Source organism: Lacticaseibacillus salsurae (genome assembly GCF_045862175.1).
GTDB classification, from domain to species: domain Bacteria; phylum Bacillota; class Bacilli; order Lactobacillales; family Lactobacillaceae; genus Lacticaseibacillus; species Lacticaseibacillus salsurae.
Genome location: NZ_BAAFZI010000001.1, coordinates 1 through 57,026 on the forward strand (window position 1 = coordinate 1; position 57,026 = coordinate 57,026).

At 48.8% G+C, this 57,026-nt stretch carries 58 protein-coding genes, 1 pseudogene and 2 riboswitches (1 of these 61 running past the window's edge); of the genes and pseudogenes, 29 read left to right on the plus strand and 30 right to left on the minus strand.

Annotated elements, in window-relative coordinates:
* Positions 1–264: 264 nt before the first annotated feature.
* The 5 genes from ACKTSG_RS00005 (at position 265) to ACKTSG_RS00025 (ending at position 3,485) form a co-directional block, all read left to right on the plus strand.
* On the plus strand, positions 265–663 hold the full coding sequence (locus ACKTSG_RS00005) for a fluoride efflux transporter FluC (RefSeq protein WP_024305593.1): 399 nt from the start codon (positions 265–267) through the stop codon (positions 661–663).
* A complete protein-coding gene (locus ACKTSG_RS00010; RefSeq protein ID WP_024305594.1) occupies positions 657–1,007 on the plus strand; it encodes a fluoride efflux transporter FluC in 351 nt (116 codons plus the stop codon). Before ACKTSG_RS00005 ends, ACKTSG_RS00010 begins: the two co-directional genes overlap by 7 nt.
* Positions 1,008–1,080: 73 nt before the next feature.
* Positions 1,081–1,140: riboswitch (Fluoride riboswitch) on the plus strand.
* A 48-nt stretch (positions 1,141–1,188) separates the two neighbouring features.
* Complete coding sequence (locus ACKTSG_RS00015) at positions 1,189–1,758, plus strand: DHH family phosphoesterase (RefSeq protein WP_024305595.1); 570 nt, start codon at positions 1,189–1,191, stop codon at positions 1,756–1,758.
* A 35-nt stretch (positions 1,759–1,793) separates the two neighbouring features.
* A riboswitch (Fluoride riboswitch) is annotated at positions 1,794–1,855 on the plus strand.
* A gap of 63 nt (positions 1,856–1,918) precedes the next feature.
* Positions 1,919–2,761: a metallophosphoesterase family protein gene (locus tag ACKTSG_RS00020; protein ID WP_024305596.1), complete on the plus strand. Its 843-nt coding sequence runs from the start codon at positions 1,919–1,921 to the stop codon at positions 2,759–2,761.
* Positions 2,762–2,771: 10 nt separating this feature from the next.
* Entirely contained in the window at positions 2,772–3,485 is a 714-nt protein-coding gene (locus tag ACKTSG_RS00025) for a DUF190 domain-containing protein (RefSeq protein WP_407890722.1), read from the plus strand.
* Between the two features lie 123 nt (positions 3,486–3,608).
* Here ACKTSG_RS00025 and ACKTSG_RS00030 read toward each other — a convergent pair whose 3' ends face one another.
* Complete coding sequence (locus ACKTSG_RS00030) at positions 3,609–4,154, minus strand: helix-turn-helix domain-containing protein (RefSeq protein ID WP_024305598.1); 546 nt, start codon at positions 4,152–4,154, stop codon at positions 3,609–3,611.
* A 384-nt stretch (positions 4,155–4,538) separates the two neighbouring features.
* Here ACKTSG_RS00030 and ACKTSG_RS00035 point away from each other — a divergent pair, with 384 nt between their 5' ends.
* The 13 genes from ACKTSG_RS00035 to ACKTSG_RS00095 all read left to right on the plus strand — a co-directional run bounded on the left by ACKTSG_RS00035 (position 4,539) and on the right by ACKTSG_RS00095 (position 18,729).
* Positions 4,539–5,783 (plus strand): replication initiation factor domain-containing protein, encoded by a 1,245-nt coding sequence (locus ACKTSG_RS00035; protein ID WP_024305599.1) that lies wholly within the window; start codon positions 4,539–4,541, stop codon positions 5,781–5,783.
* 81 nt (positions 5,784–5,864) lie between these two features.
* Positions 5,865–6,113, plus strand: a complete 249-nt coding sequence (locus ACKTSG_RS00040) for a hypothetical protein (RefSeq protein ID WP_024305600.1) — start codon at positions 5,865–5,867, stop codon at positions 6,111–6,113.
* Between the two features lie 76 nt (positions 6,114–6,189).
* Positions 6,190–7,428 (plus strand): tyrosine-type recombinase/integrase, encoded by a 1,239-nt coding sequence (locus tag ACKTSG_RS00045; RefSeq protein ID WP_003594421.1) that lies wholly within the window; start codon positions 6,190–6,192, stop codon positions 7,426–7,428.
* A gap of 113 nt (positions 7,429–7,541) precedes the next feature.
* Complete coding sequence (ylqF, locus tag ACKTSG_RS00050) at positions 7,542–8,402, plus strand: ribosome biogenesis GTPase YlqF (RefSeq protein WP_407890725.1); 861 nt, start codon at positions 7,542–7,544, stop codon at positions 8,400–8,402.
* A complete protein-coding gene (rnhB, locus tag ACKTSG_RS00055; RefSeq protein ID WP_407890727.1) occupies positions 8,386–9,147 on the plus strand; it encodes a ribonuclease HII in 762 nt (253 codons plus the stop codon). Before ylqF ends, rnhB begins: the two co-directional genes overlap by 17 nt.
* A gap of 43 nt (positions 9,148–9,190) precedes the next feature.
* Positions 9,191–10,030: a DNA-processing protein DprA gene (gene dprA, locus ACKTSG_RS00060; protein WP_407890729.1), complete on the plus strand. Its 840-nt coding sequence runs from the start codon at positions 9,191–9,193 to the stop codon at positions 10,028–10,030.
* Positions 10,031–10,157: 127 nt separating this feature from the next.
* The gene (gene topA, locus ACKTSG_RS00065) at positions 10,158–12,239 is read left to right on the plus strand and encodes a type I DNA topoisomerase (protein WP_407890731.1); all 2,082 of its coding nucleotides are present in this window, start codon (positions 10,158–10,160) and stop codon (positions 12,237–12,239) included.
* A 105-nt stretch (positions 12,240–12,344) separates the two neighbouring features.
* On the plus strand, positions 12,345–13,646 hold the full coding sequence (gene trmFO / locus ACKTSG_RS00070) for a methylenetetrahydrofolate--tRNA-(uracil(54)-C(5))-methyltransferase (FADH(2)-oxidizing) TrmFO (RefSeq protein WP_407890733.1): 1,302 nt from the start codon (positions 12,345–12,347) through the stop codon (positions 13,644–13,646).
* 151 nt (positions 13,647–13,797) lie between these two features.
* Positions 13,798–14,694, plus strand: a complete 897-nt coding sequence (xerC, locus tag ACKTSG_RS00075; protein ID WP_407890735.1) for a tyrosine recombinase XerC — start codon at positions 13,798–13,800, stop codon at positions 14,692–14,694.
* Between the two features lie 72 nt (positions 14,695–14,766).
* Positions 14,767–15,291, plus strand: a complete 525-nt coding sequence (hslV, locus tag ACKTSG_RS00080) for an ATP-dependent protease subunit HslV (protein ID WP_407890737.1) — start codon at positions 14,767–14,769, stop codon at positions 15,289–15,291.
* A gap of 33 nt (positions 15,292–15,324) precedes the next feature.
* Positions 15,325–16,734, plus strand: coding sequence for an ATP-dependent protease ATPase subunit HslU (hslU, locus tag ACKTSG_RS00085; RefSeq protein ID WP_407890739.1), 1,410 nt, complete (start codon positions 15,325–15,327; stop codon positions 16,732–16,734).
* Between the two features lie 42 nt (positions 16,735–16,776).
* On the plus strand, positions 16,777–17,658 hold the full coding sequence (locus ACKTSG_RS00090; protein ID WP_407890741.1) for an aldose 1-epimerase family protein: 882 nt from the start codon (positions 16,777–16,779) through the stop codon (positions 17,656–17,658).
* A gap of 141 nt (positions 17,659–17,799) precedes the next feature.
* Positions 17,800–18,729 carry a DUF7916 family protein gene (locus ACKTSG_RS00095; RefSeq protein WP_407890742.1) on the plus strand — a complete coding sequence of 310 codons (930 nt, stop codon included), beginning with the start codon at positions 17,800–17,802 and terminating at the stop codon, positions 18,727–18,729.
* 122 nt (positions 18,730–18,851) lie between these two features.
* On the opposite strand, the gene plsY is transcribed toward ACKTSG_RS00095, so the two are convergent.
* Positions 18,852–19,472 (minus strand): glycerol-3-phosphate 1-O-acyltransferase PlsY, encoded by a 621-nt coding sequence (gene plsY, locus ACKTSG_RS00100; RefSeq protein WP_407890744.1) that lies wholly within the window; start codon positions 19,470–19,472, stop codon positions 18,852–18,854.
* A gap of 279 nt (positions 19,473–19,751) precedes the next feature.
* On the opposite strand from plsY, the gene parE reads away from it, so the two are divergent.
* The 9 genes and pseudogenes from parE (at position 19,752) to ACKTSG_RS00145 (ending at position 33,207) form a co-directional block, all read left to right on the plus strand.
* Complete coding sequence (parE, locus tag ACKTSG_RS00105) at positions 19,752–21,767, plus strand: DNA topoisomerase IV subunit B (RefSeq protein WP_407890746.1); 2,016 nt, start codon at positions 19,752–19,754, stop codon at positions 21,765–21,767.
* The gene (gene parC / locus ACKTSG_RS00110) at positions 21,767–24,217 is read left to right on the plus strand and encodes a DNA topoisomerase IV subunit A (RefSeq protein ID WP_407890748.1); all 2,451 of its coding nucleotides are present in this window, start codon (positions 21,767–21,769) and stop codon (positions 24,215–24,217) included. The genes parE and parC overlap by 1 nt, the downstream gene beginning before the upstream one ends.
* 114 nt (positions 24,218–24,331) lie before the next feature.
* The gene (locus tag ACKTSG_RS00115; RefSeq protein ID WP_407890750.1) at positions 24,332–24,949 is read left to right on the plus strand and encodes a PASTA domain-containing protein; all 618 of its coding nucleotides are present in this window, start codon (positions 24,332–24,334) and stop codon (positions 24,947–24,949) included.
* Between the two features lie 331 nt (positions 24,950–25,280).
* A pseudogene (locus ACKTSG_RS00120) lies at positions 25,281–26,450 on the plus strand (2-isopropylmalate synthase).
* Positions 26,451–26,787: 337 nt separating this feature from the next.
* Positions 26,788–29,046, plus strand: coding sequence for a formate C-acetyltransferase (gene pflB / locus ACKTSG_RS00125; protein ID WP_407890752.1), 2,259 nt, complete (start codon positions 26,788–26,790; stop codon positions 29,044–29,046).
* A 188-nt stretch (positions 29,047–29,234) separates the two neighbouring features.
* Positions 29,235–30,029 (plus strand): pyruvate formate-lyase-activating protein, encoded by a 795-nt coding sequence (pflA, locus tag ACKTSG_RS00130; RefSeq protein WP_407891145.1) that lies wholly within the window; start codon positions 29,235–29,237, stop codon positions 30,027–30,029.
* Between the two features lie 105 nt (positions 30,030–30,134).
* Positions 30,135–31,103 carry a LysR family transcriptional regulator gene (locus ACKTSG_RS00135; protein ID WP_407890754.1) on the plus strand — a complete coding sequence of 323 codons (969 nt, stop codon included), beginning with the start codon at positions 30,135–30,137 and terminating at the stop codon, positions 31,101–31,103.
* 36 nt (positions 31,104–31,139) lie between these two features.
* Positions 31,140–32,066 carry a manganese-dependent inorganic pyrophosphatase gene (locus tag ACKTSG_RS00140; RefSeq protein WP_407890756.1) on the plus strand — a complete coding sequence of 309 codons (927 nt, stop codon included), beginning with the start codon at positions 31,140–31,142 and terminating at the stop codon, positions 32,064–32,066.
* A gap of 55 nt (positions 32,067–32,121) precedes the next feature.
* Complete coding sequence (locus ACKTSG_RS00145; protein WP_407890758.1) at positions 32,122–33,207, plus strand: M42 family metallopeptidase; 1,086 nt, start codon at positions 32,122–32,124, stop codon at positions 33,205–33,207.
* A gap of 748 nt (positions 33,208–33,955) precedes the next feature.
* Here ACKTSG_RS00145 and ACKTSG_RS00150 read toward each other — a convergent pair.
* From ACKTSG_RS00150 to ACKTSG_RS00180, 7 genes are all read right to left on the minus strand, one after another.
* Positions 33,956–34,372 carry a hypothetical protein gene (locus ACKTSG_RS00150; RefSeq protein WP_407890760.1) on the minus strand — a complete coding sequence of 139 codons (417 nt, stop codon included), beginning with the start codon at positions 34,370–34,372 and terminating at the stop codon, positions 33,956–33,958.
* A complete protein-coding gene (locus ACKTSG_RS00155) occupies positions 34,359–34,601 on the minus strand; it encodes a helix-turn-helix transcriptional regulator (RefSeq protein WP_390404351.1) in 243 nt (80 codons plus the stop codon). The genes ACKTSG_RS00150 and ACKTSG_RS00155 overlap by 14 nt, the downstream gene beginning before the upstream one ends.
* A 252-nt stretch (positions 34,602–34,853) precedes the next feature.
* Entirely contained in the window at positions 34,854–35,585 is a 732-nt protein-coding gene (locus tag ACKTSG_RS00160) for a nucleotidyl transferase AbiEii/AbiGii toxin family protein (RefSeq protein ID WP_407891147.1), read from the minus strand.
* Complete coding sequence (locus tag ACKTSG_RS00165; RefSeq protein ID WP_407890762.1) at positions 35,586–35,708, minus strand: hypothetical protein; 123 nt, start codon at positions 35,706–35,708, stop codon at positions 35,586–35,588.
* On the minus strand, positions 35,705–36,295 hold the full coding sequence (locus ACKTSG_RS00170; RefSeq protein WP_407890764.1) for a type IV toxin-antitoxin system AbiEi family antitoxin domain-containing protein: 591 nt from the start codon (positions 36,293–36,295) through the stop codon (positions 35,705–35,707). Before ACKTSG_RS00170 ends, ACKTSG_RS00165 begins: the two co-directional genes overlap by 4 nt.
* 866 nt (positions 36,296–37,161) lie before the next feature.
* Entirely contained in the window at positions 37,162–37,431 is a 270-nt protein-coding gene (locus ACKTSG_RS00175; protein WP_407890766.1) for a hypothetical protein, read from the minus strand.
* A gap of 57 nt (positions 37,432–37,488) precedes the next feature.
* Positions 37,489–38,004 (minus strand): hypothetical protein, encoded by a 516-nt coding sequence (locus tag ACKTSG_RS00180; protein WP_407890768.1) that lies wholly within the window; start codon positions 38,002–38,004, stop codon positions 37,489–37,491.
* Positions 38,005–38,397: 393 nt separating this feature from the next.
* Between ACKTSG_RS00180 and ACKTSG_RS00185 the strand changes: the two genes are divergently transcribed.
* Positions 38,398–38,526, plus strand: coding sequence for a putative holin-like toxin (locus ACKTSG_RS00185; RefSeq protein WP_407890770.1), 129 nt, complete (start codon positions 38,398–38,400; stop codon positions 38,524–38,526).
* 565 nt (positions 38,527–39,091) lie between these two features.
* Here ACKTSG_RS00185 and ACKTSG_RS00190 read toward each other — a convergent pair.
* The 21 genes from ACKTSG_RS00190 to ACKTSG_RS00290 all read right to left on the minus strand — a co-directional run bounded on the left by ACKTSG_RS00190 (position 39,092) and on the right by ACKTSG_RS00290 (position 55,403).
* Positions 39,092–39,661: a hypothetical protein gene (locus tag ACKTSG_RS00190; protein WP_407890772.1), complete on the minus strand. Its 570-nt coding sequence runs from the start codon at positions 39,659–39,661 to the stop codon at positions 39,092–39,094.
* A gap of 120 nt (positions 39,662–39,781) precedes the next feature.
* A complete protein-coding gene (locus tag ACKTSG_RS00195; RefSeq protein ID WP_407890774.1) occupies positions 39,782–40,126 on the minus strand; it encodes a hypothetical protein in 345 nt (114 codons plus the stop codon).
* A gap of 88 nt (positions 40,127–40,214) precedes the next feature.
* Positions 40,215–40,559: a YjcN family protein gene (locus tag ACKTSG_RS00200; RefSeq protein ID WP_407890776.1), complete on the minus strand. Its 345-nt coding sequence runs from the start codon at positions 40,557–40,559 to the stop codon at positions 40,215–40,217.
* Between the two features lie 143 nt (positions 40,560–40,702).
* The gene (locus tag ACKTSG_RS00205; RefSeq protein WP_407890778.1) at positions 40,703–40,855 is read right to left on the minus strand and encodes a hypothetical protein; all 153 of its coding nucleotides are present in this window, start codon (positions 40,853–40,855) and stop codon (positions 40,703–40,705) included.
* 353 nt (positions 40,856–41,208) lie between these two features.
* Positions 41,209–41,502: an ArsR/SmtB family transcription factor gene (locus tag ACKTSG_RS00210; RefSeq protein ID WP_407890780.1), complete on the minus strand. Its 294-nt coding sequence runs from the start codon at positions 41,500–41,502 to the stop codon at positions 41,209–41,211.
* Between the two features lie 53 nt (positions 41,503–41,555).
* Positions 41,556–42,344, minus strand: coding sequence for a GNAT family N-acetyltransferase (locus ACKTSG_RS00215; protein ID WP_407890782.1), 789 nt, complete (start codon positions 42,342–42,344; stop codon positions 41,556–41,558).
* A gap of 82 nt (positions 42,345–42,426) precedes the next feature.
* Entirely contained in the window at positions 42,427–44,295 is a 1,869-nt protein-coding gene (locus ACKTSG_RS00220) for a diguanylate cyclase domain-containing protein (protein WP_407890784.1), read from the minus strand.
* 136 nt (positions 44,296–44,431) lie between these two features.
* Positions 44,432–44,770, minus strand: a complete 339-nt coding sequence (locus ACKTSG_RS00225) for a hypothetical protein (protein ID WP_407890786.1) — start codon at positions 44,768–44,770, stop codon at positions 44,432–44,434.
* 119 nt (positions 44,771–44,889) lie between these two features.
* Positions 44,890–45,705 (minus strand): HAD family hydrolase, encoded by an 816-nt coding sequence (locus tag ACKTSG_RS00230; RefSeq protein ID WP_407890788.1) that lies wholly within the window; start codon positions 45,703–45,705, stop codon positions 44,890–44,892.
* Positions 45,706–45,746: 41 nt separating this feature from the next.
* Entirely contained in the window at positions 45,747–46,823 is a 1,077-nt protein-coding gene (gene hisC, locus ACKTSG_RS00235; protein ID WP_407890790.1) for a histidinol-phosphate transaminase, read from the minus strand.
* A gap of 10 nt (positions 46,824–46,833) precedes the next feature.
* A complete protein-coding gene (gene hisE / locus ACKTSG_RS00240) occupies positions 46,834–47,166 on the minus strand; it encodes a phosphoribosyl-ATP diphosphatase (RefSeq protein ID WP_407890792.1) in 333 nt (110 codons plus the stop codon).
* Positions 47,159–47,491 (minus strand): phosphoribosyl-AMP cyclohydrolase, encoded by a 333-nt coding sequence (gene hisI, locus ACKTSG_RS00245; RefSeq protein WP_407890794.1) that lies wholly within the window; start codon positions 47,489–47,491, stop codon positions 47,159–47,161. Before hisI ends, hisE begins: the two co-directional genes overlap by 8 nt.
* Positions 47,488–48,240 carry an imidazole glycerol phosphate synthase subunit HisF gene (gene hisF / locus ACKTSG_RS00250; RefSeq protein WP_407890796.1) on the minus strand — a complete coding sequence of 251 codons (753 nt, stop codon included), beginning with the start codon at positions 48,238–48,240 and terminating at the stop codon, positions 47,488–47,490. The genes hisI and hisF overlap by 4 nt, the downstream gene beginning before the upstream one ends.
* Before the next feature lie 3 nt (positions 48,241–48,243).
* Positions 48,244–48,963, minus strand: a complete 720-nt coding sequence (hisA, locus tag ACKTSG_RS00255; RefSeq protein WP_407890798.1) for a 1-(5-phosphoribosyl)-5-[(5-phosphoribosylamino)methylideneamino]imidazole-4-carboxamide isomerase — start codon at positions 48,961–48,963, stop codon at positions 48,244–48,246.
* Positions 48,941–49,567: an imidazole glycerol phosphate synthase subunit HisH gene (gene hisH, locus ACKTSG_RS00260; protein WP_407890800.1), complete on the minus strand. Its 627-nt coding sequence runs from the start codon at positions 49,565–49,567 to the stop codon at positions 48,941–48,943. Before hisH ends, hisA begins: the two co-directional genes overlap by 23 nt.
* Entirely contained in the window at positions 49,567–50,151 is a 585-nt protein-coding gene (hisB, locus tag ACKTSG_RS00265) for an imidazoleglycerol-phosphate dehydratase HisB (RefSeq protein ID WP_407890802.1), read from the minus strand. The genes hisH and hisB overlap by 1 nt, the downstream gene beginning before the upstream one ends.
* A gap of 9 nt (positions 50,152–50,160) precedes the next feature.
* A complete protein-coding gene (hisD, locus tag ACKTSG_RS00270) occupies positions 50,161–51,450 on the minus strand; it encodes a histidinol dehydrogenase (RefSeq protein WP_407890804.1) in 1,290 nt (429 codons plus the stop codon).
* Complete coding sequence (gene hisG, locus ACKTSG_RS00275) at positions 51,447–52,079, minus strand: ATP phosphoribosyltransferase (RefSeq protein ID WP_407890806.1); 633 nt, start codon at positions 52,077–52,079, stop codon at positions 51,447–51,449. Before hisG ends, hisD begins: the two co-directional genes overlap by 4 nt.
* Positions 52,076–53,206, minus strand: coding sequence for an ATP phosphoribosyltransferase regulatory subunit (locus tag ACKTSG_RS00280; protein WP_407890808.1), 1,131 nt, complete (start codon positions 53,204–53,206; stop codon positions 52,076–52,078). The genes hisG and ACKTSG_RS00280 overlap by 4 nt, the downstream gene beginning before the upstream one ends.
* A 737-nt stretch (positions 53,207–53,943) precedes the next feature.
* On the minus strand, positions 53,944–54,498 hold the full coding sequence (locus ACKTSG_RS00285; RefSeq protein ID WP_407890810.1) for an NUDIX hydrolase: 555 nt from the start codon (positions 54,496–54,498) through the stop codon (positions 53,944–53,946).
* A 41-nt stretch (positions 54,499–54,539) separates the two neighbouring features.
* On the minus strand, positions 54,540–55,403 hold the full coding sequence (locus tag ACKTSG_RS00290) for a DegV family protein (RefSeq protein ID WP_407890812.1): 864 nt from the start codon (positions 55,401–55,403) through the stop codon (positions 54,540–54,542).
* A gap of 126 nt (positions 55,404–55,529) precedes the next feature.
* Between ACKTSG_RS00290 and ACKTSG_RS00295 the strand changes: the two genes are divergently transcribed.
* Positions 55,530–57,026, plus strand: the 5' portion of a protein-coding gene (locus ACKTSG_RS00295) for an NFACT RNA binding domain-containing protein (RefSeq protein WP_407890814.1). It continues 201 nt past the right edge of the window; the window shows 1,497 of its 1,698 coding nt (coding positions 1–1,497); it begins with the start codon at positions 55,530–55,532; its stop codon lies off the right edge, out of view.

A 57,026-nucleotide genomic window follows, 5' to 3' on the forward strand; every position in this document is an offset into this window, starting at 1 on the left:
AGATCGCTTCTCTCTACTTGTTGTGTGGTAACTCAATTAGAGGACAAGCGGTCTTCTTTTGTCAAACCGTTTTTCGGGGTTATCCTATTACTTACTTTTCCCTCCCGAGGAATACTTTACACTAAGCGACAAATTTTCATGCAAAAGGCGGACTTGTCTTACAGCTGTACGTTTTGCTATAATGCTAGGCGTTATATTAAATTTTAATGAGTGTAACCACACGGCTGCCAGTATTTTGGTAGCCGTGTTTTAGGGGGAAGTTCAATGCAGCGATTGCGATACCAAGATATTTTAGCGGTGTTCATCGGCGGCTGCTTCGGTGGGGCCGCCCGTTGGGGAATCGGCTTGTGGCTCAATGATGCCGACACGATGCTCGGCACCACGGCGGTGAATCTATTGGGCAGCTTCATACTGGCGTTTGTCACATACGGTCTAGCGGTGTACATCGACTTGCCGAGCTGGCTGATTTTGGCGTTAGGGACTGGTTTTGTCGGCGCGTTCACGACATTTTCGACGATGGTACTGAACCTCTACAAACACGTCGGCCAATCGCCGGTGTATGCAATCGGGATCTTCTTGCTTGAGCTGTTTGTTGGTTTAGGCGCGGCGTTTGGCGGGTATTTATGCGCCGAGGCCTGGGGAAGGCGGCGACAGACATGGTGATGTTAGTGGCTTTAGGAGCGGGGGTCGGCGCCGTGATGCGATACGTGCTGACGCAGCTAGGCAAGAACTGGTGGCCTGGGGTGCCGCTGGCGACGCTTGTGATCAATGCTAGTGGTGCCTTCTTAGCGGGATTTTTGGCGATGTGCGCACTGCCGCAAGCGTGGTCACTGCTACTTTTGACCGGTGTGTGTGGTGGGTACACGACTTTTTCAACATTCATGACTGACGCGTTTATCTTATTGCGCAACCGGCGTTACCGTGCGTTTGCTTGGTATTATTTTGGCACGACGGGAGCCGGGATCGTCACCTTGACCATCGGTGTGTGGCTGGGTAGCTTGTGGTGAGATACGGCAGTACTCACTTACTCGATAATGACACCCGTAGACAATCATGGATAATGGTGTTATATTGGCCTCGAGCATGATAGGCGAAGGTGTTCGCCATAACCGTTATCAAACTAATGACACCTAGTTTCGGGCATTTAGTCCGGGGCTAGGTGTCTTTTTCCTAGAAGGAGACGATAACATGGAGATTTTAACAATCGGCCCGCGGCAATCAACCATAGGAATTGACATTGCCGTCATCAACGCCGCGCGTCTGGCCTCCGCATTCGGCAAAGACGCTGCGCCAAGTGCTTATACGCGGCTGTCACCGGTCATGCGGGACATTGTGAAATTCTGGGGAGTGGCACCGCCATTAGTGGTCAAGTCAGTTGCTGGGGCCGCGGGCGGTGTGGTGATGGTCGGCCATAACGACTTGGCAGTGAGCGCTCCAGACATTAGTGAAGCCAACGTTGTAGCGGTCGTGGATAATCACCGGATGAGTGGCTTTCGTGCTAGTCATCCGGCATACATTCGTCTCGAACCTGTGGCCAGTGTCAACACGATATTCGCCGAACTCTATCAAGAGCGTGGCGTGATACTTTCGCCTTTGTCAGCAGGGCTTTTGCTGACGGGAATTTGGTGCGATACCCGTCAGCTCACAGCTGATGCGACAACTGAAAAAGACCAAGTGGCTGCGGCTTATCTGGCTGATCGAATACAGCGTGATCGTCACTTATTAGCTGATCGGGTCAGTGCATGGGTAAGCGCTTGAACTCTGGCCGCAACGATGTTATATTGACGGTGAACAAGTGAAATGGTGATGACGTTCACCCTAATACAAGCTAATTGTTGATGACGTCTGTCTTAATGCCCTGTGCTGTAGCGGGGTAATGAGGCAGACGTTTTTTCTTTCTGACCCGGGAGGTGAGTAGATGCATAAGATCGCAGTGATCGCTGACGTACATGGTAATTACAGTGCCCTGCAGGCTGTGTTGCAAGACGCACACGAACAACACGCCACCGATTACATGGTGTTGGGCGACATTGGCAACCGTGGCCCAGAGCCAGCAGCGTGTGTGCAGGCACTTCAAGTACTCCAACCGCTGGCGTGGGTGATCGGCAACCACGAAGAAGTTTATGCTAGCCTGTTGCACCACCGGTTCGTGACGTTTGAGAAGAACCAAAAAGCAGTCGTGGCGATCATCACGTCGGCTTTTGACCGCGAGCATCTCACCGCGACACAGTTTCGTTGGTTGGCTAGTCGGCCGCTACATCAAGAATTAGTGATCGATGGCGTGAAGTTGAGCATATTTCACGCAACGCCGACCACCAGCCGTGGTCATCAAGCAGAACCTGTGGCTAAGCAACAGAACTTCGATGCGTTGCTGGCCGGCAGTGACGCAGACATTGCGCTGTATGGCCACACCCACCAGCCACTAATGCGTCAAACTACTGATGGCCGCTACATCATGAACCCCGGTAGCGTCGGCTTAGCGACGTCACCGCAGCCGCAATTAGCCGCCGGGCGCGCTCAGTATGGCTTGTTGACTATTGACGCCGGCCGTTTCACCAGCTGGACGCTCCGTGTGCTCCCGTACGACGTTGATCAGGAGCTAAGGTTAGTTACCCGTGAACAGCTTCCCTATGCGGCGTTGTATACGCGGACGTTGACCACCGGTGCTTTCGGCTACAGTAACGTTGATGTGACCGCAGAAAATATGACCCATAATTACGGCACCAAGGCCCAAGCCTTGATCGCCGCTGACGCGTGGTAGGAGGAGAACGATGACAGAAGCAACTTTGATTCGGGTGGTGACTGATGAAGTCATGCAGACGCCGACCCACCAAGAACTAGTGAAGCAGATCTTCGCATATTTTTGGCAGCGTGGGATCGTTGGCGGCACGATCCGCCGCACGATCATGGGCGTCAATAAGTATAACGAGATGCGCCAAAGCCTACGCAAGCCAAGACGCGGCAACGACTTGCCGGTGATCATCGAAACGGTGCAAAGCGGCGACAACTTGCAGGCGATTTTGGCTGAACTGACGCAGCTCATTGACGATCGTGGTCAAATTACGACGGTTCAAGGACAGACAGGGAGTGACATTGAGATGGACGATACCGCAGCATACTATGACGTGAAGTTATTTACCCGAGAAGACAATAAGCACTTTGCCCCAGACCACTACACCAAGATCGTGGCCCATTTGCAAGCGATGCACGTGCGCTGGGTCAGTGTCACCCGCGGTATCGCAGGATATGACGACGGCCGCCATGTGCACGAAGAAACCGCAGCGCATAAGAGCTCACACTTGCCAATCGTCATTGAAACGGTGGTGGATCGTGCGAGCCTGCAGGCGGTGTTGGCGACGCTCAAACCTTTGTCGGAAGATGGCTTGTTGTTTACGGTGCCGGTGGCGTTAGTCAACGGCCTTACTAGCGGACTACTTACCAAGGTTGCCATTTTAGGGTTTACCTTCGGTATCTACCTTATTTAGTCATTCAGAAGGTCTGCATTGCAATGTCGATACAAAGCCAAAACAATGCCAATACCCGGCACAGCCTACTACGCGAGTTTCAGCGTAAAGGTTGTGCCGGGTATTGTTTTAGATGTGAATTTATCAATTCAGATTTTGCTTATCATCCTTGTATGACTGGATAGCCTTTAACTCTTGGTACGTTTGATGGATTTCCTTAATTGGTAGATCCCGATACTTTGATTGCTTTGTAATTGTTCGCCCATTCTGATCGGTATCTGGCACACCGTCCTCATCAACTGGTGTGTAAGGGCGAAAGTAGTGCATAATCTCATTGAGTTGCTCAGCTAGTCCGTCTAACTGTCGTGGTGAGAAGTCCCCCATCATGTGCATCACTCTGCGAATCTCCGCGACCTTTGGCATATATTCATCGATTCGATCAAGAACGGCCGTGGTTTCTCCAACCGCGGCTTCTTTTTCTGTCCGCAACAACTCTGACGGCATGACGTTAAAGAACTTAGCGATACCAATCAAGTTCTCATAAGTAGGATGATTCATCTCGCGTTCCCAGTTTGAAATAGCCTGTCCATTGACTGGCGTGTCCAAAGCGGCGCCAAGTTCTGATTGTGACATACCACTTTGAAGGCGGAGCCGTTTTAAATTTGGGCCAAAATATTGTACTTCTGTCATGTTGATCACCTCACCATCAGGTTACCAGATAATCAATCGTACGACAAGTTCAGCAGCTATAATTGAAAGTTTTGTAGCTATGAAAAAGCTAAGGAAATCGGTTTAAAGCCTTGGTATCATTGCAGTAACGTATAGATGGTTAATACGATTAGTGATGAAAGGAGAAGGCCACGCCGCCACGCGCGGCGTGCAGCGCGAAAGCCGCAAGCGTGAGCGGCGGCGGTCGGCGTAGCCGGCCGCCTAGACCCCCATGTACTAACAGGGGGGTCGTAAATGACACCTATCTACCTGATTTCCGGGTAGAAACGTTGATACGACACAGAACTTACCGACTGGACAATTCAAGCTGATGTCCAGTGGTAACAAGATTAGGAGGTAGACAATTTGGGTTACTGGAGTGATTCAGTACGGAGGCGCCGTAAAGAATTGAATCTGACACAGGTACAGCTATGTCACCGGCTTGGTATCACACAACGCCACCTTAGTCGCATCGAAAATGGCGAAGCGTGTAGTAGCGGCTTACAAATGTACATTGATAAAACGCTCAATAATTGGACCGATGAGCCGGAACTGCAACTGCTAATTGATTATGTACGGATTCGGTTTCCGACACAGGATATGGACAAAATCGTCGATGACCTCTTACGTTTGCAAACGGATTGTATTCTGTCGGAAGATCGCGCGGCGTTTGGTTATCAGTTCACCCGCTCGCTGGGTCAGATCAAAGTCTACGGCTCTGATCCAGGCCACAAGGAATTAGGCACGTTGCTAGAACTACGCGGTCAAGGCTGCCGCCAAATGGAAAGCGTTCTGTTAGGCCGAGGTGACACCTGGTATGACTTTCTTAATCAGTGTCTGGATATGAAAGGCGTGATGAAACGGCTGGATCTAGCAGTTAACGATACGGTCAATATGTTGGATATTCCAAACCTGATTCATAAAATTCAGGCCAACGAGTGTATCACCGTCATGCGTGAGTACCAAGGCACGGTATCCGGCCACATCTATCATGAAGACGACGAAGAATTCGACGATGAAACTGGCACCACGTTATACATTGGGTCCACCAAGAGTGAATTGTACTTCTGCCTTTACGAGAAAGGGCCAGAGCAGCATAAGAAAGGTCTGACAACCAACATCTATAACCGTTTTGAAATTCGTTTGAAGAACACCCGAGCGGAAAAGGCTGTTGATGATCTCCTTTGCTATCGTGATGAAGAACGCACGATATTTGGCATTATCAAACGTTATCTCCGCTTCGTCGATGCTCAAAAAGGTAAGCCGCGGTTGGATTGGCCGCTCAACAAGAATTGGCAACGATTTGTCGGTCATGATCGCCAGCCGCTGCGCTTGACGACTGCCCCAGAACCGTTCGATCTCAACCGTACGCGGGCATGGGTGGACACGCAGGTTGCGCCAATGCAACGAGTGCTCCATGAAATTGACGCATACTGGGGAAACCAGAAGACGATGCAGTCTATTCGTGAAGCACCCTTAAAAGACAAGCATCTGCGAATCATCGAACAGAACACAGTTGGCGCAGATCAACTTGAGAACGGATTGTTTGAAGCAATGACACCTGAAAGTGAGCAATCAAAAAAGGATGACCACGCCGACCAAAGCAAGTAGTCACCCTTCACAGATAAGATATGGGTCCTATCTGTGCTGATTATCTCACACAGATGCTAGACACAACAAGTGAGGTAATGAATGAAAATCAAATACAGTCCAGTATCGGACAGTGATGCTGAATGGGGCAATAAGGAAGCCATTTTGAGCCGATACGACGGCTTAAACAAATACACGCTCAATCGTTGGCTATGTGAGATGCGTGACAACAATCTGTGGCGGGATGGCGTCTTGAACCCAACGCACAAGCTCGTCTTCATCAATTTCGAGGTATTCGACGACTTTTTGTACTGGAAGACACATGGCTATTCAAAATTGCGCAGAAAATAATGGGTTTGGATGTTAAAATAGAATCTGCTAATAGAGATTCAGTTTTGCCCTTTTCCTTACCCGGAAAGGATAAAACATGTATTTTGAAGAAAGAAAACGCAAGAACGGTAAGTCAACGTATTATGCAGTGGATCGCTATGTTGATCCGCTGACTGGCAAAGCAAAACGGGAAGTCGTCAAGTTCACCACGAACACGGCGCGCGCCCGTAAGCAGGCCGAACGCGACTTAGCTGCAAAGATTGAGGAGCTGATTGCGGAGAAACAAGGTGCCTTCAACGGCGCCGCGATGGTTACATTCGGTGAGCTGAAAGCAAAATGGTTGGAAACTTGGCAAACCACGGTCAAGCCGCCAACCGTCACGCGTGAGAAAATGGTGCTGAAACGAATAGCGGAGCTAATGGCAGATGACGTCTTACTAGAAGTGATTACACCACTGCTAATTCAGAACCTGTTGAATGACTACAAGAAGAAGTATCACTCGACCCATTCGACGATGCAGCATATCAAGTGCTCGCTCAACAAAATCTTCGACTATGGCGTTCTGCACAACGCGATTCCGTTCTCACCAACGCGTGTGATCAAACTCTCTGCCAGTTCAAAGGAGAAGCGCGAAAAGCGACTGCGCCGCGAAGCGAAGTTTCTTGACGAGCACGAAGTTCACGCCTTGTTGGCAGAATTGCGCAAGCGACGGCATCAGACCTACTACGATCTGGCGCTATTCATGATTGGGACGGGCTGTCGGATCGGTGAAGCGGCCGCATTGACGGAAGCTGACATTGATTTCGAGAACCGGCTGGTAACAATCGACAAGTCCTTGCAATATCACGACCTGCGCGTTGATGAGTATTACGAAGACACCACTAAGACCGAAGCTGGTGAACGTGTCGAAGAACTGCCGGGCTTTGCCATTGATGCCGTAAAGCGTGTCATTGCGCGTAACAAGGCATTCGACGAACACATGGCCGACTTTCCGGCGGACGCCTTTCATGCTTCCAAGTCGCTGTTTAGGACGGAGTACGGCTCACCAATCACCTCGCACAGCTTTCGTGAGATTCTAACGCGAATCAACAAGTCGTTGACGAAGCACTGCCAAGAATGGTATGGCTTTGAATGGACGAAGAACGCGATTCCTCACGGCTTCCGCCACATTCACATTTCCGTGCTGCGCGATGACCCGACGATTTCACTCAAAGAAGTGCAGAAGCGGGTCGGGCATGTTCGAGCCGAAACTACGGATGGCTACACGCATACTCTTGATGAAAATCAAGACAAGTCGGTGGAAGCCATCACGCGGTTCATTGAAAAAATCGGGTGAAGTTGAACGGTAGTGTTTGGGAATTTAACGATGCTGCCCACGTTTTGCCCACGTTTACGAAAAAATGACAACCCAAGGGCCTCAAACCCTTGGTACTAAAGGAGTTACAAACAATGGCACAAATTCACTGGTTTCCAGGGCATATGGCCAAAGCCCGCAATCAAGTCCAAGAAAAACTCAAACAAGTCGATGTGGTGTTAGAAATCGTCGACGCGCGCACGCCTGAAGCATCGCGTAATCCGATGATGAACCAGATTGTCGGCCAAAAGCCGCGCATCATGGTGTTGAACAAACAAGATCTGGCTGATCCTGAAATCACCAAGCAATGGGTCGCTTATTATCAAGCACAAGGCTATGAAGCGTTAGCCATCGATGCGCAACATGCCAAGCGGCTCAATCAGATCCCACAACTGGCCAAAAAATTGATGGCAGCCAAGATCACGAGGCAAAAATCGCGCGGGATCAAAAATCCGGTGATCCGCGCCATGTGTATCGGCATCCCCAATGTCGGCAAGTCAACGATCTTAAATCGCTTGATCAAAAAAAATGTCGCCGTGACCGGCAATCGTCCAGGCGTCACCAAAAACCAACAATGGCTCAAAGCTGACGACACTTTTCAATTATTGGATACCCCAGGGTTCTTGTGGCCAAAATTTGAAGATGAACTGATCGGCAAGAAGTTGGCTTTAACTGGCGCTATCGCAGATTCAGTTTATCAAGAAGACATTGTGGGGATGTTTGGCTTACAATTTTTCCGCGCCAACTATCCAGAAAGCTTCCGGCGCGCTTATGGGCTGAATGCCGATGATCTGGCGTTATCTGATGCTGACTTAATGATCCATCTCACCAAGAAAAACGGTTTTGGCGACAATTACAACCGCATGGCCGAGCGGATCATTTTTGACGCGCGACAAGGCAAATTCGGCCGCTATACCTTAGAAAAACCTGAGGCCCAACATGTCACAAACGCTTAGTCAACTGCGCGCCTTACTGAAAAGCCCGCATGTCGACGGCGAGATCTTGGCAGCTTTGGCCAAAGACTCGCGCGTCGGCGCCCAAAAGTTGCTGGAACAATACCAAAATCGCCAAGCCAAAGCGGAAGCGGAAGCCTTGGCATTAACCTATCGTTCGCGTTATGAACGCCAGTTGTGGGCCCAATATCCGCATATTGCAGGAATCGATGAAGTCGGTCGCGGACCGCTAGCTGGGCCGGTGGTGACTTGCGCAGTGGTGTTGCCGCAAAGTTTTGATCTGGATGTCAACGACTCCAAGCAATTGTCGGCTCACCGCCGAAAAGCTTTGTTTCCGCAGATCATGCATGAAGCTTTAGCCGTCAGCTTAGGCGTGGCAGATAATCACGAAATCGATCGCGAAAACATTTATCACGCCACTGAACTGGCGATGGGACGCGCGGTTGCCAGCTTACGCGTGCAGCCGGATTACTTGTTAGTGGATGCGATGACAGTGCCCACAGCGATCCCGCAGCGCAAATTGATCCACGGGGATGCCAACTCGATATCCATTGCGGCGGCGTCGATCGTGGCCAAAGTGGTGCGAGATGGCTTGATGGTGATGTATGACCGCGTTTATCCGGGCTATGATCTGGCTGACAACATGGGCTATGGCACGGCCAAACACCTTGCCGGCCTAAGGGAGTGCGGCGTTTCGCCGATCCACCGGATGAGCTTTTCGCCAGTGCGCGAAGCGGCAAAATTTTAAAATTTCAACAAATTGCGTATTGTATGAGTCAGGAGGTGTGACCATGCAAATACGTGATTTTTTATTTTTGTGGCATTTGTCCACCTATACCAAAGGCTTTGACACCCAAAATGCGGCATGGCACGTGCTACGTCACCATGCGGCCACAGATGAGCTAAATGTTGACGAATTAAGCCCCGCCTTACAAACCGTGTATACCGATCGTGAACTCAAACGTTTTGCCCGTGAGCAATATCGCCAACAGCACTTTCTCACGCGCTTAGATCCGCAGTACCCTGAGCGCTTAAAAGAAAGCTTTGAACCGCCAAGTGTGTTATTTTATGCTGGCAATATCGCCTTGTTGAACACCTTGAATTTGGCGATCGTAGGCGCCCGCAATGCCACTGACTATACGCCCAACGCCTTAAATAAAATCGGGGTCGATTTGGCTGAAGTGACGATCGTATCCGGCTTGGCCCAAGGCGCTGACACTTATGCACACCGCTTTGCGTTAACGCACGGTTTTCCGACCATCGCCGTGATCGCCAGTGGCCTAGATGTCAGCTATCCCAAAGCCAATGCAGCACTACAAGCCCAAATCAAAAAACGCGGCTTAGTGTTATCTGAATACCCGTTAGGCACCAAGCCTCAGCGATACATGTTTGTGATGCGCAATCGCATCATTGCCGGTTTGGCGCATGGCTTATTGGTCACTGAAGCCGCGGCGCATTCTGGCAGTTTGATCACGGCCAATTTAGCGCTACAAAACAATCGCGACGTTTTGGCTTTGCCTGGAGACATTGATCATCCTAAAAGTGCGGGGACCAATTTGTTGTTGCAAGCTGGGGCCAAATTAGTGACGAGCGGTCAGGATATAATGGAAGAAATAAATTTCTACCCTTGAAACTGAAAAGACATTAAGCGATACTGTGACAAGTGTGATATTTTCAAATCCGGATTTGACAAAATAATCCAGGGTAGCATATGATAGCCCAGTTTAGAGCAAACTGCTCAGTGAAAGGAGGGCGAACATGACCGCCAAGAATTTGGTCATCGTGGAATCGCCAGCAAAAGCCAAAACGATCGAGAAGTACCTAGGACGCAACTACAAAGTGGTGGCATCTTTAGGGCACATTCGCGATCTACCCAAAAGTCAAATGGGGATCGACTTTGAACACGATTATGAGCCCAAATATATTTCGATCCGTGGCAAAGGCGATGTCATCAAAGACCTCAAGAAAAACGCCAAAAAAGCTGACCACATTTATCTCGCTGCCGATCCAGACCGTGAAGGAGAAGCCATCGCCTGGCATGTCTCACACATTTTAGGCTTGGATCCTCAAGGCAAAAATCGCGTGGTCTTTAACGAAATCACCAAAGATGCCGTTAAAAATGCGTTCAAAACGCCGCGTTCCATCGACATGAATTTAGTTGATGCCCAACAAGCACGACGGGTATTGGATCGGTTGGTGGGATATTCCATCAGCCCGTTACTGTGGAAAAAAGTCAAAAAAGGCTTATCTGCTGGCCGCGTGCAATCCGTTGCCTTAAAGCTGATCATCGACCGCGAAGAAGCGATCCGCGCGTTTGTGCCAGAAGAATACTGGACGTTAGACGCTGAATTTAAAAAAGGCAGTGCCAAGAAATTCGCTGCCAGCTTTTATGGCCAAAACAACAAGAAAATGGCCTTGAAAAATAACGATGCGGTGCAAGAAGTGTTGCGCGGCATCGACCGCAAAGCGCCTTTTAACATTACCAACGTGGTGAAAAAAGAACGCAAACGTTATCCGGCGCCGCCTTTTACCACCAGTTCCTTGCAACAAGAAGCCAACCGTAAGTTGAATTTCCGCACCCGCAAAACCATGATGTTAGCCCAACAGCTTTATGAAGGCATCAACTTAGGTGGCAAGCTTGGCACTGTCGGCTTGATCACTTATATGCGGACAGATTCCACGCGAGTATCCAACGTGGCCAAAACTGAAACCTCGCATTTCATCCATGAAAAATATGGTGAAGCTTATGCGGCAGTGAAGATCCGCCAAGGCAAGCTACAAGAAGGCGCTCAAGACGCCCATGAAGCCATCCGCCCAACGTCGACTTTGCGGACGCCAGAAAGCTTAGAAGCAGTGCTTGATAAAGACCAAATGAAGCTTTATCGCTTGATTTGGAGTCGCTTTGTGGCTTCTGAAATGACCCCTGCCGTGATCGACACCGTGGCAGTGACCATCGACCAAAATGGCGCGACTTTCCGCGCCAACGGCAGCCAAACCAAATTTGACGGTTTCACGACGCTGTATATTTCCAGTCGTGACGCTGATCAAAAAGACAACTTGTTGCCAGATCTTGAAATCGGCGATCAAGTGTCGTTGGTCAAAACTGATCCGGCGCAACATTTCACTCAGCCGCCAGCGCGCTATTCTGAAGCCAACTTAGTCAAAGCCTTGGAAGAAAATGGTGTTGGCCGCCCATCGACTTATGCGCCAACGATCGAAACCATTCAAAAGCGCTACTATGTCAAACTTAATGCGCGGCGTTTTGAACCGACGGAACTCGGCGAGATCGTGAATTCCTTGATCTGTGAATTCTTCCCCGATATCGTCGACATCAAGTTCACCGCCTCAGTTGAAGGGGAATTGGATTCCATTGAAGCTGGGAAAATGCCTTGGGTCAAAGTCATCGATCAGTTCTATCATCCTTTTGAAAAAGAACTCAAACATGCCGAAGTCGGCATTGAAAAAGTGCAGATCAAAGATGAACCAGCTGGCTTTAACTGTGACATTTGCGGCGCGCCAATGGTGATCAAATTAGGTCGCTATGGCAAATTCTATGCCTGCTCTCGCTTTCCAGATTGTCGCAACACTAAAGCCATCGTCAAAGAGATCGGCGTGATCTGCCCGAAGTGTCACAAAGGCCAGATCGTGGAGCGCAAATCCAAGAAAAACCGGATCTTTTACGGTTGTGATCGTTATCCAGAATGTGATTTCGTGTCATGGGACAAGCCAGTTGGCCGCGACTGCCCGAAGTGTGGTCATTACTTGATCGAAAAGAAATCCCGCGGCGGCAAGCAAGTACTGTGCCCAAATGGGGATTATTCAGAAGCAGTCCAAAAATAATGTCAGTCGCTTAAACACAGGGACCACCAATTTGGTGCGCCCCGTGTTTTTGAATCACCAAGAAAGCGCTATACTAATTAAAAGTCCTAACCAGGAGGGATCATTATGCCTATTGTAAACGTCGTTGGCGCCGGATTAGCCGGGGCTGAAGCCGCTTGGCAAATCGCCAACGCTGGCGTGGAAGTGAAGCTATATGAAATGCGCCCAGTGGCCACCACCCCAGCGCATCACACCGCCAATTTCGCTGAATTGGTGTGCACCAACTCCTTGCGTGCCAATCAAATCACCAATGCCGTGGGGTTGTTAAAAGAAGAAATGCGCCGCTTGAATTCGGTGATCATGGCTGCCGCTGACGCCCATGCCGTGCCTGCTGGTGGGGCGTTGGCGGTTGACCGGGAACCGTTTTCCCAAGCGGTGACGCAACAATTGCGTGAGCATCCGTTGGTGCAAGTGATCAATGAAGAATTGACTGATTTTCCTGCAGGCATCACAGTGGTGGCGACTGGCCCCTTGACTGCCGCTGGGTTAGCGGATCGCATCGCAGCACTTAATGGTGCCGAAGGATTGCACTTTTTTGATGCGGCAGCGCCGATCATTGATGCCAATTCCATCGATATGGATATCGTGTACAAAAAGTCGCGCTATGACAAAGGTGAAGCCGCGTACTTGAATTGCCCAATGACCAAAGACGAATATTTTGCCTTTCAAGATGCCTTGGTGCACGCACAAGTTGCGCAAGGCCATGACTTTGAGAAAATGACCGTGTTTGAAGGTTGCATGCCCATCGAAGTGATGGCTCAACGCGGCGCGCAAACCATGTTGTTTGGCCCTTTGAAGCCAGTGGGGTTGGCAGATCCGCGCACTGGCCGCGATCCATACGCGGTGGTGCAATTGCGCCAAGATAATGCCGCAGCGAGCTTGTTTAACCTCGTCGGGTTTCAAACGCATCTCAAATGGGGCGAGCAAAAGCGCGTCTTTAGCATGATCCCAGGGTTACAACATGCCGAGATCGTGCGTTATGGGGTGATGCATCGCAACACCTACATGAATTCGCCGCGGGTACTTGAGGCGACTTATCAAAGCAAATTACGCCCAGGATTGTTTTTTGCTGGGCAAATGACTGGGGTTGAAGGCTACGTGGAATCTGCCGCCAGCGGCTTGATCGCCGGGCGCAATGCGGCGCGCATGGCTTTGGGACAAGACTTATTGACCTTTCCAAAAGCCACCCAAATCGGGGCGATGGCGCAATATATCACCAACGCTTCCCCACAACACTTTCAGCCCATGAATGCCAACTTTGGGATCATGCCAGGCTTACCTGGCCGCATCAAAAACAAGTTGGCCCGCAATCAAGCCATTGCCGATCGGGCATTGGCCACGTTAGCCGAATTCACTCGCGACGCTTAAGCCGTTTTTCAGCAGCTGCCGACACACTTGTGCGCAGCTGCTGTTTTTGTGTTCAAAGCGCCACAAATGTGCGTTTAAGCGCTGGTCTATCCGGATTTTTTTGGTCTAGACACTGAAAATGTGTTAAGGTATTTTCATAGGGGGAAAGCGTATGCAAGTCGTCACTGATTTTTTGCAATACTTGTTGGTCGAGCGGCACTACTCGGCTGAAACCAAAAAAGCGTATGCAGAAGACATCCGCGATTTTGTTGACTTTCTAAAAGCCAATGGCGGCTTTGTGGACTTTGCCCATGTGGATCACTTAGATGTGTCCACTTACTTGACGGACTTGTCCGAGCGCAAATTGTCGCGGGCAAGTGTCGCGCGGAAAATGAGCAGCTTGCGGAGCTTTTATCGGTATTTGATCCGCATGAACCAGGCCAAAAGCGATCCGTTTGAACTGGTGGAAACGCGCAAAAGCCATCACCATTTGCCGGATTTCTTCTATGAAGCCGAGATCCAAAGCTTATTTGCCACAGTGGCTGGCGACACCCCGCTAGACCAGCGCAATCGGGCGTTACTGGAGGTGCTTTATGGCACTGGTATTCGAGTCAGCGAATGTGCCAATTTGACGCTGGCGCAAATCGATTTTGATCTGGAGTTGCTCTTGGTGCATGGCAAAGGCAATAAAGACCGTTATGTCCCATTTGGCTCGTATTGTAAAACCGCCTTGCACACTTACTTAGATGACGGTCGGGGGACCTTGATGGCCAAGCTTGATCAACAACATGATACCGTGTTTGTGAATCAACATGGCCGTCCGATCACCGCGCGCGGCATCGAGTACATTTTGGATCAATTGATCAAAAAAACCAGCTTGACTAGTGGCATCCATCCCCATATGTTACGCCACTCATTTGCCACGCATTTGCTTGATCACGGCGCTGACTTACGCTCGGTACAAGAGTTGTTAGGCCATGCCAGCTTATCGACCACGCAGATCTACACACACATGACCACGGAACATTTAAAAAAAGACTACATGAAGTATTTTCCCAAACACAATTAAGGCTTCAGACGGATGCATATGACAGCTTGTCACCATATACTGATCACATTCACAATTTTTGGAGGAAACCACATGACAACAATTGCAGCAGTTAGAAAAAACGGCCACACGGCAATCGCCGGTGACGGCCAAGTGACCATGGGCGAAAAAGTCATTTCCAAAGGTAACGCCCAAAAAGTGCGTCGGATCTTTGGCGGCAAAGTCGTGATCGGCTTTGCCGGCGGGGTCGCAGACGCGTTCACCTTACAAGATTGGTTTGAAAAAAAGCTGGAAGTCCACGCTGGCAATCTGCGTCGCTCTGCGGTGGCTTTGGCGCAAGACTGGCGCAAAGACCCGACTTTGCAAAAACTGGAAGCGTTGATGATCGTCATGGATGAACACGACTTATTGATGGTTTCAGGCAATGGCGAAGTCTTAGAGCCTGACGAAGATGTGGTGGCCATCGGCTCTGGTGGCAATTACGCGCAAGCAGCGGCGATGGCCATGATCCGCCACACGGATCTTGACGCCAAGCAAATCGCCAAAGAAGCCGTCGATATTGCCGGTTCGATCGATATTTTCACCAACCACAACATTATCGTCGAAAGCTTCGATTAAGCTTACCTATCTCATTGATCGCTACACAGGAGAATGCATATGGTCAAAACCCCAAAAGAAATCGTCGCCCAACTCAACGCATATGTCATCGGCCAAGATGATGCCAAAAAAGCCGTTGCAGTGGCCTTGTACAATCGTTATCGGCGCATGCAGTTATCTGAAACCATGCAACGCGAGATCACCCCAAAGAATTTACTGATGATCGGCCCTACTGGGGTCGGCAAAACTGAGATCGCTCGGCGCTTGGCCAAAATCGTCAATGCGCCTTTTGTCAAAGTTGAAGCCACCAAGTTCACTGAAGTCGGCTATGTTGGCCGCGATGTCGAATCAATGGTGCGCGACTTGGCAGATGTGGCGGTGCAAATGGAAGAAGCCAAACAATTTGAAAGCGTGCGGACGCGGGCCACGCGAGAAGCGGATAAACGTTTGGTCAAATTATTAGTGCCAGCGATCAAAAAAGAGAAAAAAGCCAGTGCCAACCCAATGGCTGACATGATGAGCATGTTGCAAAACTTGCAAAATGGCGAAGCGACCCAACCAAAAGCCGATGAAGGCGAAGTCACTGATGAGATCCGCAATCAGCGCTTAAGCGTCGCTGAACAACTGGAAAAAGGCTTACTCGAAGACCGCGAATTACAAGTCACGGTTGCCGATGCCAAAAAGCCTACCGGTGGCAATGACATGTACGGCCAAATGGGGATCGATGTTGGCGAAATGCTAGGCAACATGATGCCTCAAAAGAAAGTCCAACGCACCATGACAGTCAAAGAAGCTCGCGAAGTCTTCATCAAAGAAGAATCCGATAAATTGGTCAACCATGCCGATATTTATCATGATGCGATCGCGTCGGCTGAAAACAACGGGATCATTTTCATTGATGAAATCGACAAAATTGCCAGTGGCGATAAGCGCACCAGCGGCGAAGTTTCTCGCGACGGCGTGCAACGCGATATTTTGCCGATCGTTGAAGGGTCGACAGTCAACACCAAATATGGGCCGCTGTCCACAGATCACGTGCTGTTTATCGGCTCTGGCGCGTTTGCCACGGCCAAGCCTTCAGACTTGATCCCAGAATTGCAAGGGCGCTTCCCGATCCGCGTGGAGTTGAATGATTTGACAGAAAACGATTTCGTGCGTATTCTAACAGAGCCGGACAATGCGTTAGTCAAACAATACATCGCCTTGATCGGCGCCGACGGGGTGCATGTCACTTTCACCAAAGAAGCCATCGAATCCATTGCTCAAATCGCCACTCGCGTCAATCGCGATACAGACAACATCGGGGCACGGCGCTTGGCAACGATTTTGGAAAAGCTGCTTGAAGATGTGTTGTACGAAGGTCCAGATATGGGCTTAGGCGACATCACCATCACCGCCAAATACGTCGACGACAAAATCGGCAATATTGCCGCTGACAAAGATATGACCCGTTTCATTTTATAAAATATAAGGCCCACAGGGGTATACGGTAAAGGAAGTCACAACATGGCACAAACATTGAAGAACGATTTTTTGACGGTCACTATTTCTGAACATGGGGCCGAGATCACCAGCATCATCAACAACCACACCGGCCAAGAATATAATTGGCAAGCTGACCCCAAAGTGTGGAAACGACATGCGCCGGTATTGTTCCCAATGGTCGGCGCGTTGAAAAACGACACTTACCAATACGCTGGTAAAACCTATCACATGACCCAACATGGTTTTGCTCGTGATATGGATTTTGAAGTGGAACAAGCCACGCCAACGTTTGTGACTTTTTTGCTACAAGACTCTGAAGCTACTCGCAAGTTGTATCCTTTCGTGTTCAACTTGCGCTTGACGTTCACCTTGACCAACAATGTCTTAGACGTGACCTATCGCGTCGACAATCCAGATGAAAAAGACCCGCTGTACTTTGGCATCGGCGGCCATCCTGGTTTTGTGGTGCCATTGTCTGAAGACACCAAGTTCGATGATTACTACTTGGAATTCAAGCCACGTAAAAGTCGCGTCCAGATCCCGTTGATCGCCGGCGCTGGGATCGATTATGAACACCGCACCTTAGCGGCGACTGATGTGAACCAGCAGTTGTCCCATGAAATGTTCAAAAATGATGCGATCATTTATGAACTTAAAGGTGAAACTGTTTTTGCCATCCGCTCGGAAAAAACGCGTCACGGTGTAGAAGTCACCATGCCAGATGCCCCATTTATGGGCGTTTGGAGCCCATATCCTACCACCGGCAACTTTGTTTGCATCGAACCTTGGTGGGGGATCGCCGACACCATCGACGCAGACGGTGATTTCACCCATAAACTAGGCATCAACAAGTTGGCCCCTGGTGAAGTCTTTGATCATGGGTATTCCATTGCGATTTTCTAGCATCCGTGCCAACAGCTTTCTCAACTTGAGGAAGCTGTTTTTTTCGCCAAAGCTGACGTGAGCCGTTGCATTGACTGCGGCAACTCACTACCATGAAACCTGTGAAAGCTGATATATTCGAATATTGAAAGGAACGATAACATGGTGAAACGATTGATTTCTGCTGACACCAGCGACATGCTGGCCATGACTGGTGCGGAATTGAAACAAAGCATCAAAGCCTCAGAAGGACGGGTGATCTTATCAGAAAATGTGGTGGTGCATGAACCCATGGACGGTATCACCACCAGCGAATACGCCGCTGCATTTGGCGCAGACTTGATTTTGTTGAATATGTTTGACGTGTTGCATCCTTTGATCGTAGGTCTTTATCCTGGCGAAGCGACCTTGGCCACAGCAAAAGTGCATGATGACGGACAAACGATTCATCGGTTGCAAAAGCTGGTCGGCCGCCCGATCGGGGTGAATTTGGAACCGGTGGATGAATCCGCAGATATGGCCGAAGACCGCTTGACCATTGCCCCAGGGCGTACTGCCAGCGTCGCCACTTTAAAAGCAGCCGAAGCGTTAGGGTGCAACTTTGTGTGCTTGACAGGCAATCCTGGTACTGGCGTCACCAATGAGCAGATCGCGGCTAACATCAAAGTCGCCAAAACAGTCTTTTCTGGCTTGATCATTGCCGGTAAAATGCATGGCGCCGGTGTCAACGAGCCAGTGGTGTCAACCGCGTCAACGCAAGCCTTTTTAGCCGCTGGGGCGGATGTGATCTTAGTGCCAGCAGTAGGCACTGTGCCAGGATTTGACGACGACCAGCTCAAAGCGATCGTCCAACTGGCGCATGCGCATGACGCCTTGGTGATGAGTACCATTGGCACCAGTCAAGAAGGCTCAGGCGCCAGCTTCATGGAACAAATCGGCATTCGCAACAAGATCTGTGGCGTCGACATTCAACATGTCGGCGACGCTGCTTGGGGCGTGGTGTCACCAGAAGACACGGTCTTTGCGTTAAGCAAAGCCATTCGCGGGCAACGCCACGCCTTACAGCGCATGGCCCGCTCGATTTACCGCTAAATGCCGGCAAAACCGATCCAAACAACCAAATGCCTATCCACTGCGATTCAAAGCACTGATCGTGGCGGATGGGCGTTTTTGCGCACCAAAAAAGCCAGACTCGCAAGCCTGACTTGAATGACTTATTTCTGCCGATGGTTTCTGAGGTAAAGACCGAGCCCAAATGGCACCATATTTTCGGTACCCGCTTTGATCCTGGCGAAGTTTTGTTTGTGGCGGATCAAAAATACCAGCCACAGCGCGAATGCGACGATCGTCAACAACCAATCATGCCAAAACAAACTGGTGAAGGTGACCAAACCCATGCCGACAGTTGAGGCGATGGACACCATTGACGTCAAGATCACCAAACTAATGAAAATCGCACAGCAGATCAAAAAGAACTTCCAATCATAAGCCAAGCAAATCCCGGCACTGGTGGCCACGGCTTTGCCGCCTTTAAAGTGAATGAAGATCGAAAATGTGTGGCCGGCGACTGCCGCCAAGCCGACGATCAACACCAACCAGTGTTGTGGAATGCCAAACAAGATCGGCAAACTGGCGCCAAGCGTGCCTTTTAAAATGTCCATCACCAACACGATCGAGCCGCCGACTGGCCCCAACACCCGATACGCATTGGTGGTCCCGATATTGTGTGACCCAGACTGACGAATGTCTTGATGGAAAAAAGCTTGGCCGACCCACACGCCACTGGGGATCGAGCCGATCAAATAGGCAAGTATAAAACATAGGGCGATTGTCAAAAAACTGCCCCTCCTTTGTTGCGCCACCTCAAGGGTTTTGCGAATAGTCGTGGTGTTATTGTAGCATTTTTTTGACGATTGCGAAAACGACGCGTAAAATAGTTTAGGCTTGTTGAGTCAAGAGACTAAGGTCACGTCCAGCAAGGCCTACGCCAGTTTAAGCGGCGATAAAATCAAGGCGAAATCGACTTGGTGCTAGGCGGTTGGACTAAAAACGCTTTATGTCACAGCCTTTCAAGGTGTACATTAGTAACATGTTGTAGAGAGAGGAAGAATTGAATGGATACGCAAAGTTCAGCTTACACGGATTCATCGATCCAGGTGCTGCACGGGCTAGAAGCCGTGCGCAAGCGTCCCGGGATGTATATCGGCTCCACCGATGCCCGAGGCTTGCATCACCTCGTTTATGAAATCGTTGATAATGCCGTCGATGAAGCATTGGCGGGATACGGCGATAAAATCAAAGTCACCATCCATAAAGACAACTCGATCACCGTCCAAGACCATGGGCGCGGGATGCCAACGGGGATGCACGCTAGCGGCAAGCCGACGATCGAAGTGATCTTAACGGTATTGCATGCCGGTGGGAAATTTGATCAAAACTCGTATAAAACTTCCGGTGGGTTGCACGGGGTCGGCTCGTCAGTCGTCAACGCGTTATCTGAAAGCCTCACCGTGCGGGTGGTGCGCGATAAGCATGCGTTTGTTGAACACTTCATCGCCGGCGGCCAACCAGATGGCGGGTTGCAAAAGTTAGGCAAAGTCAACGAACCCAATGGCACCACCATCACCTTTAAACCCGATCCAACGATTTTTACCACCACAGTGTACTCGTTTGACACTTTGGCGGAGCGTTTGCGTGAGTCAGCCTTTTTGCTCAAAGACATTGAGATCTCGTTGACGGATGAACGCACCGATCGCGTGGAGATCTATCATTACCCAGATGGCTTGGTGTCTTTTGTCAAATATTTAAATGAAGGCAAAGACACACTATCTGACGTGTTCAACTTTGAAGGCGAAAAAGACGGCGTGGTGGTCGATTTTGCCGGCCAATATAACGACGGCTATTCGGAAAACTTGATCTCGTTTGTCAACAACGTGCGCACCACTGACGGCGGGACCCATGAAGTCGGCTTGCGTTCAGCCATGACGCGGGCATTCAATGACTTTGCTCGCAAAGTCAACTTGTTGAAAGACAAAGACAAGAACTTGGAAGGCTCAGATGTTCGCGAAGGCTTAGCCGGGGTGCTAGCTGTGCGGATCCCAGAAGAGATCTTACAATTTGAAGGGCAAACCAAAGGCAAACTCGGCACCCCGCAAGCACGTTCTGTGGTCGATGCGGTGGTTTATGAGCAGCTGAGCTTTTATTTGATGGAGCAAGGGACTGCCGCGCAAGAGTTAGTGCGCAAAGCCGTCAAAGCCCGAGAAGCGCGCGAAGCGGCGCGTCGGGCACGCGATGATTCACGGCATGGCAAACGCAAGAAGAAAGATACTAGCTTGCTTTCTGGCAAACTCACCCCAGCCCAATCCAAAAACGCCAAGAAAAACGAATTGTACTTAGTCGAAGGGGATTCTGCCGGCGGTTCAGCCAAACAAGGTCGCGATCGTAAGTTCCAAGCGATCTTACCTTTGCGTGGGAAAGTCTTGAACACCCAAAAAGCTAAATTAGCGGATATCGTCAAAAACCAAGAAATCAACACCATGATCTATACCATCGGTGCCGGGGTTGGCGCAGAGTTTGATTTGGATGCGGCCAATTACGACAAAGTCATCATCATGACCGATGCGGATACTGATGGGGCACATATTCAGATCTTGCTGTTGACCTTTTTCTACCGCTACATGCGGCCATTGATGGATGCTGGTAAAGTGTATATCGCCTTGCCGCCACTGTATCGCTTGCAAAAAGGCAAAGGTGCCAACATTCAAATCGCTTATGCATGGACGGATGAAGAGCTGGAAGCGGAAACCAAGAAAATGGGCAAAGGTTATACCTTGACGCGCTTTAAAGGGTTAGGTGAAATGAACGCCGATCAACTGTGGGAAACCACCATGAACCCAGAAACTCGCACTTTGATCCGCGTGCGGGTCGAAGATGGGGCGTTGGCCGAACGCCGCGTTACCACGTTAATGGGTGATCGCGTCGAACCGCGTCGTGAATGGATCGAAAAAAACGTCGAGTTTGATTTGGATGATGACGGGTCGATCCTTGAAACCAAAACTGTGGATCACGCCAATATGCAATTTGGCGCGGCGAAGATCAAACAACAACTGCGAAAGGGGAAACGTAAGTAATGGCTAATCAGATCCAAGAAATGACCCTGGAACAAGTCATGGGTGAACGCTTTGGTCGCTATTCCAAATACATTATCCAAGAACGCGCCTTACCTGATGTTCGCGACGGCTTAAAGCCGGTGCAACGCCGCATTTTGTTTGCGATGAATGAAGACGGCAATACCTTTGATAAAGGCTTTCGCAAGTCCGCCAAATCTGTCGGGAACGTCATGGGGAATTACCATCCCCATGGGGACAGTTCGATTTACGAAGCCATGGTGCGCTTGTCACAAGACTGGAAACTCCGCGCTCCATTGATCGAAATGCACGGGAACAACGGCTCTATGGATGGCGACCCGCCTGCTGCGATGCGGTATACTGAAGCGCGGTTATCCAAGATCTCTGGGGAAATGCTCAAAGATATCGACAAAGATACTGTTGATATGGTGTTGAACTTTGATGACACTGCCCAAGAACCCACAGTGTTACCAGCGGCTTTTCCTAACTTGTTGGTCAATGGCGCCACTGGGATCTCCAGTGGGTATGCCACCGACATTCCACCGCATAACTTGCGGGAAGTGATCAATGCGATCTTGTATTTGCTGAAACACCCAGACGCCGATCTTGACGCGTTGATGCCATTCGTCCAAGGCCCAGATTTCCCTACTGGCGGTATCATCCAAGGCTTAGCTGGGATCCGGCAAGCCTATGAAACTGGCCGTGGTAAAATCGTGGTGCGCTCGCGCACCCATGTGGAAGACTTGCGCGGCGGCAAACAACAAATCGTCGTGTCCCAGTTGCCTTATGAAGTCAACAAAGCGGAGCTAGTCAAGAAGATCGATGAACTCCGTGTGGCTAAAAAAGTCGATGGCATCGCTGAAGTCCGCGATGAATCAGATCGTTTCGGCTTAAGTGTGGTCATCGAATTGAAAAAAGATGCCAACGCGCAAGGCATCCAAACCTATCTGTTTAAAAACACTGACTTGCAGATCACTTATAACTTCAACATGGTGGCCATCGCTGACATGAAGCCTAAGCAATTAGGCCTTAAGCCAATGCTTGAAGCGTATATCAAGCACCGCCAACAAGTCGTCACTCGCCGCACTCAATTTGATTTGGCCAAAGCCCAAGCGCGCGAACACATCGTGCAAGGCTTGATCAAAATGATCTCGATTCTGGACCAAGTGATCCAAACCATTCGCGGGTCCAAAGATAAAGCGGATGCCAAAAAGAACTTAGTGTCAGCTTACGACTTTTCAACGGCGCAAGCAGAAGCCATCGTGTCCTTGCAACTGTATCGCTTGACCAACACCGATATCACCGCCTTACAAGCAGAAGCGGCGCAATTGGCCAAAGCGATCGCAGGGTATCAAGGGATCTTAAGCGATCCTAAAAAACGCGACCAAGTGATCGAAGCAGAATTGGCTGAAATTGCCAAAACTTACGGGGATGACCGCAAGTCTAGCATTCAAAAAGACATCGAAACGTTAGAAGTCGATACCACAGTCACCGTCGCTGATGAACGCGTGATGGTATTGGTTTCTCGCGACGGGTACATGAAGCGCAGTTCCTTGCGGAGTTATCAAGCCGTGGATGCCGCAGATAATGGGCTCAAAGACAACGACTTTGCCATTTTTGATCAAGAAATGGGCACCTTGCAGCATTTGTACATCATTACCAACCACGGTAATGTGATCTATCGCCCAGTGCATGAGATCACCGATGCGCGTTGGAAGGATGCCGGCGAACATTTGTCGCAAACGGTCGGTATTGACGCCGATGAGCAAGTGATCGCGGCGTTTGGTTTTGACGACTTGACCCAAGCTGGCAACTTCGTGTTAGGCTCCAGTGACGGCTACATCAAGCAAACCGCGTTAGCTGACATGCAACCGCAACGCAATTACAAGAGTCGCCCGATGATGGGGATGAAGCTTAAAGCCAAAGATGCGATCGTTACCAACGCCTACTTTGTCGAACCAGGATCGACGCAAACGGTTTTTGCTGTCACCAACCAGGCTTACGGCTTGCAATTTGCCTTAAGTGAAGTGTCTGTGATCGGCGCGCGGGCCACTGGCGTCAAAAGTATCGACTTGAAAGCCGACGACTATGTGGTCAATTTCATTTTGGCCGATGACCCAGACACCACTGAAGTTGGGATCTTGACGCAGCGTGGGGCCTTTAAGAAAATGAAACTCAAAGAAATGGGGGTTGCCACTCGGGCTCGCCGCGGCTTGATGGTGTTGCGTGAACTGAAAAAAGCCCCTCATCGCATCGTGGCCATGAACGTCGTAGACGACAACACGACATTGACGGTTTTGACTGATAACGATACCTTAGTGCCGCTGGATCCAAATGCCAGCCCTGACGGCGATCGTTACTCCAATGGGTCATTTGTCATTGATACCGAAACGCAAGGCGTGCCCACTTATGTGTATGCCCAAACCATTATCGATCTTCCCAGTGCACAATAGCGCTGAAACCGACTGCGAAAGTGGTCGGTTTTTTGTCGACAAGGCATTTGTGCAAGCGGTATCAAAGATGCTATAATTTTCGTAATGACGAATGTGATTCAAGGAGGGCAGGACATGGCGAAAAAAAGTAAATTAGATGCGCTGCTTCAAGCAACTGACAAAATCATGGGGTCAAAAGGAGTCTCAAAATTTACGCAAACCTTGGACAAAGCGGTGGGGCCTCTTTCAGCTGCGGTTCAAGGGGCTTCTGGTGTGGCCAATCACCAAATCGACGTTCACGCTGAAAAACACAAAGATGACGTCAAAGTGCCAGATCTGGCGGGTTTAAGTCGCGAGCAAGCGCAAGCGGTTTTGGATCAATTTAAGTTGACGTCAGCATTTGTCGAGTTGACGCAACCTGCCACGAAATTTGCGACGCTTCGCCCCAACACTGTGTTCAATACTGTCCCCAAAGCCAATGTCACCGTACCTGCTGGCAGCTTTGTTAAAGTGCTGTTGGTGTCAGAGGCGTTGATCACCGCCAGTCAAGCGCTAGTCGATCAGGCTACTCGGCGCAAACAAAAGCGCAAGGCAGCCGCAGTTGGCTTGGCGTCAAAGCTCGGCCATGGCACTGTGACGGCAGTGACCAGTGCCACCAAGTTGCCCAAAAAGCTTTCACGCAAGCCTAAAGTGATCGATGGGGAGTTCGTCGATGTGCCTGATAACGCCGAGAAATCCGATGCACCGAAATAATGGTTAAAAAAGAATTTGATGAGGGTGTTGACAAAACGATGAGAAGAGTTTAATGTTAGTTTCATCAAATAACAACACGCGGAGGAAATTCATCATGAATAAAGCCATTATCATTACGAATCAAAATACTGCGTTGTTGCGTGATCGATTGTTGATTTAGTCGATCGCGGCATTTTCATATGCGGCCATCGACGAACGGTGGCTGCAACGCCACTGAAGCAAACTCGGTGGCTAGCCAATAGGGTCTAGCTATACACAAGCAATGTGTGAAGCTAGGGCCTATTTTTTATTTTCTCAACGCATCTCAAACAACTTTATGGAGGCAATACTTATGCGCAAACAGATCAAATTTTTCGATACGACATTACGTGACGGCGAACAAACCATTGGGGTCAACTTCTCGGTTGAACAAAAAGTTGAGATCGCCAAAGCCTTAGAGACTTGGGGCGTAGATTACATTGAAGCAGGATTTCCGATCGCTAGCCCAGAAGACTTCCGCGCCGTCAATGCCATTGCCAAAACCATCAAACATACTACTGTCACTGGCTTAGCCCGCTTGGTGCGCAAGGACATGGACGCCGTACGCGATGCCATTGCCCCAGCCCCGCATCAAATGCTCCACACGTTTATTGCCACTAGCCCGATCCATCGCCAATATAAGCTGCATATGACCAAAGCAGAAATGATCGCCAAAATTCGCGCTGATGTCGCTTATGGCAAATCGATGTTTGATGTGGTGGAATTCAGCCCAGAAGATGCTTCACGCACAGAACCAGACTTTTTAGTGGAAGCGGTGCAAGCGGCGATCGATGCTGGCGCCACCATGATCAACATTCCAGATACAGTCGGCTATGACGACCCAGAAGAATTCGGCGCGATTTTTGCCAACCTCAAAGCCCACATTGCTGAATTTGACCGTATCGAATGGGCGGCTCACACGCATAATGATCTCGGCATGGCGATGGCCAACGCGATGGCGGCGATCTAAAATGGCGCCACTCAAGTACAAGGGACGATCAATGGCTTAGGCGATCGCGCCGGTAACGTCGATGAGATCCAAGTGGCTGCAGCGATCCATGTGCGCGGGGATTTTTATGATGCGACAACCAACATCAACCTGCCAGAAACCAAGCGCGTTTCGGAACTGGTGGCACAAGCGTCAAGTATCGCCGTTGGGCCTAATCGACCGATCGTCGGCGCTAATGCCTTTGCCCATGAATCTGGGATTCATCAAGACGGCATGCTGAAAAATCGCCAAACTTATGAGATCTTAGTCCCAGAAGATGTGGGCATGCACACCAGCTTACCATTAGGCAAACTGTCAGGGTCACACGCGGTGATGAACAAACTCAACGAAATGGGCTATCATGTTGATCGCGCGATGATGACCGATATCTTTCCAATGTTTAAAGCGATCGCAGATGAAACTGACTTAGTGAAACCGGCGGAAATGGTTACCATGATGCAGGCGTATAAGACACAACAGCAACAACGCGCCTAACTTAAAAGACGACTGTGAAGGCAGTCGCCTTTTTTGCGCTGTGTCGCTATTTTGGCGGAACTGCTATGGAATCTGGCAGGTTCTTGTACCACTACACAAAACGGGAAACTGTATCATGAATCCTCAGTAGTACAGGCCATCAATGAGAACGATGCCATTTTTAGTGTAACCGCAATCTCGTGAAACAGCGAACGGACTAATGGTTTCACACCACCGCCAAAAAAGATTTTGCATTCGCATGAGAAAGCCAAAGAAAAGGCTTGCAAGATGCAAAGGAGGTGTTATACTAAGAATGTAAAATCTGTGACATGGTAATCACATTTTAGGAGGCACTTAGATGAAACAGTTAGACAAAACCGAAACCAACTATTGGGAAGGTTTCAACGGCGGCAACTGGCAACGCGAAATCGATGTTCGCGACTTCATTCAGCAAAACCTGACACAATACAATGGCGACGAAAGCTTTTTGGCTGGACCTACTGAAGCAACCACGACCTTGAACAATCAAGTTCTCAACTTGAAGAAGCAAGAACGTGCTGCTGGCGGGGTCCTTGATGCTGACACCAACGTGGTTGCCACGATCACAAGTCATGGCCCAGGCTACTTGAACAAAGACCTGGAAAAGATCGTTGGTTTGCAAACTGACAAGCCATTCAAGCGTGCGTTCATGCCATTTGGTGGCATCCGTATGGCTGAAGATGCGTTGGAATCTTATGGCTACAAGCCAGATCCAGAAATGCACAAGATCTTCACTGAATATCACAAGACCCATAACCAAGGTGTCTTTGATGTTTACACGCCAGACATGCGCAAAGCGCGTCACTACAAGATCGTGACTGGCTTGCCTGATGCTTATGCGCGTGGCCGGATCGTGGCTGATTTCCCACGTATCGCCATTTATGGGATCGATCGTTTGATGGCTGACAAGTTTGACGACTTCCAGCACATTGGCGATGGCGAAATGACGGATGATGTTATCCGCCTGCGTGAACAAGTTTCTGATCAATATCGGGCTTTAGGCGACATGAAGAAAATGGCTGCCAGCTATGGCTACGACATTTCCAAGCCTGCCACTAACGCCCAAGAAGCCATCCAGTGGATCTACTTTGGCTACTTGGCCGCAGTTAAGACCCAAAACGGTGCTGCGATGTCTGTTGGCCGTATCGATACCACGATCGATGCCTTTATCGAACGCGATATGAAGCGCGGTATCTTGAACGAAAGCCAAGCACAAGAATTGATCGACCACTTGGTGATGAAGTTACGGATGGTTCGCTTCATCCGGACTGAAGAATACAACGCCTTGTTCTCAGGCGACCCAATTTGGGCTACCTTGTCCTTAGGTGGCGTTGGCTTTGACGGTCGTCACCACATTACCAAGACGGCTTTCCGCTTCTTGAAGACTTTGGACAACATGGGTGCGGCTCCTGAACCAAACATCACGTTACTTTGGAGCGAAGCTTTGCCTGATGGCTTCAAGCGTTATGCCACTGAAGTTTCCATCACTAGTTCCACCATCCAATATGAAAACGATGATCTGATGCGGACTGAATGGGGCACTGACTACTACGGCATTGCCTGCTGTGTTTCCGCACAACCAATCAAAGACGGGGTTCAATTCTTTGGCGCTCGTGCTAACTTAGCCAAAGCGATCTTGTATGCGATCAACGGTGGTGTCGATGAAATCGGCGAAAAGCAAGTTGGTCCAGAAACCAAGCCAATCACTGATGAAGTGATCGACTATGATGACTTCATGAAGAAGTTCTCTGTTCAAGCTGACTGGTTAGCAGACGTTTATGTGAACGCCTTGAACGCTATCCAATACATGCATGACAAGTACTATTATGAAGCTGCCCAATTGGCATTGAAGGACACGCATTTGAACTACACCTTCGCCACTGGGATCTCTGGGTTCTCACATGCGGTTGACTCCATTTCTGCCATCAAGTATGGTAAAGTTCACGTCATCCGTGATGAAAAAGGTGTGGCAGTTGATTTCAAGGCTGAAAACAACGACTACCCACGCTATGGGAACAACGATGATCGTGCTGACAGCATTGCCGTTTGGCTGATCAAGTGGTTCTATGCGAAGATGAACACGCATCACTTGTATCACAATGCGAAGTTGTCCACTTCTGTTTTGACCATCACCTCTAACGTCGTTTATGGTAAGAACACTGGTACCACCCCTAACGGCCGTCAAAAAGGCGAACCATTCTCACCTGGTGCAAACCCTGCATACGGTGCTGAAAAGAACGGTGCTTTAGCTTCTCTGATGTCCACAGCGAAGATCCCTTATCACTATGCAACTGACGGGATCTCCAACACCTTTGGGGTAACCCCAAACACCTTAGGCCATGATGACGAAACGCGTAAGGATACTTTGGTCAACATGATCGACGGGTATATGCACAACAACGGGATGCATTTGAACATCAACGTCTTCAATAAAGAGACTTTGATCGATGCGCAAAAGCACCCAGAAGAATACCCAACCTTGACTGTGCGGGTATCTGGCTACTGCGTATACTTCGCTGATTTGACCAAGGAACAACAAGACGATGTTATCGCGCGGACGTTCTTTGAAGAAATGTAGTTTTCGTTAACGGTAAATGTGACAATAGACAAGAATTTCACAGTCATGCAGCGGGAGTCGCATTGCGGCTCCCGTTTTGCCTAAAGGCGCAAAATCATTTTGCGCTTTTAGGCAAAGCGACTTGTGCGACTGCAGTAGGGGGAATGATCATGAAATTATTTGAAAATACCAACACACCAACCAATTTGATGGATGTGGTGGAAACACCTGAAAACGGCCCGATCAAAGGTTATGTCCACTCAGTTGAAAGTTTTGGGGCAGTTGATGGCCCTGGCATTCGCTTCACCGCGTTTTTACAAGGGTGTCGGATGCGGTGTCAATATTGCCACAACCCTGATACTTGGAATATCGGCGTCGGCACGGAAATGACTGCCGATCAAGTGCTTGATGATGCCGAACGCTACAAAGCCTTTTGGGGCGATACTGGTGGGATCACTTGCTCTGGTGGCGAATCGTTGGTGCAAATCGACTTTTTGCTTGATCTGTTCACCAAAGCCAAAGCTCGTGGGATCTCCACGTGCTTGGATACATCAGGCAACCCGTTCACGCGCGATCAACCTTGGTTTGATAAGTTTGAGCAACTGATGGCAGTCACTGATATTTCCTTAGTTGATATCAAGCATATCAACTCTGCCGAACACAAGAAACTGACTGGTTTTGGCAATGAGAACATTTTGGATATGATCCAATACATGTCCAGTCATCACTGCGATATGTGGATCCGCCATGTCTTGGTGCCAGAACGCACCGATTATGATAATTATTTGACAGAATTAGGCGATTATATCAAGACTTTAAATAATGTGCAGAAAGTGGAAGTGCTTCCGTATCACACGTTAGGGGTCAAGAAATATCATGAATTAGGGATCGCTTATCCACTTGAAGGGATCGAACCGCCGACTCCTGATCGCATCAAGAACGCTGAAAAGCTCTTACACACCGCTGACTACACCGGTTACAAGACTTGGAAGCCTAAGAAGTAACATCTTTTTACAACAATAAGCTAGAAGTGACTTTTATAGTTGCTTCTTTTTTTGTAATACCTTATCATTAAGAAAGCATCTACTAAATCTAAGGAGAATATCGCCATGAAAACCCCTCAAGAAAGCATTTTCTCGTCGAAGACCCTGACATATTTCCTACAACTCGCAGACACGATGAATTATACCCAAGCCGCGCAACTGTTAGGCATCACGCAACCGGCATTGACCCAACAGATCAAAAAGCTTGAACGCACAGTTGGTACGCCGCTGTTTTACTCCATTGGCAAAAAACTGCGCTTGTCTGAAGCTGGCGTCACGATGTTGCATGCCACCCAGCAGATCTATGAAGTGCTCAATGTGGCCACAGATCGCATTCAAGAAGCCTCTGACGCGTCGAATGGGAAGATCAACATTGGGTTATTGGCATCGGTAGAAGACTCTGCATTTGACGCGTTTATTGCCGATTACTATACGCACAATCCCCATGTGCAAGTGACCTTGCGCATGCTGACGCGTCATGAGATCTGGGACAAGTTGGAAAATAACCAAATCGACTTGGCCGTGATGTACTTACCTGATGAAACCATCAAACATTGGGATCCTTATGCCACCAAGAAGATCATCGACGAATCCTTGGTATTTTTGCATCATGATCACGACATGTCCCATCGCAAGCGGGTCCGCTTAGCTGAAACCATTGCCCAGCCTTGGGTGACTTATCCAGAAGGGTATTTCTTAAATCAGTTCATCCATGAGAATTTCAAAAACAAAATGGTCGATGATCCGCGTTCAGTGGCCCAATTCACCACGCCTTATCAGCTGATGCAATTCATCAATCGCACTGGCGTGAACACCGCTTTACCTAACAGCTTCTATGAAGCCCATAAAGACCAGATCCATGCGTATGCGACGGCTTTTGAGCCTGGGATCAACTTTGAATTGTCTTTTGTTTACCGCAAACGTAAAATTCAGATCCCGCGGATCAAGCAATTCTTGGAATCGTTTGACGAATATTTCCAAGAATCAGATTATTTATCGCGGGTCGCTCAAAACCGTGTTAAACTGAATGAGTAATGCGAAAATCGTTTCAATTAAAGGAGCAAATTACTAATGACGACATTGATTTTTGGACATCAAAACCCTGATACTGACGCGATCACCAGCGCCATCACCTGGGCTGAATTTCAGCGTCAATCCGGCAACACGGATGTTGAAGCTGTCGCTTTAGGCACCCCCAACGACGAAACCAAGTTCGCCTTGGACACATTCAAGACCCCAGCACCACGCGTGATCGACGCTGCCAATGGCGCTGACGTGATGTTAGTTGACCACAACGAAGCCCAACAATCGGTTGCTGACCGTAAAGATTCCACGATCGTTTCCGTGGTCGATCATCACCGTTTTGCCAACTTTGAAACGGCTGCACCTTTGTTCATTCGCGCAGAACCAGTGGGCTCATGCAACTCCATCATTTACAAGATGTACAAGGAGAATGGTTTTGAGATCACCCCACAAATCGCTGGGTTGATGTTATCAGGCGCCATTTCTGATACCTTATTGCTCAAATCCCCAACCACCACTGACTTGGAACGCGAAATTTTGCCAGAATTGGCGAAGATCGCTGGCGTTGATTTGCAAGAATATGGCTTAAACATGTTAAAAGCCGGCACTAACTTAGCCGCCAAGTCTGATTTGGATATTGCTGAAGGCGACGCGAAGTCCTTTGATATGGGCGGCAAAACCGTTCGCATCGGCCAAGTCAACGTGGTGGATCTCAACGAGATCTATGCGCGCCAAGCTGACATTGAAGCCACTTTGAAAGCTGAAAGCGAAAAGAATGGTTACGACTTGTTCTTATTGGTTGCCACTGATATCTTGAACTCCAACTCCACTGGTTTGGCTTTTGGTGAAGGCAAAGACAAGCTTGAAGCTGCTTTTGGCACCAAGTTCGACGCCGATGCACGTTTGGCTTTACCGGGTGTGGTTTCACGTAAGAAACAAGTGGTCCCACCATTACAAAAGGCTTTTGAAGCTTAATATCGTCTGTAAAGCCGCGTGTGTTGCGCGGCTTTTTTGCTAGGAGGGAACAAATATGGAAAAAGCCCAACAAATCGACAGCATTGTCAAATTCTCCAACGCTTTTGGTCCTAGCGGTTTTGAACAACCGGTAGTCAAAGCTTATCGCGACGCAGTGGCTGATTTTGGCACCACAAAAATCGATGGGATGTTTAACGCCATCACCAAGCGGCAGGGGAACACAGGGGAGCAGCCGGTGGTGCAATTAGACGCCCATGCTGATGAAGTTGGCTTATTGGTGCAAGCAGTGCGCCCCAGCGGCTTGTTGAAATTCGTCACGTTAGGTGGGTTTGTGCCAACTAATGTCCCAGCCATGCGGGTGCTCGTCCGTAATCGTCGCGGCGAATATATTCCCGGGGTCGTCGCCACCAAGCCGCCGCATTTTATGACGGCAGCAGAGCGCAATGCCGTGCCCAGCATCGCTGAAATGAGCGTTGACGTCGGTAGCACCAGCCGCGAAGAAACCATCAAGGATTATGCCATCGATACTGGTTGTCCGATCGTACCAGATGTGGCTTGCACTTATGACGATGCGCACGGAATGTTTTTTGGAAAAGCCTTTGATGATCGCGTTGGCGTAGCTGCCATGGTCGACACGTTAACCACGCTTGATGGCGAAAATTTGAATGTTGATGTGGTGGCTGGTTTATCCACGCAAGAAGAAGTCGGCTTGCGTGGCGCTTATGTCACAGCGCGCAAGATCCAAGCAGATTTGGCGATCGTGTATGAAGGCGTACCGTGTGATGACACCTTTGAACCAGATTGGCTGAGCCAAACGCGCTTAAAAGCTGGTCCGATGTTGCGTGATCTGGACACCACATACATTGCCAATCCAGCATTTCAGCAGTTCACAGCGGATCTGGCTGATGAATTGCACTTGCCATACACGCGTGCCGTGCGCACTGGTGGCGGCCAAGATGGTGCTGCGATCGGTTATTGGCAAGGTGTGCCAACGATCGTCGTCGGCATCCCAGTGCGTTATGAGCACACCGCATACAACTATACGGCCTTAAGCGATTTTCAAGCAGCAACCAGCTTGGTGAATGAATTATTACGCCGATTGGATGCTGAAACGATCGCTAGTTTCAATTCAGTCGATTAACATCGCAAAATGACCTTAGGCGCAGCTCAGCGCTTAAGGTCATTTTTTTCGGGAAAATTCTGCGGTTGCAAATGTGCACGAGAAAGTTTGTCGACGCATAGTTGTTCAGCAACACAAGCCAGCGCGACTCACAGCGCGTTGTGAGCACACGAGCTGAAGTGCTGTGCAACTTGGTTGGCGGCAGGTCAGCTGGCATCAGCATCAAGCGCGATTTGCGCGCAGTTTACAGTTTAGTTAATCGGATGATCCAAGCGAATTTGGCTTGGATCAACTCCGGTTGCGTTACTTCGTATAATATATATTATGTAAACTAGAATAGGAGAATGAATTTCCAGGAAAAATATCAGATTGCCCTTCTGTTTTTGAGCCAACAAACGCATGGTGACCTCACCAAAGAATTTAACGGTATGAGTTTGAGTTCTTGAGCGATTCTCGTTCAGCTCAAGCCGAGCTAGAATGCGCATGGCAACCCATGAGCGTAATTTGTTATGGATAATGGTTTGATGCTGATTTCCGCATTGCTGTGCTGGTCAGTGTCGCGTTTGCGAACTTTGCACCATGATCATACCATCCAGCGATACAAACGTATTTACCGATAAGAAGTTCCAAGTTTGTCTCGTTTGACTGCAGTCCTTATATGAACGATTGCAATCGAATGGATCATATTGAACAAATCGTGCGACACAAAGTAAGAGCCACAGAACTAGTGCCTGTGACCCTCCGGAAATATGTTAGTCAGCGCCTGGAGTCAACCATTATTTTGAACGTGATTGGCATACAGCAAGATACTTATAACGACGACACTGATGATTGCACCACAAACCAAACTCAACCACCAGTAGCTGGTTGGTAAAACAAACCAGAAGAATACGGCACTGGCCGCCAGCCATACGAGTAAGCCCACCGCGAGAAGCTGGCGCAGGCTTTTCTTAGGTGTATCATACATTGGCACGGAAACGTTGACTGACAGCACCACCAAAACATAACCGCCAACCATCAATGCTGAAAATAGCGGGTTATGATACGATACTATTGCCATCAAATTGTTGCCACGGACAATTTGCAGGATTAAGGCACCAATGATAAACACATTTTCCGCGATAAATGCTAAACGGATATTTCGAAGATTTCGTACGATCAGCCGTTCATCTTTAATTTTCTTCATGGTCTTCCCCCACCCAAAATACCGGATCAAGCGTCTCATTAAGTTGCTGACAGATGCCAATGCACAGTTTCAACGAAGGGTTGTAGTCGCCCTTTTCAATCAAACTCAGTGTTTGACGGGTAATGCCAACGGCCTCAGCCACCTCTTTTTGAGTCAAGCCGCGAGCCAGCCGAAGTGTTCTCACCTTATTTTGCAAGCAGATACCTCCAATGGAAAATATACATTCCATTTATACGTAAATTATATATGACGTTAAGGACGCTTGCAACCCTTTTCAGATTGATTGTTAGCATCGGCAGAGTTGTGATCGGGTAGTTCTGTATTTCTGGCTTTTTAGAAGCCCTCGTATCGAGACTGTGGTGGTGACCTTGCATCTTACCTGAGGTACAACGATTGTTGCTATAATTTTCGAGTGCCACGCGCAGAAGTGTGTGATAGATAGCGGCTGTCATTTACACCTTAGAAGACATATAAATACTAGCTATATGCCGCTTCGTTGAACCAAATCTATTGCAGCATCACATGTTTGCTCGTAAGCGATTCCTCGTGCGTACTCGTTGGCTATCTGATATTTAGACCATAGTTTTTCAAGTGTTGGGTCTGAACGCAGGGCTTGAATAGTTTGCACATATTTTGGCAATAATGACTCTGTTCCTCGAAGTTTTGCTGTCGCCAATAATGCAACTTTAAGCGTTTGAAAGTCAATATTTTGGATTTGAATTTTGTCAAATAGAAATAGGTCATAATAGTCCTTCAATCTCGTATTCAAATCTTTTCGCGCTACCATAGATTCAAGCTTTTCGGCTAAAATTGTCTCTCGATTATACGCCATAACCATAACTTCTTGGTCGTTAAAGATTGTGTGATGATGCCACGAAATCTCGCGTGGCGTGATTGTATCTCCAGTTGACACATCAATCTTGGTATTGATTTCACTTGCATATATTTTAGCCGTCAGGTGAATACGAAAGCCAGCGTAATCTTCCGCGACGCGAATATCGTCAATCTTATCCATACTGAGTGTCACATTGCCGTCTGAATCATTCATGTTGACAATTTCAGTGAATACTTTAAGAATTTCCGTTTTGGTGACCGGTATTCCTTTAACAGATGTATCAAGGTCTCGGGTTGATCTGGTATCGACGCCCAGCATAGATGCAATTAAGAAGCCGCCTTTTAAAATAAGATTATTTCGATATGCAGAACGTGAAATTCAGTCAACAATTTCGTCAAGAACGACCTCTTGCATTAACAGTTGCGGATCAATATGCTTCTCTCTGGCAAGATTGCGTACCTTCGCCTTAAATTGCTGACCATTAGTGAAACCGAGTTTCAAAGTAATACCTCCATGTAAGCTCTGATTTTTGCTTTTACCTTGAAAATTTCACTGTACTCGCTTAGACGATGCAAGTTTTTGTCCTTCATTTGCGCATACGCCACCATTGCCTGTTTAATGGTTTCGACATCAGAAGCGTCACGCGTTCTTAAAATATCGCATAACGTTCGTTCAATATTGTAAGTGCGCACAAGATGTTGTCCTGGACTTTTAATCGTCTCAACGCCCAACCCCTGCCACTCTGCTTTTTGCTGATAGACTTGGACTGGGTATCGGTCAATGGCCGTCGGGTGGTAGCCCAATGGAAAATTCATCTGGTAGGTGCCCGGTGTTCGATCAATCATGCCATGCAAAAACAACGCAGTGTCTTTGAAGTAGACGCCTTTACTGAATCGATATTGAAGGATATACATATCGTCTTCAAAAATTGCTGGATCAATGTACACACCGCGATCCACCCGCTCCAATTTGCCTTCACTGGTGAGATCGCTCAACAAGTGCGGATTAATTCCTGCAGCTGAAGCTTGTTGTCGGGTAATCTGGCCGTTGTTTCTTCTTAAGATTTCGCTCAATATATCAATTTGCATCACGCCACCCCCGTTCAAACACAATTATAGCACATGAGTACGTTTGAATGTGCTAATGACAGTTTCTATCGCACATGTTTTCGATTGGGTTAAAATTCTCATATTTCTATATGGGCTACAATTTAAATCAATCTGCGTGTAAATATACGCTGTATATTCACACGTCAAAGTACATCCAGTAGCGCCCAGCTCTTGCTACCGAAAGATTCATCACACTAGAACCTTATCAGATAAGGGCTGGCGGGGTGTTTGTTGCACTTGATGTTGGACGCCACAACTAGAATAGGAGAATGAATTTCCAGGAAAAATATCAGATTGCTCTTCTGTTTTTGAGCCAACAAACGCATGGTGACCTCACCAAAGAATTTGGCAGTATAAGTTTGAGTTCTTGAGCGATTCTTGCTCAGTTCAAGCCGATCTGAAACGTGCACAGTAACCGTAAATAACGATTTGAATGCTGATTTCCGCATTGTTGTGTCGATCAGCATTGCATTCTCGAATTCTGCATCATGATCACACGTTAGCCGATAACACGTGCCGACATGCAACCATTCATTGCTATTTCATGGTATGTATTTTCAATTTGGTCATTCAGCGTTACGCTCACAAACTCTGCACCATGATTTGCCTTCAGTGATTATCAAAATGATTTTTATCCAATGTTATTCACCGACCCGAGCATCCGCCAAGGCCATGAATGTATGCCTTGTACGCCGTTCATGAACGTCACGAGGACTTTTGTGCTGGATCGTGATTTGCAATACGCAATAAACGTCCATCGAGACGTTCTGGTTACGCTGATGCACGCAAAAAGCACAGCCTGGTTCGACTGTGCTTTGATGTTCTTATTGTGCAACGATATTCAGTCAATGCCAAATTTGTAAGTATGCCATGAGTGCAAACCACGCCCAAGCAACTACTAACCAGCGCCGGCGCCGATGGTCTTGTGGCAAGGTCCAGATGATGGCCAGTGGTAACAACATCATCACATAGTTTCCGAGAGTTGTTGTAACTGGCGTGTGTACTTGAGGCTTATGTGCGCGCACAACCAAGGTAATGATGAGCAACAGTGCCCACACGCCAATGGTTGCCAAGTTGGCGCCGGTTAATTTCAAATGTTCTCGATTAGGTTTCATTTTCATACCTCGCATGTTGGTGTGAGAGAACTCGGAAACGGTCTCAGCTGTTTCACGTTATCTGGAACGTACAACTAGGCGCGACTCTAGCGCGACTCGCCACGTGTGTTCGAGAATCCAGGCGATCAGTGCAATCTGCCAAGCCATATTAAATAGTGTATCTCCTGTCCCGTGCGTCCAGAACTTTGCTCGACCGAAAATGCGATATTGGAACGCTGATAGGACCACACTGATGATCAATGCAGCAAAAATCCCAAATCCCCAGCTCCAACGGTGGATCTGTTTTTTGATGCCAGGAAAAGCTTCATCTGGTAACGTTTCGATGACTTCACCCACGCGGCTTTTTCGCAGGAACCAAACTAGCGGAAGTGCGTAGAGTCCCAACCATATCAGCAAGGCACCGCTCGCAGGAAGCAGTGAAGGTGGGATTACGAACGGTGAAAGACAAAACACCAGTAACATACACAACGGCAGGAGCATTGCCCGCCATCCTAGGACAGAATCTGCGTGTGTCAGTGCTTCGTCGCTAAGCACTGGCAGACCAAAAATATAACGATAACCCCACTTTTTCATTGCACATTCCCTTTCACCATCACTGGTTTGCGCATAAACGACCTATCTAGATCTATGTATCCCCCGTTCAAACATAGTTATCGCATAAAAGTGTGTTTGAACGGGCTAATAGCAATTTCTATCTCACATGCTCCTGATTGGTTTTATATTCTCATATTTCTGTAGGGACCGCAACTGAAACTAATTAGCGTTTAGATATACGCTACATATTTATCAAAGTACTACTAAATAGTAGGCTTCTGCTTCATCCAATGCGACGAGGCTTCTCCGCTTTTGTACGATCATATATGATATAATCAACAGGCAGAAAGTTGATGACGGTTGGCAAATCCAATCACATTGCGAGGTGGTCGCCTATGGGTGATGATCAAACTCTAAGTGGAAGGAGGTGCCTTGTTGATTCCCGTTGCTGATGCAATCATGATGATGATCGGTTTTGGTAGCTTAATTGTTGCCATACTCGGACTAGTGGTTGTAATCGTTAAAGCGATGACCGAAGACAACAAAAAAGATCGTCGGTAAACTTCTGCGCAGGAGTTGACGATCTTTGAGGTCTTCAATTAATGCCAGCCGTCTTAAACGGTCTGCATGGAGCGGTGTGTTCGTAGCGCACCGTTCTTTTTGTACTTTAATTATACCACACAAGATCGATGATCAGAAGACACATTAATTGCAAGGTTCGTGAGTTGCGTTAGCCCCGTTATTCGTAACACCATCACATCTGGTTGAAAGTGGATGATTGCAATTGGTGCCGTCACAATACTGGAAAATGACGACCAAGCAACTTCCTCCGCGGTGATTTGTGGAATCTACCGTGATCAAAGTCGCCTTCATACTTGATTAGTCTTTGCTGAGCCACGAATAATCAGATTGATTGCCAATAATAGATCACACAGTCGTCCAATCGCCAAGCAGATCCAAGATCGCTTCAGCGTCACGCTTTGATAGAGAAACACTTGACTTGCCAACAACACCCCTGAGTATGAACGACAATGGCGATTGATCATGGCAACAACAAACGCTATTGCACCTGAGCAACAATCAAAACAGCCTGGCATAGTGTGACGATTTTCTTGCTACAAGCGATCTAGTGTCCGGTCGTAAATGCGGTGTAGGTCACGTATCGCACGCGGTTAGCCATAAAGTGGATCTCAACGAGGTAATTTGCGACAACGTTATACTTGGTCGTTAGATTCTTCGTTGCAAATAGATCAGTCAACCGGACTTGGTACTGATCGTCGCTTATCCTTGATAAGCCATAGCGCCTGGTGATCGTTTTTGCTCGATTGTCGTAATCTGTGGCAATCAAGTGCAGCGTAGGCTTGCCTTCCAAGGCGATGGGCTTCTTATTGGCGACAAAGCGAAAGTTAAGCGTCATCGGCTTACCGTTGAATTCTAGTAGCGGCCCGGCACCGTCTAAATTGAGAACGGATCTTTCAATTTTCTGGCGCTGTTTGGCCGTTTTTTGATCAATTTCACTTTGCCGATAAGTACGGATCCACGGTGCGCGTTTGTCACCAGGAATCGCATATGTGGTCAAAACATCCGACGAACTCCAATTTCGATCTGTGCCTTTGATCAAAAAGTAACCGACGCTCCCTACCAATACCACGATTATCAAAAGCGCTAATGCTAGCCAGCGGTGCTGTTTTGTCATCGCTTTTCTCCTTATAAAAGTGAATGAAATATCGTCTGTGTGTCACTTGAAGTGCAAGACAGAAGTTAGACAAAGGATTGCACTTCAACTATGGTCGCCGGTTTGATGATGCGCTTTTATTTATGACTGATCGATTGCCTTCAGACGTGTGAGGACTATCTGAATCGCTTCAAGTGAAGGTACGATCGTTTGACTTTTGCCTGGACGAGTCAGTTCCCAATCGATGGAACCGTTGTTGCTTTGACCTGATAACTTCTTTAAGTCTTCGGCAGTATAGCCTAAGCGGTCGGCTAACTGCCACATGACGTTCAGTTCCCGTTTGGCTTGGCGGCGCTTAGTGATGAGAATCACCGGTAAAGCAATCACGGTGATCAACGCAAAAGCGCCGGACACGACAGGAATATCGATCGTCGTCAAGCCAACAACAATCGAATCGAAGTGATGCGTCTTCAAGGGATGAGCCAAAATCTACCTCCTAATTTCCTGCACAAATCGACCTGTGCATATCTCCAGATGAGTGTAGTTTTCAGGTTTAACGCCCGCCTCCCATCGCTCAATTCGCGTCTTGTGACATCAGCGTCGACATTTGGGCAAATGACAGCCCAAATGTTGTCACGTCGTAACGGTCAGGCAACAAGATCGAGTGTTTTGCCAGTTCTGCGGCGGCAGTTGAATATGTCACCGGCGAAGGCGAAACGGTATAAATTGGCGCACCAGTGAAAGTGTGCTGGCCGGAATTGGTGATCTGCGCGGTGATACAACTTCTAAAATAGCCGTGAAATAACATTTTAGTTCTCACCGCTAAAGTCGGTGTTGCATGGCCAAGCACGAAGCATGCGATCACACCGTATACGATGATGGAAAGGACACGGTTCAGCGTCCACGATTGTTTGTGCATCTTGAGTTCCTCGAAGTTTAATGTTAAACCGCTCACCTGTATCAAGTCCAAGGCTTTGATCATGCACTTAGTTTGCCACAAGAAGCAAATTGAAATGCAGCTACCAATGCGCATGTCTTTGCTTCTAAATTGCCAGCTATTCGTTATCGCCTAAAGGAGCGGCCGATCTTCGCCAGTTGTTCTTCGGACAATGCGCGCACTGCCCAAAGAATGCCATACTTGACGCCAAATGCGATCAGAAAAAATACGATTGCCGCCATCAGTGGATATGCGATGAAGAAAAGCAAGGTGCCCATGATGTATCCTCCTCCAAAAAACGTTACGTCAGCCAGCTGAGGTGTTGCCAGGAATTCATATATTGACATTGTAAGCTCTTTCATTAATAAGTACAAATATTTTAGTTAATGCAAGTAGACAACAGCGAAATACTGAAATAAGTTCTCGCAATTGGACGTCGACCAAGATCAAGCGAGGATTCGATAATTCAGCCTAGACACACTAACGCCGCAACTCGACGCCTGACACCGGTTAAAAAACGGTTGGCCGAAGTTGATGCCAAAGCTTCTGGCAACTGTGAAGATCTTGCCTATTTGATCAAATTTAGACTGAAATCCGATATTTCGATAATTATAGAATTAACGAACCATGCTTACAAAGTCTTCAAAAACCCTGGCAGCACCCCATCGAAAACGATTTGATTCAACTCGACTGATTTGGTTTGGCCTTGACGCGCGATCGTAACTAATCCCGCTTCTTGCATGATCTTAAGGTGATAAGAGGCTGTTGACTTGCCCACATCAAGTTGACTTACAAGCGTGGCATAAGCCATCTGGTTATGTTGCTCATGTAAAAGGCGCACGATCGTCAGCCGATTCTCGTCGGCTAACGCTTTGAAAATTTTGACACGCCATTCATCATTGCTGATCGATTGTTTGATATTCATAGAATTATCACACCATGTCCTTTTTGCCATTTTATTAGCTGAAACCGTTGCGTTTAATCGCCGCCTAGAATCTGCCGGATCCCACCGCGCGCATGTGCCACATCACCTGACCAGCGCGGGATCAAGTGACAATGCGCATGCCACACGCTTTGTCCACCAGCGGTATTGACATTAAACCCAACGTTATAGCCATCTGGATGGCTGGTTTGGTCAAGGCGGACTTTGCCGCGTTGGAGTAAATCTTGAATGGCAATCAATTCATCTGGTGTCAACGCAAAGAAATCATGACAGTGACGCTTAGGAATCACCAACAAGTGCCCTGGCGACACAGGGCTACGGTCTTCAAACGCCAAGGCTAAGTCATTTTGATCCACGATCCGCTGATCTGGTAAGCGACAAAATGGACACCAACGCTCCAGACACACGCGTTGGTTGGCGTCTGGTTCAAGTCCAACTTTTCTGATGAAGCCAAATTTTTGATAAAAGTCAACCGCCTTGAGTGACGCTGAGATCTCAATGCGACAGGCGTATTCGGCTAGTGGGTCGTGTAATAATGTGGTCATCAGCTGGCTTTTGACGCCTTGTCCTTGCATTTCCGGGGTGACAATGAGGCCAAACAATCTCGCTTCATCGCTTTTGCCTGGATAAGCGCCGATTGCCCCACACGCGGTGATGCCAGAATTGGTGACCCCGACGTAACAGTGCGTGTGGGGCGCTTGGTCGATGACCCATTCAGGGGTCAGCTCATATGCGTTATTGTTGCAGGTTGTGGTTGTCGAAACGCGTGCCACTAATGCCGCTACTGACGCGGCATCTGCAGGCTGAAACCGCCGAAAGTTCATGTTACGTCACCCCTTCACAATTTTAATCATAGTATACCGCGACGCCATCAAAAAAGCGCCCACCGATGATGGACGCTTTAGCCTATAAAGTCGGCAACGCTGGTTTGGAGAAATAATACCCTTGAAATAGCTTGATCCCAAGGGATTTGGCATACGCCACTTCTTCAGCGTTTTCGACGCCTTCTAAAATAAAGTCCAAGTGACATTCCAGGCTGACTTGATACCAAAAATCGATCCGTTCGCGCATTTTTTTAGCGGAATTGGCTTCGCGCAAGTTTTGCATGGCGAACTTCACACCATCAACATATGGCAGCAAGTCGCGCACCACTTCAAAAGAGTTGTCTGAGCCAACATCATCGATATCGATCCGCACCCCACCAGTGCGATAAATCGCCGTGATCTGGCGCGTCGTCATGATGTCTGGGACATCAGTCACTTCTACCGTGAGCTCCTCTGGGCCAAAGGGTTCGTTTTTAAAGGCAGTCAACACTTCAGCGACGTGTTCATCAGCAAATTGCGCGGTAGTCAAGTTGATGGCGATGCGGCGCGTGTCGCACACGGCTAAGGCTTTTTGCATCAAGTTGACTTGGGTCTCAACGGAAATATCAAACATGTCCGGCAAGATCCAGCGGTCATGTTCATGATCAAATAAGCGCAGTAGCAGTTCGTTGCGGTAGCGTTCAGGCGTGCCGTTGGCAACAGTCATGATGCCTTGGGTGAAGTAAGAATATGTGGCGATCAAATCATTGGCGCCTTTGGTACGGATCGTTTCGCCTTCAACAGTGATCGTGTCGCGTCCGGCACGTTTGGATAAATACAAATTGTCATCGGCGCGCTTGTAGGTGTCGTCAATGTTTTGATCGCTGGCGCGCACTTGGGTCAACCCCATGGATAACGTCACCGCTACGTCAAAATCCTCATAGTGATAATGCGCTTTGCGCACCGCCGTCCAACAAGCGGTGATGATCGGTAGCACTTGCGCCGGTTGCATGTCGGGAAACACGATATTGAATTCTTCTCCGCCAGTGCGGTAAATATGATGCGCTTGCCCATATTGGGTCAACACGTCAGACAAGGTGGTGGCCACCCCAATCAAAATGGCATTACCGGCTAAATGGCCGTAATGATCATTGATCTGCTTGAAGTGATCGATATCCAGTGCGACCAAAGACAGTGGCTGGGCTTCAAGTTTGGCGGCATCAAACAGCTGGGTGACGTCAGCTTGATACAAGGAGTAGGTTTTGGCATTGGTGAGTTGGTCGTAATTGGCCAACTTGGCCAAACGCGCATTGTTAACGGCGGCGCGATGCTGGCGGATCCAAAACAACGTGGCAGCACCGGCAATGGCCATAAACATCACGATACTGCGCATCACGATGGTCAAGCGTTCATCAGGGGCGGTGAATGTTGGCAACAAGGTCCAAAACACGGTGCCCATATAAGCAAAAATTGCCAAGCTGCCCCAAACGGTATGCCGAGCTTGATGCCGAAAGACTCGCATGATCACCACGCCGATCGTCAGCAACACCAGAGACACCACAAATTCTGGCCGCAAAAAGCCAGTGGCGTGATGCATCAGCCAAATCGACAACACCCCGCCGATGCGAACGGCGAGTTCCCACCAGGTGATACCGGTATCAAGTAATGGAAAGACCATTAAAAACAAGCCGAGATCATGAAACATCACCGAATTGGAGCCGACGACATCCCCCATAATGTGTAACATTGCCCCAACGCCGACTGCCATGACCATTAATAACACGCGAGCCGCAAAACGGCGGGCTTTTTTATGATTCAGATCAAAGGCATATTGATACAGTTCTTGGTAATGGCGGACAAATCCTGACGCGAAAAAAATTGCGATCAATACTTGGGCAAACCATACCGGCCATGCGAGTTGTTGTAGCATCATCACCATGTTGACGTGGACGCCAAGCACACTCATTTCCATTATTGCGTTTTCCCCCTGCCTACACAAACATTTCTCAAGCATACCCTTAAATGCGACGCGGCACAATCACCATTTTCATTAATATTTTCAATTTATTGCATCAAAAAACGGTACTGAGCCGGTACCGTTTCAAAGGTCATTGCTCGGCTAATAATTGGTCGAGTTGGTGTAAGTTTGAGGCAAACGCGGCGTCGATCAGCGGGTTCAACACGGACCGTGGTAACGCTGGGGCTTTGGTGACCAACAAGGTTTGGTCGACTTGGGTGCCTAATGGGGTTTCACGTAACGCAAAAATCAATTGGTACTGGTGGTCTTCACTGCGATAGCCCACCAGTTTGGAGCCGGTGAACACTTGCCAGTTCAACTGGCTGGTGATCGGCGATAATTGTTTGAAGCGCGCCGGATCGCTGAGCCAGGTTTTGACGGTGACGAAAGTGGCATTGATATGATGTGAATTGACAAACAAGATCTGCATGTTGATCCCTCCAGTGAATTGATTGGCTCATGAATAGATTACGCAAAAAAACGCGATTTCATCTTTTGACCGTTCAATTTCTGGAAAAATCTCAAATTCAAGTCAAAAAAACTCGCGATTTATTCGCGAGTTTGAAATTGGCCAGCCAAGACTTGTTTTAAAACTTGTACCACGCCATAGTCATCATTCGAGCCAGTGTGCAAATGCGCATATGGCGCCATGCCGGGATTGGCATTGGCCACTAAGTACCCGTACTTCACAAAGCTGAGCATTTGCGCATCATTGAACGTGTCGCCAAACGCCATCATATGTTCAGGAGCAATGTGGCGCAATTCCCCGATCTGTGCCATGGCAGTGCCTTTGTTCACGTGTTGGGGCATGATATCGATCCATACCGGACCAGACACTGCCGCAGAGAAACGCTCCCCGAATTGCGGTTGGATCACGTTTGCAAACACTTGTTCGGCATCCCCGTTGGGCAGATACAACGTCACTTTATCCGCTTCACCTTGCCAGTCACTGAGATCATCTAAATAATCCAAATTATGGTAGAACTCGCGATAAACGCTGTCATATTGGCGATCGATGCTTGGCGCGATGGCCCCATCGATGCCACAGATCAAGGGACGAACATCTGTTTGGGATAACGCGGTTTGCACCATTTGCATGATCGCCGCTTGCGGTAACAAGTTCTTGGCGACGATGCGCCCGCGATCCGCGATCACGCCACCGTTATCAGAGATCAATACCAATGAATCCGCGTGTTTGGGAAAAATCGCCTTTAAGGTATATAGCGGCCGGCCAGAGGCGATGGCAAATTGGATCCCGGCTTGATCTAAGGCGTCGAGCGTTTGGTCAAAATGTGGTGGCAACTCCCCGGCTTCAGTCAGCAAGGTGTGGTCCATATCAGTGGCGATCAATTGTACGTCTAGCATGTTGTGCTCCTTTTACATCAGTCAATCGCCATCATATCACATTATTTCGACTGGTAAAAGCGCCTGATCAAGGCTTGGATCGCCGCATTGTCAGCTGGTTGGCCAAACGTCAGCCGCAGCCAATCTGGTTTTAAGCCGTTGCGCAACAAGTAGCCGTGTTGCAACAAATACTGGTGCAAGTCATTGGCTTGTGGCGCGTGAAAGAAAATAAAGTTGGCTTGGCTTTGGCAATACCTGATTCCCACTTCATCAAAGAAAGCTTCAAACTGGGCGCGCGCTTGAGCCACTTTTTGTTGGATGTCTGAGACAAACTTGGTGTCGTTCAATGCCGCTAACGCAGCCACTTGCGACACGCTGTTTAAATTATAGGGCAAGCGCACCGCTTGCATGGCCGAGATCAAGGCTTTGGGGATGATCGCATAACCCACGCGCATCGCCGCTAACCCATAGATCTTAGAAAATGTGCGCATCACGACAATGTTGTCGAATTCATCCAACAACTGCACCGCAGAGCCGTTTTCTTGGGTGACGAATTCCATATAGGCTTCATCGATCATCACCAACACATGCTTAGGGATTTGCTGCAACAACTTGCGCAAGTCGGCGAGTGGCGTGTAAGTGCCAGTGGGGTTGTTAGGGTTGCATAACCACAACAGCTTGGTTTTTGGCGTGATGGCTTGCACCAACCCGCCTAGATCAAAGCGACCATCGTCTTGGACTGGCACATCGATGATGTGAGCCCCTTCGATTTGGCAGTGCAGTTTGTATTCCCCAAAGGTCGGCCAAGGCTCGACCACCTCATCGCCGACTTCTAAGAAAGTCCGTGCAGTCAATTCGATCACCTCGTCTAACCCGCAGCCAAACAGCAATTGGTCAGGATCAACGTTGAGTTTCGTGGCAACTCCAAGACGCAAGGCGTTGGCATCCCCATCTGGGTATAAGCGCGTGGTGGCAAAATCAAACCCTTGGATCGCTTGTTTAACTGCGGCAGAGGTGCCAAAAGGATTTTCGTTGGCAGATAAGCGGGTGATCTTAGCGACACCAGTTTGTTTTTCTAAGTCGGCTAAAGGCGTTTCTGGGATATAAGGGTCAAGTTGGGCAATGGTTTTTTTCAGCATCGCAAACCTCCTAGAGTTTTTTGATTGCAGGGCGTTCTTTTAGTTTCTTGACGTCACTTGGGCCGATACGGCTGGCTAATTCAGTTTGGATCTGATCGACTGAAATGCCGCGCTGGGCCATCAAGACCAAAACGTTGTAAGTGAGATCAGCGATTTCTAAGATCAAGTCTGGATCCGACGGGTTTTTAGCCGCGACGATCACTTCTGTGGCTTCTTCGCCGGTTTTTTTCAAGATCTTATCCAGCCCTTTGGAAAACAAATAATCAGTGTACGAGCCTGGTTGCGGATTGGCTTTGCGATCAGCAATCACCGCTTCAAGTTCGTGTAAGGATTGTTTAGCCATGCAAAAGCGCTCCTTTCTCATCGCGATAAAAGCAACTGGTGTGGCCGGTGTGACAAGCCGGACCAGCTGGGATCACGTTGATCAACACACAATCTTCATCGCAATCCACCGCAATGCTTTCAACCACTTGGGTGTTGCCAGAAGTTTCGCCTTTGTGCCACAAGGTTTTGCGCGAACGCGACCAAAACCAAGTTTGCTTGGTGGCATTGGTTTTCTCCCAAGCTTCTTGATTCAAATAAGCGACCATCAATACTTGGTGCGTGTTGGCGTCTTGCACCACCGCAGTGACCAAGCCGTCGCCTTTATCAAAATCTAATTTGATCATCGCACTAACACCCCATTTGCTTTGAGTTGGGCTTTGACTTGCGGGATCGTCAATTCGCCAAAATGAAACACTGAAGCCGCCAACCCAGCGTCAACGGTGGTTTGGGTAAATAAATCGGTGAAATCTTGGATCGACCCAGCGCCACCAGAGGCAATGATCGGCACATTCACCGCTTGCGTCAGCGCTTGATATAAATCCAGATCAAAGCCGGCTTTGGTGCCGTCTTGATCCATTGACGTGACCAACAATTCGCCAGCACCTAAGGCCACCACTTGTTTGGCCCATTCAATGGCATCTAGATCAACTGGGGTGCGGCCACCGTCGATCACCACTTGAAAGCCAGTGGCATTTTTGCGCACATCGATGGCCACGACGATACATTGGCGACCAAATTTTTCTGCGCCTTGGGTGATCAAGTCTGGCTGGCGCACTGCCGCGGAGTTTAAGGACACTTTATCTGCGCCGGCTTTCAGCAGTGCTTGCATGTCGTCGACTGAATGGATCCCCCCGCCAACCGTTAAAGGCATGAAGACTTGGCTGGCAACGGACTCGATGGTGTCGACCATGGTTTTGCGGTGGTCAACAGTGGCGGTGATATCTAAAAATACCAACTCGTCGGCACCTTGTTGCTCATAAGCGGCGGCAATTTCGGTGGGGTCACCGACGTCAGTTAAATCGACAAAGTTGACCCCTTTTTTCACGCGGCCTTGATCCACGTCTAAACATGGAATAATGCGTTTGGTGATCATATCTTACCCCTCCAGTGCTTTTAAGTCGGCTAACGTGATACTACCTGCGGCTAAGGCTTTGCCAACGATGGCGACGTTGATGCCAGCCGCTTTTAACGCGGTTAAGTCGGCTGGTTCATGCATGCCGCCAGACGCGACGAACGTGAGCGTTGGAAACTGTTGATGCAAAGCTGATAGCATGTCGACATTGGGGCCGCTTAAAGTGCCGTCTTTTTCAATGTCAGTGACGATAAAGGTTTGGGCGCCGACTTGTTGCATCGCAGCCACTAATTCACTGCACGACACATCTGAGTCTTTGAGCCAACCTTCTGTGGCGACGCGATCGTGTAACGCATCGATGCCAATGACGATTTTATCTGCGCCAAATTGGTCTAAGGCCGCTTTGGTCAATTGCGGGTCTTTGAGCGCCACTGACCCTAAGATCACCCGATCGACGCCTTTGGCCAAATAGTCTTGAATGCTTTCAAGGCTGCGAATGCCGCCGCCGACTTCGATAAAGAGATCAGTGGCTTCGCGGATACGCTGGATCATCGCCACATTTTTAGGGGCACCGGCTTTGGCGCCGTCTAAGTCCACCAAGTGCAAATGCGTCAACCCAGCGGCTTGAAAACTTTTAGCTTGGGCCACAGGATCTGCGGCAATGGTGGTTTTTTTGGCGTAATCGCCTTGGTATAAGCGCACTGATCGGCCTTGAATCAAATCAATTGCGGGAAAAATCTGCATCTTCAACCATCTCCTTGAACGCTTTTAAGCCGTTTAAGCCCACGGCACCACTTTTTTCTGGGTGAAACTGCATGCCCACCACGTTATTTTGTTGCACGATGCTGGGGATGCTGACGCCATAATCACAAGTGGCGGCAATGTTTTTGGCAGCAGTTTGCACGTAATACGAGTGCACAAAATACGTCGCTTGGCCATCAAACACTTGGCCAAAGCGGTTATTGGCCCGCCCGATATTGGTATCCCAGCCCATGTGCGGGACTTTTAAGCCAGGTTTTTCTGGGATCGCCACCACAGCCCCTGGCAGCAAGCCTAAGCCTTTGGTGGTACCGAATTCTTCTGAGCGATCAAACAGCAGCTGCATCCCCAAACAAATGCCTAACATCGGCTGGCCAACCCGGGCTTGGGTTTGCAACACGGAAACCAAGTTGCGCTTGGCTAACGCTTGCATCGCTTTGGCAAAAGCGCCAACGCCTGGCAAGATCAAGCCATCTGCTTGTTTGATCACGGCTGGATCGGCAGTTAGACAATTGGCAATGCCTAAGTGATCCAGCGCTTTTTTGACATTGCGGACGTTGCCGGTGTCATAATCGATGACTGCAAGCATTAGATCACGCCTTTCGTAGAGGGAATGCCGATCACGTCTGGGTTCAAGTTCACCGCAGCACGTAAGGCGCGGCCTAAAGCTTTAAACAACGTCTCAATTTTGTGGTGCGTGTTTCTTCCATATAAAACGCTGGCATGTAAGTTGAATTCTCCAGCAAACGCGATCGCTTGGAAAAAGTCTTGGGTGACTTCAGTGTCATAGCCACCCAGCTTAGGGTTATCAAATTCGGCTTCAAACACCAAGTAAGCGCGGCCGGATAAGTCGACCACCACGCGGCTGAGGGTTTCATCAAGCGGCACAAAAGCCGTCCCGAAGCGCTCGATGCCGGCTTTATCGCCTAGGGCTTGCTTGAAGCATTCGCCAATAACGATGCCGACATCTTCCGTGGTGTGATGCGGATCCACATTGAGGTCGCCATCGGCTTTGACCACCAGCCCAAAGCGGCCATGTTTGGCAAAGGCGTTGAGCATGTGATCAAAAAAGCCAATGCCAGTATCGATATCGATGGTTGAATAATCGTCTAAATTCAAAGCCACATAGATCTTAGTTTCTTTGGTGTTACGGGTAATTTCAGCAGTTCGCATAATTTTCTCCTATTTGGCGTCGTCTTCAAAGCGGCTTTCAATGGCGCGAGCGTGCGCTTCTAGGCCTTCAGTTCGTGCCAAAGTGGTGATGGCGCTGGCTTCTTTGGCCAAAGCCGGCTTGGTGTATTGCACAAATTGGATCCGCTTGACGAAATCTTCAACCCCTAGTGGTGAGAAGAACCGCGCGGTCCCAGCGGTTGGCAAAATGTGGTTCGGGCCGGCAACATAATCACCCAGCGGTTCTGAAGCGGTGCGGCCTAAGAACACAGAGCCGGCATTTTGGATCCGGTTGAGATAAGTGATCGGTTCGTCGACTTGGACTTCCAAGTGTTCTGGGGCGATCAAGTTCATCAAATCAAAGGCTTGGTCAAGGTTTTCGGTAATGGCGATGAAGCCTTCGTTGTCAACGGCAGCGCGCGCGATCTCTTGGCGCGGCAACGTTTGCAGCTGGCGGTCGATCTCGGCGCTAACGGCTTTGGCGACTGTCAAACTTGGGGTGACCAACATTGGCCGGGCCAGTTTGTCATGTTCAGCTTGCGACAAAAGATCTGCGGCAAGTTGGCGCGCGTTAGCCTTTTCGTCAGCGATCACGCCGATTTCTGAAGGCCCAGCGATCATATCAATGGCAACTTGGCCAAAGACTTGTTTCTTGGCTGTGGCGACAAAAATGTTCCCAGGGCCCATGATCTTATCCACGCGGGGAATGCTTTCCGTGCCAAACGCCAACGCGGCGATTGCTTGGGCGCCGCCGACTTGATACACCGCGTCAACGCCAGCTAATTTGGCGGCGGCTAGCACGGCGGGGTTGATGCCATCAGGTTGTGGTGGTGTCACCATGACAATGTTTTTGACGCCGGCGATTTTAGCGGGGATCGCCGCCATCATGATCGTGGATGGGTAAGCAGCTGTACCACCTGGCACATATAAGCCAACGGCCGCTAACGGGGTGAGCTTTTGGCCGCGAATGACGCCAGGTTGTTTGGCGTCAATGAAGCCGCGAGTGACTTCTTGTTCATGGTAGCTGGTGATATTTTTCTTGGCTAAGCGCAAGGCGTCTAGTAATTCTTCAGAACAAGCATTGTAGCCAGCTTCAATGGTTTCATCAGAGACTTTGAAGTCATCGACTTGAGTTTTGTCGAATTTTTCAGAGTAGGCTTTTAACGCCGCATCGCCTTTGGTGCGAACATTTTGAATGATGTCTTTAACGGCGGTTTCAACTTCTGGACGACTGGCCGCTTGTTGTTCGCGTTGGGTGACTTGGGCAGTTAATTCAGCAAAAGTTCCAGTTAAAATTTTCATAAGGCAGCCTCCTGAATGGCTTGTTGTAAGTGTAATAGCAATTGTTTGATCTCACCTTGTTTTTGTTTCAAGGCGAGTTTGTTGACGACTAAATGTGTCGAAACTGGCATCAATTCCGCATAGACTTGCAAGTGATTTTCTCGCAAAGTGTCGCCAGTTTCGACGATATCGACGATTGCATCTGCGAGCCCGACTAATGGCGCAAGCTCGACAGAACCTTCGATTTTAATGATCTCCACATCTTCGCCAATGGTGTTGAAATAGTCTTGGGTGATCTGTGGGTACTTGGTGGCAATGATCTTGCGCCGGGCCAAGCCGGGATCGAAGTCTTTGGTCGATGCTAAGACGAAATGGCATTGGCCCGTTTTGAGATCCAGCATGTCATATTGCGGGTTGCGTTGCTCGACTAAAATATCAGACCCCACGATCCCCACATCCATCGCCCCACCATTGAGGTAAGTCAACACATCTGGGCCTTTGGCTAAGATCACATGGTAGTTTGGATCATCGTTAAAAATCAACCGGCGCCCTTTATGTAAGATCGGGTCGATATTCATGCCGGCTTGTTTGAGTAGCGGTAGCACCATTTTTTCGGTGCGGCCTTTGGTTAACGCGATATTAATCGTCATTGTGGCGCCTCCTGAGTAAGATCGATCAACTTAGCGCCGAGGCTTTGGGCTTGTGATCGGGCTTGGCGCAAATTGTCATACAAGCAAAGCGTGGCGTTTGGGGTTTGTTGCACCAGCTGTTGGGCTTCTGCCCATTGGCTAGCGTCAAAGTAGATCAACACCGGTTGAGGTTGTGGCGTATCTGGTAGCGCCAAGCTCAACGCGTCAACATCAAAGGAAAAGCCCACTGCCGGCTGCAAGGTTTGTTGAAAGCTGGATAACAGCCGATCGTAGCGTCCGCCGGAAAACAAGTAATCCGCAGAGCGCTTGGCATAAGCGCGAAAGACTAAACCGGTGTAATAAGGTTGCGGCGTGGGGCTGGACAAGTCGACGGTCAGCTGCAATTGTGAGGCGTTAGTTTTCAAAAACGCCACAGTTTGCTTCAGTGTGGCGACGGCTTGTTGGAGTGCCGGCACCTCAGGGATCTTAGCTAATACTGCGTCTGCATCGCCAAACAACCAAGGCCACTGGGCTAAAAAGTCAGCCAAAGGCGTTTGCGGCAACTGCTTGAGTTGCTTGGCATAATCCGTCAAGTTCTTGGCAAATAGCGCTTGTTTCAAACTGGCGCGATTAACTTCTGGCAGTTGGGCCAACACCGCATCGACAAAACTGGCATCTGATAACTCCAAAGTCACTTCATCAATGCCTAAATCGTCACACAAGCCAGCGGCCAATAACAAACATTCGGCTTCAGCTTTTTGGCCAGGATAGCCGATGATCTCCACCCCAGCTTGGGTGATTTGGTTGTAGCCGCCTGAGTGGCGTTTTTTGATCCGGAACACATCACCCACATAACACCATTTCGTTGGTGGCGTGATGCCAGTGGTACTCATCACCCGGGCAACAGGTAACGTGAGATCTGGGCGTAACACTAAGGGCTCGCCGGATTCTTCTAAGAACTGGTAGGCATTTTCAAGCGTCGGCGCCATGGCGTCAAACACGGCGCGATATTCCAGCACTGGCGTTTTGATCGGCGCAAAGCCCGCGTTGATGAAGCGTTGTTGCAAGGTATTGGTCAGTTGCACTTTTTTTAATGCCAGCGGCCCGAATTCATCTCGGGTACCGATGGGTAAGTTGCGTTTGGACATGTGATTCGCTCCTTTTGGTCATGAGGATAAAAAAATCGCCCACGACGAGTCATTAGACTCATCGAGGACGATTTTTACCGCGGTTCCACCTCTGTTTGTCACCATCTCACAATGGCGACCTCACACTGCCTGACCAACAGCGGCAAAAGCGATTGTTGGCGGGTAGCTATGATAACGCAATTCCTGCGTGCTCCCCTACTTGATTCAGTGAGCAAGTTCATAGATGTGGACGTGTTGGGTAGTGATCCCTTCTCAGCAACTGGGATTCTCTTGACACCCTGAACAACACGCGGTTTCTAATCACAACTTCATTTGATTAATGTTTATTTAATATGTCTATCATAATAGTCTCTTTTGAGGCGATGTCAAGTACCCAAGTTCAAAAGTCGCAAAAAAGCTTGACGGGGATGCCGGCGGAAAATTCTGCGTGCACGCGATCATCGCACGCCGACCAATTATTTGGGTTGCAAAACGATCAAGTTGGCACTAATAGGTATTGCATACTAGTTGCGGACACGCGGTCAAAATAATGAGAATCCACCGTTTATCGTATAATCCTTTTCTATTCGCTTTGCCATTTCCAGCCATGGCCCCTGTGCTTGCGAATATAGCCACAACAAACAAAAAGCCCAGTACCTAGTATTACTAGGTACTGGACAAACGTTTCGTCAGGCTATGCCTGCAGCAAGTGATGCTGCAATAGAAGGTCCAAATTCGATTGGCCGTCAACATATGCGTTAACGCACAAATGCCATGTAATAACTGATCGCACTGACACTTTGGGCACTGGCGATGCGGCCGTCTTTGACCGCGTCAAGTACTTCAGTCAATGGCACCAATTGACTGGTGACAAATTCATCTTGATCAAAATGCTTCGCCGCGCGCTTGGCCGTGTTAATGCTGGCCAAAAACAAATGCACCACTTCATCCGTCATGCCTTCACTCGAGCGCACAGCGCATAATGGCGTCAAAGCTTGCGCCAAGTAGCCAGTTTCTTCTTCTAGCTCCCGCTTAGCTGCTTGCAGTGGCGTTTCGCCAGCGTCGATCAAACCGGCAGGTAGCGCGTAAGCTTCAGCGTTGATGCCAATGCGGTATTCGCGATTGATCAGCACTTGGTCATCTGCCGTGATCGCCAATAGCGCCACCGCTGGGGCGTGTTCGATCAAGTCGCGCTGGATGGTTAAGCCATCTGGGGTTTTGACTTGGTTATTGGTGACTTTAAAAATATGGCCAGTGTAGCTAGTGGTCGATGAAAGAATCTCACCTTTGGTGCCTTTGGGTTGAATAAACATTCTTGCCTCCAAAAAAAGCCGCCACATGGACGGCTGGTTGATTATTTGCTTTCGTCTTTGATCCAGCCTAACGCGATCGCGCGCTCGCCTAAGTGCGTGCCGATCACTGGGCCGAAATAAGACCGCTCGATGCGCACTTGCGGGAACTTTTCTTGTAAATGCGCTTGCCAGCGGTCGCCTTCTTCAGGGTCGTTGGCATCGATCACCCAAGCTAAAATGGGATAATCCACCCGCTCAACTTCTTCGGCAAACAAGTCTTCAATGCGCGCATAAGCTTTTTTCAGCGAGCGGATCTTTTCAAACGCCACGATTTTGTGGGACTGATCGTCAAACGTCAATAATGGCTTGATTTTTAACATGCCACCAATAAACCCGGCAGCGTTTGATAAACGGCCACCGCGCACCAGATTTTGCAGATCGTTGACCACAAAATATTCACCAGTGGTGGCGCGCAATTCGTCCATATGCGCCACGATCTTATCCACTGGCTCGCCGGCTTGGGCCATGCGGGCGGCGGATAACACCAACGCGCCCATTAAGATCACCGTGATCTGTGAATCGTAAACCACCACATGGGCGGGTTCAAAGTCTGCCACAGCTGCTTTAAGCGTGTTGACAAAACCAGAGATCGTGCTGGCTAAATGGATACTTAAAATCGTGTCATAGCCTTCATTGGCGAGATCTTCGTAAACCTTCAACACTTCTCCTAACGGCGGTTGTGACGTATTAGGAAAAGTCTTGGCGTTGCGTAATAAGTCATAATATTCTGCTGATTGAATATCCTTGCCTTCATCGTATACCGTCCCATCCAAAATCACTGGGATCGGGACGACTTTAATATGGTTGGCTTGGATCTGTTCTTCGGAAAGATACGCAGTGCTGTCGGTGACGACGGCGATCTTCATGCGGTTCACCCACTTTTCTAGAATTCACTGGATAATCGTACCATATTTTCACAGATTTTTGAATGAAGCAGGCCACTTGTCATAAATGCTATAATAGAAACAGACATTTTTTTACAGGAGGCGCTTATGTCATTTGATGGTATTTTCACCCACGCCATGACCCACGAGCTGGCTGACATCCTAGTTGGCGGCCGCGTGAACAAAATTCAACAACCTTATCCGAATGAAGTCGTGTTGACCATCCGCGCCCAGCGTAAAAACTGGCCGCTTTTATTGTCGGCACATCCCGAATATGCCCGCGCGCAGATCACCCAGATCCCTTTTGCCAACCCCAAAACCGCCAACACTTTCACGATGACGTTACGCAAATACTTGGCCAGCGCCCAATTGATGCGCTTGGCGCAAGTGGATAACGACCGCGTGATGCATTTGGACTTTAAAACCCGCGACGAGCTTGGCGATGACATGTCGCTGCGCTTAGTGGTTGAGTTTATGGGCCGGCATTCCAATATCACCTTGGTCAATTTGGTGACCAATAAGATCATCGATTTGATCCATCATGTGTCCCCAGATCAAAACCGCTACCGCTTGCTGTTGCCAGGGGCTGATTACGTTGAGCCGCCTAAGCAAGATAAAGTCGATCCGTTTGTTGACACCACCCAAGGCTATTTGGAGCTGATGAAAACCACGGATGTGCCGTTGGCGAAGTTGCTTCAACGCCATTACCAAGGCTTGGCGGCAGATTCTGCCAATGAATTAGCTGCACGGTTGATGCAAGGCGACCCAGACGTTGCTTGGAATGGCTTTTTAGCGGTGATCGCTAAGCCCACACCGACGATCACGACGGGTGATAAAGTCAACTTCTCAGCCACGCCTTATCAAAGCTTGGCCGGGGAGGTGGAAACTTATCCCACGCTTAGCGAAATGCTGGATGCTTTTTACGCCAAAAAAGCGGAACATGACCGCGTGCGCCAGCTTGGAAGCAATCTGATCCATCCTTTGAAGAACTTGATCGAAAAAGACGAAAAAAAGCAAAAGAAACTCGCTGCCACGTTGAAGTCCACTGAAAAAGCGGATGATTACCGCATTCGTGGCGAATTGTTATCGACTTATTTGAATCAAGTGCAACGCGGCATGACCGAGATCACGTTGCCGAATTTTTATGACGACAACAAGCCTTTAAAGATCAGTTTATCCAATGAATTGTCGCCTTCTAAAAACACCCAGCGGTATTTCACCAAATACCAAAAACTCAAGAATGCCGTGGCGTTTGTCACCCAACAAATGGCTGACAACCAAGCAGAATTGGATTATCTCACTGGTGTCATGACTCAAATCGAATTGGCTGCGCCTAAAGACTTAGACGATATTCGCAGTGAGCTGCAACAAGGCGGCTTTTTGAAAGTGCAACACAAAGGCAAAAAAGCGCCGAAGCATAAAGTCGCCAAGCCAGAAACATTTTACGCTAGCGATGGCACTTTGATCTCGGTAGGTAAAAACAACTTACAAAACGACCAGCTCACCTTGCACACTGCCAACAAGTCCGACATTTGGCTCCATGCCAAAGATGTGCCTGGGTCACATGTGATCATTCATTCCCCAAACCCCAGCGACAAAACTTTA

What these genes read in the sequence shown, in the direction of transcription:
- ACKTSG_RS00135 (WP_407890754.1), top strand. Translation starts at nt 30,135, where the DNA reads ATGAAAACCCCTCAAGAAAGCATTTTCTCGTCGAAGACCCTGACATAT.
- hisA (WP_407890798.1), bottom strand. Translation starts at nt 48,963, where the DNA reads ATGCAGATTTTTCCCGCAATTGATTTGATTCAAGGCCGATCAGTGCGC.
- hisH (WP_407890800.1), bottom strand. Translation starts at nt 49,567, where the DNA reads ATGCTTGCAGTCATCGATTATGACACCGGCAACGTCCGCAATGTCAAA.
- hisB (WP_407890802.1), bottom strand. Translation starts at nt 50,151, where the DNA reads ATGCGAACTGCTGAAATTACCCGTAACACCAAAGAAACTAAGATCTAT.
- hisF (WP_407890796.1), bottom strand. Translation starts at nt 48,240, where the DNA reads ATGATCACCAAACGCATTATTCCATGTTTAGACGTGGATCAAGGCCGC.
- hisC (WP_407890790.1), bottom strand. Translation starts at nt 46,823, where the DNA reads ATGCTGAAAAAAACCATTGCCCAACTTGACCCTTATATCCCAGAAACG.
- ACKTSG_RS00025 (WP_407890722.1), top strand. Translation starts at nt 2,772, where the DNA reads ATGACAGAAGCAACTTTGATTCGGGTGGTGACTGATGAAGTCATGCAG.
- ACKTSG_RS00115 (WP_407890750.1), top strand. Translation starts at nt 24,332, where the DNA reads ATGGCGAAAAAAAGTAAATTAGATGCGCTGCTTCAAGCAACTGACAAA.
- ACKTSG_RS00045 (WP_003594421.1), top strand. Translation starts at nt 6,190, where the DNA reads ATGTATTTTGAAGAAAGAAAACGCAAGAACGGTAAGTCAACGTATTAT.
- ACKTSG_RS00150 (WP_407890760.1), bottom strand. Translation starts at nt 34,372, where the DNA reads ATGAAGAAAATTAAAGATGAACGGCTGATCGTACGAAATCTTCGAAAT.
- dprA (WP_407890729.1), top strand. Translation starts at nt 9,191, where the DNA reads ATGCAAATACGTGATTTTTTATTTTTGTGGCATTTGTCCACCTATACC.
- ACKTSG_RS00285 (WP_407890810.1), bottom strand. Translation starts at nt 54,498, where the DNA reads ATGTTTATTCAACCCAAAGGCACCAAAGGTGAGATTCTTTCATCGACC.
- hslU (WP_407890739.1), top strand. Translation starts at nt 15,325, where the DNA reads ATGCATATGGTCAAAACCCCAAAAGAAATCGTCGCCCAACTCAACGCA.
- hisD (WP_407890804.1), bottom strand. Translation starts at nt 51,450, where the DNA reads ATGAAAATTTTAACTGGAACTTTTGCTGAATTAACTGCCCAAGTCACC.
- pflB (WP_407890752.1), top strand. Translation starts at nt 26,788, where the DNA reads ATGAAACAGTTAGACAAAACCGAAACCAACTATTGGGAAGGTTTCAAC.
- ACKTSG_RS00040 (WP_024305600.1), top strand. Translation starts at nt 5,865, where the DNA reads ATGAAAATCAAATACAGTCCAGTATCGGACAGTGATGCTGAATGGGGC.
- ACKTSG_RS00205 (WP_407890778.1), bottom strand. Translation starts at nt 40,855, where the DNA reads ATGGGCACCTTGCTTTTCTTCATCGCATATCCACTGATGGCGGCAATC.
- ACKTSG_RS00180 (WP_407890768.1), bottom strand. Translation starts at nt 38,004, where the DNA reads ATGAAAAAGTGGGGTTATCGTTATATTTTTGGTCTGCCAGTGCTTAGC.
- xerC (WP_407890735.1), top strand. Translation starts at nt 13,798, where the DNA reads ATGCAAGTCGTCACTGATTTTTTGCAATACTTGTTGGTCGAGCGGCAC.
- ACKTSG_RS00020 (WP_024305596.1), top strand. Translation starts at nt 1,919, where the DNA reads ATGCATAAGATCGCAGTGATCGCTGACGTACATGGTAATTACAGTGCC.
- ACKTSG_RS00140 (WP_407890756.1), top strand. Translation starts at nt 31,140, where the DNA reads ATGACGACATTGATTTTTGGACATCAAAACCCTGATACTGACGCGATC.
- ACKTSG_RS00210 (WP_407890780.1), bottom strand. Translation starts at nt 41,502, where the DNA reads ATGAATATCAAACAATCGATCAGCAATGATGAATGGCGTGTCAAAATT.
- pflA (WP_407891145.1), top strand. Translation starts at nt 29,235, where the DNA reads ATGGATGTGGTGGAAACACCTGAAAACGGCCCGATCAAAGGTTATGTC.
- ylqF (WP_407890725.1), top strand. Translation starts at nt 7,542, where the DNA reads ATGGCACAAATTCACTGGTTTCCAGGGCATATGGCCAAAGCCCGCAAT.
- ACKTSG_RS00170 (WP_407890764.1), bottom strand. Translation starts at nt 36,295, where the DNA reads ATGCAAATTGATATATTGAGCGAAATCTTAAGAAGAAACAACGGCCAG.
- ACKTSG_RS00030 (WP_024305598.1), bottom strand. Translation starts at nt 4,154, where the DNA reads ATGACAGAAGTACAATATTTTGGCCCAAATTTAAAACGGCTCCGCCTT.
- hisG (WP_407890806.1), bottom strand. Translation starts at nt 52,079, where the DNA reads ATGACGATTAATATCGCGTTAACCAAAGGCCGCACCGAAAAAATGGTG.
- hisE (WP_407890792.1), bottom strand. Translation starts at nt 47,166, where the DNA reads ATGGCTAAACAATCCTTACACGAACTTGAAGCGGTGATTGCTGATCGC.
- ACKTSG_RS00095 (WP_407890742.1), top strand. Translation starts at nt 17,800, where the DNA reads ATGGTGAAACGATTGATTTCTGCTGACACCAGCGACATGCTGGCCATG.
- hisI (WP_407890794.1), bottom strand. Translation starts at nt 47,491, where the DNA reads ATGATCAAATTAGATTTTGATAAAGGCGACGGCTTGGTCACTGCGGTG.
- ACKTSG_RS00230 (WP_407890788.1), bottom strand. Translation starts at nt 45,705, where the DNA reads ATGCTAGACGTACAATTGATCGCCACTGATATGGACCACACCTTGCTG.
- rnhB (WP_407890727.1), top strand. Translation starts at nt 8,386, where the DNA reads ATGTCACAAACGCTTAGTCAACTGCGCGCCTTACTGAAAAGCCCGCAT.
- ACKTSG_RS00215 (WP_407890782.1), bottom strand. Translation starts at nt 42,344, where the DNA reads ATGAACTTTCGGCGGTTTCAGCCTGCAGATGCCGCGTCAGTAGCGGCA.
- parE (WP_407890746.1), top strand. Translation starts at nt 19,752, where the DNA reads ATGGATACGCAAAGTTCAGCTTACACGGATTCATCGATCCAGGTGCTG.
- ACKTSG_RS00280 (WP_407890808.1), bottom strand. Translation starts at nt 53,206, where the DNA reads ATGTCCAAACGCAACTTACCCATCGGTACCCGAGATGAATTCGGGCCG.
- ACKTSG_RS00190 (WP_407890772.1), bottom strand. Translation starts at nt 39,661, where the DNA reads ATGACAAAACAGCACCGCTGGCTAGCATTAGCGCTTTTGATAATCGTG.
- ACKTSG_RS00290 (WP_407890812.1), bottom strand. Translation starts at nt 55,403, where the DNA reads ATGAAGATCGCCGTCGTCACCGACAGCACTGCGTATCTTTCCGAAGAA.
- ACKTSG_RS00220 (WP_407890784.1), bottom strand. Translation starts at nt 44,295, where the DNA reads ATGGAAATGAGTGTGCTTGGCGTCCACGTCAACATGGTGATGATGCTA.
- ACKTSG_RS00090 (WP_407890741.1), top strand. Translation starts at nt 16,777, where the DNA reads ATGGCACAAACATTGAAGAACGATTTTTTGACGGTCACTATTTCTGAA.
- ACKTSG_RS00155 (WP_390404351.1), bottom strand. Translation starts at nt 34,601, where the DNA reads ATGGAATGTATATTTTCCATTGGAGGTATCTGCTTGCAAAATAAGGTG.
- topA (WP_407890731.1), top strand. Translation starts at nt 10,158, where the DNA reads ATGACCGCCAAGAATTTGGTCATCGTGGAATCGCCAGCAAAAGCCAAA.
- ACKTSG_RS00010 (WP_024305594.1), top strand. Translation starts at nt 657, where the DNA reads ATGGTGATGTTAGTGGCTTTAGGAGCGGGGGTCGGCGCCGTGATGCGA.
- hslV (WP_407890737.1), top strand. Translation starts at nt 14,767, where the DNA reads ATGACAACAATTGCAGCAGTTAGAAAAAACGGCCACACGGCAATCGCC.
- ACKTSG_RS00005 (WP_024305593.1), top strand. Translation starts at nt 265, where the DNA reads ATGCAGCGATTGCGATACCAAGATATTTTAGCGGTGTTCATCGGCGGC.
- ACKTSG_RS00015 (WP_024305595.1), top strand. Translation starts at nt 1,189, where the DNA reads ATGGAGATTTTAACAATCGGCCCGCGGCAATCAACCATAGGAATTGAC.
- ACKTSG_RS00145 (WP_407890758.1), top strand. Translation starts at nt 32,122, where the DNA reads ATGGAAAAAGCCCAACAAATCGACAGCATTGTCAAATTCTCCAACGCT.
- trmFO (WP_407890733.1), top strand. Translation starts at nt 12,345, where the DNA reads ATGCCTATTGTAAACGTCGTTGGCGCCGGATTAGCCGGGGCTGAAGCC.
- ACKTSG_RS00175 (WP_407890766.1), bottom strand. Translation starts at nt 37,431, where the DNA reads ATGAAACCTAATCGAGAACATTTGAAATTAACCGGCGCCAACTTGGCA.
- ACKTSG_RS00225 (WP_407890786.1), bottom strand. Translation starts at nt 44,770, where the DNA reads ATGCAGATCTTGTTTGTCAATTCACATCATATCAATGCCACTTTCGTC.
- parC (WP_407890748.1), top strand. Translation starts at nt 21,767, where the DNA reads ATGGCTAATCAGATCCAAGAAATGACCCTGGAACAAGTCATGGGTGAA.
- ACKTSG_RS00200 (WP_407890776.1), bottom strand. Translation starts at nt 40,559, where the DNA reads ATGCACAAACAATCGTGGACGCTGAACCGTGTCCTTTCCATCATCGTA.